The 47583-nt window shown below is 65.8% G+C and carries 36 protein-coding genes and 2 pseudogenes; 33 read left to right on the top strand and 5 right to left on the bottom strand.

Features of this window, described 5'->3' with window-relative positions; all coding sequences use genetic code 11:
- The 6 genes from G3N96_RS18715 to G3N96_RS18690 all read left to right on the top strand — a co-directional run.
- Positions 1-248, top strand: a 248-nt coding sequence (locus G3N96_RS18715) for a PfkB family carbohydrate kinase (protein ID WP_241022709.1), incomplete at its 5' end; no start/stop codon positions are given.
- Positions 249-526: 278 nt separating this feature from the next.
- Entirely contained in the window at positions 527-2293 is a 1767-nt protein-coding gene (locus G3N96_RS18710) for a methyl-accepting chemotaxis protein (protein ID WP_206138070.1), read from the top strand.
- 552 nt (positions 2294-2845) lie between these two features.
- Positions 2846-4768 (top strand): PrkA family serine protein kinase, encoded by a 1923-nt coding sequence (locus G3N96_RS18705; protein WP_011351905.1) that lies wholly within the window; start codon positions 2846-2848, stop codon positions 4766-4768.
- A gap of 125 nt (positions 4769-4893) precedes the next feature.
- Positions 4894-6162 (top strand): YeaH/YhbH family protein, encoded by a 1269-nt coding sequence (locus G3N96_RS18700; protein ID WP_206138069.1) that lies wholly within the window; start codon positions 4894-4896, stop codon positions 6160-6162.
- The gene (locus G3N96_RS18695; protein ID WP_089425356.1) at positions 6159-7838 is read left to right on the top strand and encodes a SpoVR family protein; all 1680 of its coding nucleotides are present in this window, start codon (positions 6159-6161) and stop codon (positions 7836-7838) included. The genes G3N96_RS18700 and G3N96_RS18695 overlap by 4 nt, the downstream gene beginning before the upstream one ends.
- A gap of 234 nt (positions 7839-8072) precedes the next feature.
- On the top strand, positions 8073-9377 hold the full coding sequence (locus G3N96_RS18690; RefSeq protein ID WP_206138068.1) for an MFS family transporter: 1305 nt from the start codon (positions 8073-8075) through the stop codon (positions 9375-9377).
- A gap of 86 nt (positions 9378-9463) precedes the next feature.
- On the opposite strand, the gene G3N96_RS18685 is transcribed toward G3N96_RS18690, so the two are convergent.
- Entirely contained in the window at positions 9464-10393 is a 930-nt protein-coding gene (locus G3N96_RS18685) for a LysR family transcriptional regulator (protein WP_206138067.1), read from the bottom strand.
- Between the two features lie 101 nt (positions 10394-10494).
- Here G3N96_RS18685 and G3N96_RS18680 point away from each other — a divergent pair, with 101 nt between their 5' ends.
- The 15 genes and pseudogenes from G3N96_RS18680 (at position 10495) to G3N96_RS18615 (ending at position 29513) form a co-directional block, all read left to right on the top strand.
- Entirely contained in the window at positions 10495-11532 is a 1038-nt protein-coding gene (locus G3N96_RS18680) for an agmatine deiminase family protein (protein ID WP_206138066.1), read from the top strand.
- A gap of 46 nt (positions 11533-11578) precedes the next feature.
- A complete protein-coding gene (aguB, locus tag G3N96_RS18675; RefSeq protein WP_206138065.1) occupies positions 11579-12460 on the top strand; it encodes an N-carbamoylputrescine amidase in 882 nt (293 codons plus the stop codon).
- Positions 12461-12502: 42 nt separating this feature from the next.
- A complete protein-coding gene (locus G3N96_RS18670; RefSeq protein WP_206138064.1) occupies positions 12503-13615 on the top strand; it encodes a polyamine ABC transporter substrate-binding protein in 1113 nt (370 codons plus the stop codon).
- A 76-nt stretch (positions 13616-13691) separates the two neighbouring features.
- Positions 13692-14804 (top strand): agmatine deiminase family protein, encoded by a 1113-nt coding sequence (locus G3N96_RS18665; protein ID WP_206138063.1) that lies wholly within the window; start codon positions 13692-13694, stop codon positions 14802-14804.
- 150 nt (positions 14805-14954) lie between these two features.
- Positions 14955-16481: an agmatine deiminase family protein gene (locus G3N96_RS18660; RefSeq protein WP_206138062.1), complete on the top strand. Its 1527-nt coding sequence runs from the start codon at positions 14955-14957 to the stop codon at positions 16479-16481.
- 252 nt (positions 16482-16733) lie between these two features.
- Positions 16734-17004 (top strand): annotated as a pseudogene (locus tag G3N96_RS39230) (alpha/beta hydrolase); the annotation flags it as partial.
- Between the two features lie 671 nt (positions 17005-17675).
- Positions 17676-18254 (top strand): fimbrial protein, encoded by a 579-nt coding sequence (locus G3N96_RS18655; protein WP_124584242.1) that lies wholly within the window; start codon positions 17676-17678, stop codon positions 18252-18254.
- 60 nt (positions 18255-18314) lie between these two features.
- Positions 18315-19034 carry a fimbria/pilus periplasmic chaperone gene (locus G3N96_RS18650; RefSeq protein ID WP_346778900.1) on the top strand — a complete coding sequence of 240 codons (720 nt, stop codon included), beginning with the start codon at positions 18315-18317 and terminating at the stop codon, positions 19032-19034.
- A 90-nt stretch (positions 19035-19124) separates the two neighbouring features.
- On the top strand, positions 19125-21839 hold the full coding sequence (locus G3N96_RS18645) for a fimbria/pilus outer membrane usher protein (RefSeq protein WP_241022707.1): 2715 nt from the start codon (positions 19125-19127) through the stop codon (positions 21837-21839).
- 88 nt (positions 21840-21927) lie between these two features.
- Entirely contained in the window at positions 21928-22644 is a 717-nt protein-coding gene (locus G3N96_RS18640; protein WP_260431404.1) for a fimbria/pilus periplasmic chaperone, read from the top strand.
- A gap of 79 nt (positions 22645-22723) precedes the next feature.
- Complete coding sequence (locus tag G3N96_RS18635; protein ID WP_206138060.1) at positions 22724-25732, top strand: filamentous hemagglutinin N-terminal domain-containing protein; 3009 nt, start codon at positions 22724-22726, stop codon at positions 25730-25732.
- Between the two features lie 58 nt (positions 25733-25790).
- Positions 25791-26966: a fimbrial protein gene (locus G3N96_RS18630; protein ID WP_206138059.1), complete on the top strand. Its 1176-nt coding sequence runs from the start codon at positions 25791-25793 to the stop codon at positions 26964-26966.
- Between the two features lie 186 nt (positions 26967-27152).
- Positions 27153-27968 (top strand): ABC transporter substrate-binding protein, encoded by an 816-nt coding sequence (locus tag G3N96_RS18625; protein ID WP_085038977.1) that lies wholly within the window; start codon positions 27153-27155, stop codon positions 27966-27968.
- A 94-nt stretch (positions 27969-28062) separates the two neighbouring features.
- Positions 28063-28785 (top strand): amino acid ABC transporter permease, encoded by a 723-nt coding sequence (locus G3N96_RS18620; RefSeq protein ID WP_206138058.1) that lies wholly within the window; start codon positions 28063-28065, stop codon positions 28783-28785.
- A gap of 2 nt (positions 28786-28787) precedes the next feature.
- Positions 28788-29513: an amino acid ABC transporter permease gene (locus G3N96_RS18615; protein ID WP_206138057.1), complete on the top strand. Its 726-nt coding sequence runs from the start codon at positions 28788-28790 to the stop codon at positions 29511-29513.
- Positions 29514-29673: 160 nt separating this feature from the next.
- Here G3N96_RS18615 and G3N96_RS18610 read toward each other — a convergent pair whose 3' ends face one another.
- Positions 29674-30936 carry a M23 family metallopeptidase gene (locus tag G3N96_RS18610; protein ID WP_206138056.1) on the bottom strand — a complete coding sequence of 421 codons (1263 nt, stop codon included), beginning with the start codon at positions 30934-30936 and terminating at the stop codon, positions 29674-29676.
- A 337-nt stretch (positions 30937-31273) separates the two neighbouring features.
- Positions 31274-31921, bottom strand: coding sequence for a TetR family transcriptional regulator (locus tag G3N96_RS18605; protein ID WP_206138055.1), 648 nt, complete (start codon positions 31919-31921; stop codon positions 31274-31276).
- A gap of 150 nt (positions 31922-32071) precedes the next feature.
- Between G3N96_RS18605 and G3N96_RS18600 the strand changes: the two genes are divergently transcribed.
- The 7 genes from G3N96_RS18600 to G3N96_RS18570 all read left to right on the top strand — a co-directional run bounded on the left by G3N96_RS18600 (position 32072) and on the right by G3N96_RS18570 (position 43569).
- The gene (locus G3N96_RS18600) at positions 32072-33271 is read left to right on the top strand and encodes a MexX/AxyX family multidrug efflux RND transporter periplasmic adaptor subunit (RefSeq protein WP_206138054.1); all 1200 of its coding nucleotides are present in this window, start codon (positions 32072-32074) and stop codon (positions 33269-33271) included.
- A gap of 20 nt (positions 33272-33291) precedes the next feature.
- The gene (locus G3N96_RS18595) at positions 33292-36429 is read left to right on the top strand and encodes a multidrug efflux RND transporter permease subunit (protein ID WP_206138053.1); all 3138 of its coding nucleotides are present in this window, start codon (positions 33292-33294) and stop codon (positions 36427-36429) included.
- Positions 36429-37886, top strand: coding sequence for an efflux transporter outer membrane subunit (locus tag G3N96_RS18590; RefSeq protein WP_206138072.1), 1458 nt, complete (start codon positions 36429-36431; stop codon positions 37884-37886). The genes G3N96_RS18595 and G3N96_RS18590 overlap by 1 nt, the downstream gene beginning before the upstream one ends.
- Positions 37887-38701: 815 nt before the next feature.
- The gene (locus tag G3N96_RS18585) at positions 38702-39214 is read left to right on the top strand and encodes a fimbrial protein (RefSeq protein ID WP_034186931.1); all 513 of its coding nucleotides are present in this window, start codon (positions 38702-38704) and stop codon (positions 39212-39214) included.
- A gap of 116 nt (positions 39215-39330) precedes the next feature.
- Positions 39331-41784: a fimbria/pilus outer membrane usher protein gene (locus tag G3N96_RS18580; protein WP_206138071.1), complete on the top strand. Its 2454-nt coding sequence runs from the start codon at positions 39331-39333 to the stop codon at positions 41782-41784.
- 16 nt (positions 41785-41800) lie between these two features.
- Entirely contained in the window at positions 41801-42547 is a 747-nt protein-coding gene (locus G3N96_RS18575) for a molecular chaperone (RefSeq protein WP_206138052.1), read from the top strand.
- Positions 42544-43569: a fimbrial protein gene (locus G3N96_RS18570; RefSeq protein WP_206138051.1), complete on the top strand. Its 1026-nt coding sequence runs from the start codon at positions 42544-42546 to the stop codon at positions 43567-43569. The genes G3N96_RS18575 and G3N96_RS18570 overlap by 4 nt, the downstream gene beginning before the upstream one ends.
- Before the next feature lie 257 nt (positions 43570-43826).
- Here G3N96_RS18570 and G3N96_RS18565 read toward each other — a convergent pair whose 3' ends face one another.
- Positions 43827-43964, bottom strand: coding sequence for an HHHH-motif protein (locus G3N96_RS18565; protein ID WP_163008971.1), 138 nt, complete (start codon positions 43962-43964; stop codon positions 43827-43829).
- 47 nt (positions 43965-44011) lie between these two features.
- Positions 44012-44251 (bottom strand): hypothetical protein, encoded by a 240-nt coding sequence (locus tag G3N96_RS18560; protein WP_071334430.1) that lies wholly within the window; start codon positions 44249-44251, stop codon positions 44012-44014.
- Between the two features lie 320 nt (positions 44252-44571).
- On the opposite strand from G3N96_RS18560, the gene G3N96_RS18555 reads away from it, so the two are divergent.
- The 5 genes and pseudogenes from G3N96_RS18555 to G3N96_RS18535 form a co-directional block, all read left to right on the top strand.
- Positions 44572-45228, top strand: coding sequence for an RNA polymerase factor sigma-70 (locus tag G3N96_RS18555; RefSeq protein WP_124585341.1), 657 nt, complete (start codon positions 44572-44574; stop codon positions 45226-45228).
- Positions 45229-45314: 86 nt separating this feature from the next.
- Positions 45315-45557 carry an MbtH family NRPS accessory protein gene (locus G3N96_RS18550; RefSeq protein WP_124585339.1) on the top strand — a complete coding sequence of 81 codons (243 nt, stop codon included), beginning with the start codon at positions 45315-45317 and terminating at the stop codon, positions 45555-45557.
- A 45-nt stretch (positions 45558-45602) separates the two neighbouring features.
- Positions 45603-46610 (top strand): TauD/TfdA family dioxygenase, encoded by a 1008-nt coding sequence (locus G3N96_RS18545; protein WP_124585337.1) that lies wholly within the window; start codon positions 45603-45605, stop codon positions 46608-46610.
- Positions 46610-47458 carry an ABC transporter ATP-binding protein gene (locus G3N96_RS18540; protein WP_206138050.1) on the top strand — a complete coding sequence of 283 codons (849 nt, stop codon included), beginning with the start codon at positions 46610-46612 and terminating at the stop codon, positions 47456-47458. The genes G3N96_RS18545 and G3N96_RS18540 overlap by 1 nt, the downstream gene beginning before the upstream one ends.
- A pseudogene (locus G3N96_RS18535) lies at positions 47458-47583 on the top strand (sulfate ABC transporter substrate-binding protein); the annotation flags it as partial. The gene G3N96_RS18540 and the pseudogene G3N96_RS18535, both read left to right, overlap by 1 nt.

The following is a 47583-nucleotide window of genomic DNA, read 5'->3' as shown; positions in this document are numbered from 1 at the left end:
CGCTCGGCGCGCGCGGCGTGCTGGCGCTGACGGCCGATGGCGCGGCGCGGCATTATCCGGCGCCGGCCGTGCAGGCCGTCGACACGACGGCGGCCGGCGATACCTTCATCGGCGGCTTTTCCGCGCGGCTCGCGGCCGGCGCGGACGTCGATACGGCCATCCGTTTCGCGCAACGCGCAGCGGCACTGTCCGTCACGCGAGCGGGCGCGCAGCCGTCGATTCCCACGCTGGCCGAACTGGCCGAATAGGGCCGGATCAAGCATCGCGGCCGGTACGTCGCAAACGACGGCCGGCCGCCTGCCTGCGACGCGCGCCGGCAGCGGGGCGCCGCCCATCCCTTGGCTTCCAAACACACGCTGAAACGTGCATTATTCATTTGGCCATTTGTAATAAACAGACGAATAATTCGAAAAAATAGCGGAAACACCATCAAGTTGTGCGGTGCATGGTCGTAAATGCACCAAGTGAAGCAATGCTTCGAAGCGACGGGCTGTCCCGTCCATCACGACGCAACACAGGAAGGATGATGGTGTTCAAAAACCTGACGATTCGTGCGCGCATCGGTTTCACGATGGCGTTTCTGGCGGTGCTCCTGGGTGTGATCGGCGGGCTCGGCGTGTACGGCATGACGCGCGCGAACGAGACGACGCGGGATATGTTCACGAACCTGATGCCGAGCGCGGTAGACGTCTCGGTTGCCGAAATCTACGCCGCGCGCGAACGCCTGGCGCTCGACCGAGGGGCGCTGCTGGCCGGCACGCCGGACTCAGCGGCGGCCGTGGAGCGAAGCCGCGCGATGCGTGCGCAGTCCGACACGTGGTGGCAGAAATACCTCGCGTTGCCGCGCGGTCCGGAGGAAGACCGGCTCGCCCAGGACGTCGCCGCGAAGCGGCAGGCGTTGCAGCGCGAGTGCGACGCGTTCGCGAGCGTGATCGGGGCGAATCAGGCCGACCGGATCGGCGATGGCGCGAAGCAGCTTCAGGCGCGCTACAACGACCTCGCGATGGCGAGCGAGGCGCTGCGCAACTTCCAGTTCACTGACGGGCAAACCAGCTTCGATCACGCGGAATCGGTGTACGACACGCTGCGCGTGCTGGCGATCGTCGCGCTGCTGGCCGGCTTCGGCGCCGCGGTCGTGTCGTGGCTGACGCTGAGCCGCGCGATCGGCCGCCCGATTGCCGACGCGCTCGCGCATTTCGATGCGATTGCCGCCGGCGACCTGCGCCGGCCGATCGTCGTGGATCGCCGTGACGAGATGGGCCAGCTTCTCGAAGGCCTCGGCAAGATGCAGCGCGGGCTGGTCGACACGGTGCGCACCGTGCGCGGCGGCAGCGAGTCGATCGCGACCGCGGCGCGCCAGATCGCGGCCGGTAACATCGACCTGTCGTCGCGCACCGAGGAACAGGCCGCGGCGCTGCAGGAAACCGCATCGAGCATGGAGCAGCTGACCGGCACCGTGAAACAGAACGCGGACAATGCACGCCAGGCGAGTTCGCTGGCCGCGAATGCGTCGGAGATTGCAAACAAGGGCAATACGGTGGTCGGCCAGGTGGTCGGCACGATGGGCGAGATCAACGACAGCTCGGCGAAGATCGCCGACATCATCGCGATCATCGAAGGAATCGCGTTCCAGACCAACATTCTTGCGCTGAATGCCGCAGTCGAAGCCGCGCGGGCAGGCGAGGAAGGCCGCGGTTTCGCGGTCGTCGCGGGCGAGGTGCGCAGCCTGGCCCAGCGTTCGTCGGCCGCGGCCAAGGAGATCAAGGTGCTGATCGACGCGTCGGTGGAGCGCATTCGCTCGGGTTCCACGCTGGTCGACGAAGCGGGTCGCACGATGAGCGATGTGATCGGTGCGGTGCAGCGCGTGACGGACATCATGGGCGAGATCGCGGCGGCGTCCGAGGAGCAGAGCGGCGGGATCGACCAGGTGGCGCGCGCGGTCGCGCAGATGGACGAGGTCACCCAGCAGAATGCGGCGCTCGTCGAGGAAGCCGCGGCTGCCGCGCAATCGCTCGACGAACAGGCCGGGCGCCTGCGTGAAACGGCGGCGGTATTTCAGCTCAATGAAGACACGGCACGGCCGGGCGCCGCAGCACCGGTTGCCGTGCGTCACGCGCCGCGTGCGGCCGCCGCAACGGTTGCGGTGCCCGTGCAGGCTGCTGTGCGCGACGATCGCGACACACCACCGAAACGCGTCGCCGCGGCGGCGCCGGCACGCAAGCCCGCCGCTGCTTCTGCGGCGCCCGCGCAAGCGGCCGCTACCGCCGGCGCGGACGATTGGGAAACCTTCTGATTCGCGCGCGCCGCGCATCTATCCCCATTAGGTGACGAACGACGCCCGCGACATGCGGGCGTCGTCGTTTCTGCGCTGGAGAAATGTGACAGGCGACGGGCATGAATGACGATCGTGCGACATTGCATGCAGGGTGAAATGTGCCTCGAAGGATGCGTGCACAGGTAGGGCGTCATGTTCCCGCATCCGTCGTACGGGTATTTCCGTAAGGGCGCTGCGAAAAAAATTTGTAACGGCGCGCGCAACGTGTCGTCGAAAACGACCGCTCGAACGTATAGGGATGAAGGGGAGAAGTGACGACGTCGGTTGTGTCCAACACACAAGACGTTCCGTTGTTCGACGAGACGCGACGGATGCAGTTTCTGCGGCTCGGGAGGTCGATTGTAAAACGACGAAATGTGTTGTCCAAGCGGTGTTGTCGAGAATGACGAACTTCATACGAAGAGTTCGTGAAAAAAAATAAGAAAGGGTTTAGGATGAATTCGAACGCGCTTGCTTCTGCGCAGTCGTACGAAGGCAGGCACGTCTTCAGACTCAGGCGAGGGAGGTAGCATGGATATTTACAGCAGCTTCGCGAACCGCTTCGAAAAAACGCGAGAGGAAGAGCTCTCGCTGGAGGAGTATCTCGCGCTCTGCAAGAACGATCCATCCGCGTACGCGACGGCTGGTGAACGCATGCTGGAAGCAATCGGGGAACCTGAACACATCGATACCCGCAACGACCCGCGCCTGTCGCGGATCTTTGCGAACAAGGTCATCAAGGTCTATCCCGCATTCCGTGAGTTCTACGGAATGGAGGAGGTGATCGAGCAGGTGGTCGCCTACTTCCGCCACGCTGCGCAAGGGCTCGAAGAGAAGAAGCAGATCCTCTATCTGCTTGGCCCGGTGGGCGGCGGCAAGTCGTCGATCGCCGAGCGTCTGAAGCAACTGATGGAGCGCGTGCCGTTCTATTCGCTGAAGGGCTCGCCCGTCAACGAATCGCCGCTCGGGCTGTTCGACTACGACGAAGACGGTCCGATCCTCGAGGAACAGTACGGCATTCCGCGCCGCTATCTGAAGAACATCCTGAGTCCGTGGGCCGTCAAGCGGCTGCACGAATACAACGGCGACATCCGCCAGTTCCGCGTGGTGCGCCGCTATCCGTCGATCCTGCGGCAGGTCGGCATCGCGAAGACGGAGCCGGGTGACGAGAACAACCAGGACATCTCGTCGCTGGTCGGCAAGGTCGATATCCGCAAGCTCGAACAGTACGCGCAGGACGACGCCGACGCGTACAGCTACTCGGGCGGCCTGTGCCTGGCGAACCAGGGGCTGCTCGAGTTCGTCGAAATGTTCAAGGCGCCGATCAAGGTGTTGCACCCGCTGCTCACCGCCACGCAGGAAGGCAACTTCAAGGGCACCGAGGGCTTCGGCGCGATTCCGTTCGACGGGATCATCCTCGCGCACTCGAACGAGTCGGAGTGGAAGGCGTTCCGCAACAACCGCAACAACGAGGCACTGCTCGACCGGATCTTCGTCGTGAAGGTGCCGTACTGCCTGCGCGTGTCGGAAGAGACCAAGATCTACGAGAAGCTGATCCGCAACTCGTCGCTGGCCGAGGCCGTGTGCGCGCCGGGCACGCTGAAGATGATGTCGCAGTTCTCGGTGCTGTCGCGCCTGCACGAGCCGGAGAATTCGAGCCTGTTCTCGAAGATGCAGGTATATGACGGCGAAAACCTGAAGGACACCGATCCGAAGGCGAAGTCGTACCAGGAATACCGCGACTACGCGGGCGTGGACGAAGGGATGACGGGCGTGTCGACACGCTTCGCGTTCAAGATCCTGTCGCGCGTGTTCAACTTCGATTCGAGCGAGGTGGCGGCCAACCCCGTGCACCTGATGTACGTGCTCGAACAGCAGATCGAACGCGAGCAGTTCCCGCCGGAAACCGAGCAGAAGTACCTGTCCTTCGTGAAGGACGTGCTCGCGTCGCGCTACGCGGAATTCATCGGCAAGGAGATCCAGACGGCCTACCTCGAGTCGTATTCGGAGTACGGCCAGAACATCTTCGACCGCTACGTCACGTATGCGGACTTCTGGATCCAGGACCAGGAATTCCGCGACCACGACACGGGCGAGAGCTTCGACCGCGCCGCGTTGAACGCGGAGCTGGAGAAGATCGAGAAGCCGGCCGGCATCAGCAATCCGAAGGATTACCGCAACGAGATCGTGAACTTCGTGTTGCGTGCACGGGCGGCGAATGCCGGCAAGAACCCCGTGTGGACGAGCTACGAGAAGTTGCGCGTCGTGATCGAGAAGAAGATGTTCTCGAACACCGAGGAACTGTTGCCGGTGATTTCGTTCAACGCCAAGGGTTCGGCGGAGGAGCAGCGCAAGCATGAGGACTTTGTGAACCGGATGGTCGCGAAGGGCTATACGCCGAAGCAGGTGAGGCTGCTTTGCGACTGGTACCTGCGCGTGCGCAAGTCGTCATGACGCGCGCGGTACTGCGCCCGTACGGCGTCGCCGTACGGGTGTTTTCAGAGACGCCGCCCGCATGACGGGAGACGGCATGTGCGGCGAGCGTCCCGGCATATCGACTTTCGAGCGGGAGACCGGGAGTGCTTCATCAAATCATCGACCGCAGGCTGGCCGGCAAGAACAAGAGTATCGCCAACCGCGAACGCTTTCTGCGTCGCGTCAAGAACTACATTCGTCGTGCCGTGTCCGATGCGGTGCGCGACCGTAGCATCAAGGATATCCAGAGCACGCAAAGCATCACGATCCCGCGCAAGGACATCGCGGAGCCGAATTTTCGGCACGCCCCTGGCGGACGTCGTGAATACGTGCACCCCGGCAACGAGGACTACGTGCGCGGCGACAAGATCCCGCGTCCGCAGGGTGGTTCGGGCGGGGGAGGCAGTCAGGCGAGCAACGAGGGCGAAGGGCAGGACGACTTCGTGTTCGAGTTGTCGCGTGACGAGTTCATGCAGTACTTCTTCGACGACCTCGAACTCCCGCGCCTCGTGAAGACGCACCTGCTGACGGTGCCGAGCTGGAAGAACGTGCGCGCGGGCTGGTCGGCGGAAGGCACGCCGAACAACATCGACGTCGTGCGTTCGCTGCGCAGCGCGCTCGGGCGTCGCATCGCGCTCGGCTCGCCGCTCGTCAACGAGTTGCGCGAACTCGAGGCGCAGCTCGAGGCGGTGAAGCGCGATCCGGAAGACCGGCGCGCGGAGATCGCGGTGCTCGAGGCCGAGATCCATCACCTGAAGGGGCGCATCTGGCGGATTCCGTTCATCGATCCGTTCGACCTGCGCTACATCAACCGCGTGAAGCAGCCGCAACCGTCGAGCCAGGCCGTGATGTTCTGCCTGATGGACGTGTCGGGCTCGATGGACGAGCAGCGCAAGGATCTGTCGAAGCGCTTCTTCATCCTGCTTTACCTGTTCCTCAAACGGAACTACGAGCGCATCGAGGTCGTGTTCATCCGTCACCACACGCGAGCCGAGGAAGTCGACGAGGACACCTTCTTCCATTCGACCGAGAGCGGCGGCACGGTGGTGTCGAGCGCGCTCGAGCTGATGCGCAAGGTGATGAACGAGCGCTACTCGCCGACCGAGTGGAACATCTACGGCGCGCAGGCGTCCGACGGCGACAACTGGACCGACGATTCGCCCAAGTGTCGCAAAATCCTGGAAGAGGATATCCTCACGAAGACGCGTTACTTCGCGTATATCCAGGTCGCGCCGGAAGAGCAGAACCTGTGGCTGGAATACGCGCAACTGGCCCTGTCGCAGCCGCATCTCGCGATGAAAAAAGTGGAATCGGCTGCCGACATCTACCCGGTATTTCGCGAATTGTTCGAAAAGCAGGTGGAAATGTCATGACGACCCGCCATCTGCACAACGAGTCGCGCGGCTATGCGCCGCGCCCCTCCGGCGACGACACGGCCGGCCCTGCCGCATCGCAGCAACGCGGGCAGGCCGAACCGCCGCCGCCGGCCGCCGACTTGCCCGGCTCCGGGCGAAAGGAAGCGCGTATGAACGTTGCCGAACGCAAGCCGCTGCCGTGCCCGTCCGACTGGACGTTCGAACTGCTCGAGGAATACGACACGCACATCTCGCAGGTTGCCGAACAATACGAGCTCGATATCTACCCGATCCAGCTCGAACTGATCAGCGCCGAGCAGATGATGGACGCGTATGCATCGGTCGGGATGCCCGTCAACTACCGTCACTGGTCGTTCGGCAAGCATTTCCTGTCGACCGAGAAGAGCTACCGTCGCGGCCAGATGGGGCTCGCGTACGAAATCGTCATCAACTCGAACCCGTGCATCGCGTACCTGATGGAAGAGAACACGATGACGATGCAGGCGCTCGTCATCGCGCACGCGGCCTACGGGCACAACTCGTTCTTCAAGGGCAATTACCTGTTCCGGCTGTGGACCGACGCGCACGCGATCATCGACTATCTCGTGTACGCGAAGAACTACGTCGCGGAATGCGAGGAGCGCTACGGCCTCGATCGCGTCGAGGAACTGCTCGATTCGTGCCATGCGCTGATGAACTACGGCGTCGACCGCTACAAGCGGCCGCAGAAGCCTTCGCTGTCGAAGGAAGCCGCGCTGCGGCGCGAGCGCGAGGCGTACCTGCAGTCGCAGGTGAACGAACTGTGGCGCACGCTGCCGGGCAAGAAGCCCGAGCTGATGGAAGAACAGGAAGACCGCTATCCGCCCGAGCCGCAGGAGAACCTGCTGTATTTCGCGGAGAAGAATGCGCCGCTGCTCGAACCGTGGGAGCGGGAAGTGATCCGCATCGTGCGCAAGATCGGCCAGTATTTCTACCCGCAGCGGCAGACGCAGGTGATGAACGAAGGCTGGGCGACGTTCTGGCACTACACGCTGCTGAACACGCTGTACAACCAGGGGAAGCTGGAAGACAGCTTCATGATGGAATTCCTGCACTCGCACAGCAACGTGGTCTACCAGCCGCCCGTCACGAAGCCGTACTACAGCGGGATCAACCCGTATGCGCTCGGCTTCTCGATGATGAGCGACATCCGGCGGATCTGCGAAGCGCCGACGGAAGAAGACTACAAGTGGTTTCCGGAGATCGCGGGCACCCCGTGGCTGCCGGCGATGCATTATGCGATGCGCAACTTCAAGGACGAGAGCTTCATCGCGCAGTATCTGTCGCCGAGCCTGATCCGCGACATGCGGCTGTTCTCGGTGCTCGACGACGATATGCGCGATTCGCTCGAGGTGTCGGCGATCCACGACGATTCGGGCTACCAGTACGTGCGGCAGGCGCTGTCGCGGCAGTACGACATCCATCACCGCGAGCCGAACATCCAGGTGTGGGCGGTGAATACGCGCGGTGATCGCAGTCTCACGCTGCGCCACTTCATGACCGACAACCGCCACCTGTCGAACGACAGCGACGAGGTGCTCAAGCACATGGCGCGGCTCTGGCAATTCGACGTGTTCCTGGAAAGCGTCGACGAGGCCGGCACCGTGCGCAAGCGCTACGAGTGCCGCTACGTGCCGCCGGAGGTGCGGATCTGAACGTGTCGCCTGCGGAATGCTTGCATCGGACGCCAGCCTTGCGGCTGGCGTTTTCATATGACGAACGCGTGCCGGGAGAAAAATTTTCTACATCGGGACGAACCCGGAGAGCCCGTTACTTTACATTTCGCTAAAATTCCGTAGCGCCGTGCGCCGGAACCGGTGCCACGTGCAACCGCACGCGGCGGCCCCAGCCGTCTCGCCCAGAAAGCACTATAAGGAACTGACCCATCCATGGACGTCCAGACCGACCAAGCTGCGCTGTCCGCGCACGACACCCGGCGGCGCGTGTTCGCCATCGTCGGCGCCTCGTCGGGCAACCTCGTCGAGTGGTTCGACTTCTACATCTACTCGTTCTGCGCGCTGTACTTCGCGCCGGCGTTCTTCCCGAGCGGCAACACGACGACGCAGCTGCTGAACACGGCCGGTGTGTTCGCGGCCGGGTTCCTGATGCGTCCGATCGGCGGCTGGCTGTTCGGCCGCATCGCCGACCGCCACGGCCGCCGCAACGCGATGATGATCTCGGTGCTGATGATGTGCGGCGGCTCGCTCGTGATCGCGGTGCTGCCGACCTATGCGCAGATCGGCGCGCTCGCGCCGGCGCTGCTGCTGATCGCGCGGCTGTTCCAGGGGCTGTCGGTGGGCGGCGAATACGGCACGAGCGCGACCTACATGAGCGAGGTGGCGCTGAAGGGCCGCCGCGGCTTCTTCGCGTCGTTCCAGTACGTGACGCTGATTGGCGGCCAGCTGTGCGCGCTGCTCGTGCTCGTGATCCTGCAGCAGACGCTGTCGGCCGACGAACTGAAGGCGTGGGGCTGGCGCATTCCGTTCGTGGTCGGCGCGGCGGCCGCGCTGATCTCGCTGTACCTGCGCAAGTCGCTCGACGAGACGTCGACGACCGCATCGCGCGATAAGAAAAACGCGGGCACGATTCGCGGCGTGTGGCAGCACAAGGGCGCGTTCTTCACGGTGGTCGGCTTCACGGCCGGCGGCTCGCTGATCTTCTACACGTTCACGACGTACATGCAGAAGTACCTCGTGAACACGGCCGGCATGCATGCGAAGACGGCCAGCAACGTGATGACCGTCGCGCTGCTCGTCTACATGCTGATGCAGCCGGTGTTCGGCGCGCTGTCCGACAAGATCGGCCGCCGCACGTCGATGATCCTGTTCGGTTCGTTCGCGGTGATCGGCACGGTGCCGTTGATGCATGCGCTGAAGGACGTGACGAGCCCGGTGGCCGCATTCGTGCTGATCACCGTCGCGCTCGCGATCGTCAGCTTCTACACGTCGATCAGCGGCCTGATCAAGGCCGAGATGTTCCCGCCCGAAGTGCGCGCGATGGGCGTCGGCCTGTCGTACGCGGTCGCGAACGCGATCTTCGGCGGTTCCGCCGAGTACGTCGCGCTGTGGTTCAAGTCGATCGGCAGCGAGGAAACCTTCTACTGGTACGTGACCGTGCTGTGCGCGATCTCGCTGATCGTGTCGTGGCGGATGCGCGATCCGAGCAAGGAAGGGTATCTGCGTCACGAGCCGTGATCGGCCGCGCAGTGTGCGCATCGAGCGCATTCGCATCATGACGAACGTCCCGCCACCCGGCGGGACGTTTTTTTTGCGGCTTGCGATTACGCGGGTGGAGGCGGCGCCTGGTCGGGCGCCGGAGCGGATGCGCTCGACAGGCTGCCTTGCTCGACCAGCCATTCGAACATCCGCTCGACGATCGGCGAACGCGACGGGCCTTCCATGCGCGACAGCCACCACGTGGTGCCGGGCAGGCGCGGGTAATCGGCGAGCACGGTCAGCGTGCGCTGGTCGATACCCGCCTGCGCGACGAGACGCGGCAGGCACGCGATGCCGCGGCCGCGCAGCACGGCGTCCAGCACGAGCCGCTGGTCGTCGTAGATCGCATGCATCCGGAATGCCGACAGCCGTTCGCGAAACACGGTCGCCAGGCGCTCGTCGGTCAGGCTGGCTTCGAGACAGATGACGCCCGCGTGCAGCGGGTGCGCGTCGCGCGGCACGCGTTCGAGTTGTTCCGCCAGCGGCGTCGCGCACACCGTCACCCATTCGTCGCGCATGAACGGGATATCCAGCAGGCCGGGCTGCAGCATCGGGCGCGTGCCGATCGTCATGTCGACGTCGATCTCGTCGACGTAGCGCGCGGTTTCGTCGGTCGACAGCAGCGGGCACAGGTCGGGCAGCGCCTGCTGCAACTGCTCGAGGCGCGGCTGCAGCCAGCCGTGCAGCAACGGCGCGGGACACACCAGCACGACCAGCCCCGGGTTCAGGTAGGTTGCGATGCGGTCGAGGCCGCCGCGCAACGTGTCCATCGCGCGCTGCACGCTGCGCTGCAGGACCTCGCCGGCGATGGTCAGTTCGACGCCGCGGCCGCGCCGGCGGAACAGCGGCTGCCCGAGTTGCGCTTCGAGCTGCTGGATCTGATGGCTGATCGCCGATTGCGACAGGTGCAGCTCGTCGGCCGCGCGCGAGAAATTACCCAATCGGGCCGCGGCTTCGAAGCCGGTCAGCAGTTTCAGGGACGGAACGCGTTGCATCTAGGTATGAGGTGAATTGATTGATTCGGTCAATAAATATCAATATTCATCAAGTTTAACCTGACGCACAATCGGCCATCAATCACAACGGAGGCTGAACGATGGGTCGCTTTGATGCTCGCCAGCGCGGTTACCGGATGCCCGCGGAATGGGAATCCATGGATGCCACGTGGCTCGGATGGCCGGTTCTCCACGATCGCGAGGATCTGTGGGGGAGCCATTACGCGCAGGTGTGCCGCGAATTCGCGCGGGTCGCGCGGACGATCGCCCGCTACCAGCGCTGCGTGGTGGCCGCGCACCACAGCCAGGCCGATGCCGCGCGCGAGATGGTCGGCGCGAGCGTCGACGTGCTGCCGGTCGCGGCCGAGGACAACTGGCTGCGCGACTGCGGGCCGATCTTCCTCGTGAGCGAACGGCGCGGGCTGGGCGCGGCCGTGTTCCGCTTCAACTGCTGGGGCGAGAAGTACCAGCCATACGACGGCTGCCAGCAGGCCGGGCAGGACATCGCCCGCGCGGCCGGCGCGGAGATCTTCAATTCGCACCTGGTGCTGGAGGGCGGCGCGTTCTACGTCGACGGGCAGGGCACGCTGGTCACCACCGAGAGCTGCCTGCTGCATCCGAATCGCAATCCGCACCTGAGCCGCGCGGAGATCGAAGCGGAGCTGCGCCGCATGCTGGGCGTCGAGAAGATCATCTGGCTGCCGGGCAATCCCGACGAAGTGGAGACGAACGGGCACGTGGACGGTATCGCGTCGTTCATCGCACCCGGCCGGATGCTGTGCCAGACCGCGCTGCCTGAGCAAGGCGACTATTTTCACGTGATGCGGGAAAACCGTCGCGCGCTGGAGCTTGAGACCGATGCGGCGGGGCGTCGCTTCGAACTGCTCGACCTGCCGTCGCCGATCGTCACCGAACGCTTCGGCTCCGAGCGTTACTGCGATTGCTACGCGAACTACATTCTGGTGAACGGCGCGGTGATCGTGTCCGCGTTCGGCGTCGAGCAGGATCAGGCGGCGCGCGAGGTATTCAGCCGCGCGTTTCCCGGGCGTAGCGTGGAGATGCTGCCGATCCCGACCTTGTCGATCGGCGGGGGCAGCATCCACTGCTCGACGCAGCAGCAGCCGTCCGTCGCGAACTGAGCGACGTTTCGTCAGCGGTTTCGGCTACGACCGAGGAGCAATCGCAATGCCGTCCAAACACATCACCGTCGCCGCCGTCCAGATGGCGTCGGGCAGCTGGAATCTCGAAGACAACCTGGCCACCGCGGAGCGCCTGATCCGCGCGGCCGCCGCACAGGGCGCGAATCTCGTACTGTGCCCGGAGCTGTTCGCGATGCCGTATTTCTGCCTCGACCAGAACGTGCGCCATCTCGAACTCGCGCAGCCGTTCGAAGGCAACGCGCAGATCGCCCGTTTCGCGGCGCTGGCCGGCGAACTCGGCATCGTGCTGCCGATCGGCTTCTTCGAGCGCGCGGGCAATGCCGCGTACAACTCGATCGCCGTCGCGGACGCGGATGGTCGCGTGCTCGGCGTCTATCGCAAGACGCATATCCCGGACGGGCCGGGCTATACGGAGAAGTTCTATTTCACACCGGGCGACACCGGCTTCAAGGTGTGGGACACGCGCTTCGGCCGGATCGGCATCGGCATCTGCTGGGACCAGTGGTACCCGGAGACCGCGCGCAGCCTCGCGCTGATGGGCGCGGAGATCCTGTGCTTTCCGACCATCATCGGCTCGGAGCCGTTCAGCAGCACGTTCGATTCGTCCGGCCACTGGCAGCGCGCGATGCAGGGCCACGCGGCCGCCAACATGGTGCCGGTCGTGGCCGCGAACCGGATCGGCCGCGAAGTCGGCTTCGGCAACGGCAATCCGGCGCAGCAGGGGCTCGCGGGCGTGTTCTACGGGTCGAGCTTCATCGCGGATCACACCGGCGAGAAGCGGGCCGAGGCGAACCGCACCGATGAAGCCGTGCTCGTGCACACGTTCGATCTCGACGCGATCCGCGCCGACCGGCAATCGTGGGGCTTTTTCCGCGATCGCCGCCCGGAGATGTACCGCACGTTCTGACCAGCGACGGCGTGTCGTCGTGTTATCGCTGAAGGAGGCCCGATGAGACGGAAAGGAGGGTTGCGCTTCGCGGTGCCGGGCCTCGCGCTGTGCGTGCTGGCGGGCACGGCTCGCGCCGACGAAGAGAAGGTGCTGAACCTGTACAACTGGAGCCATTACTTCGCGCCGGATACGCTGGCCGGTTTCGAGAAGGAAACCGGCATCAAGGTGCGCTACGACGCGTACGACAGCGACGAGACGCTGCAGTCGAAGCTGCTGACCGGCAACAGCGGCTACGACGTCGTGTGGCCGACCAACGATTTCATGGCCAAGCAGATCCAGGCCGGCGTGTTTCGCAAGCTCGACAAGCACCGGCTGCCGAACCTGAAGTATCTCGATCCGTCGCTGCTGAAGCAGATGGCGCAATCCGATCCGGGCAACCAGTATGGCGTGCCGTACATGTGGGGCACCGTGGGCGTCGGCTACGACCGCGCCAGGGTGCGCGCGATCCTCGGCAAGGACATGCCGGCCGACAGCCTCGACCTGCTGTTCAGGCCGGAGATCGCGGCGCGCGTCGCCGCGAGGTGCGGGCTGGGCCTGCAGGATTCCGCGAGCACCGTGCTGCCGCTGGCGCTACGCTATATCGGCCGCGATCCGATGCATCCGTCCGCACAGGACTATGCGGCCGCGCAGGCGATGCTGATGAAGATCCGGCCGTTCATCCGCGAGTTCGTCAATTCGTCCGATGCCAACGAGCTGATCGACGGCGAGCTGTGCGTGACGGTCGGCTTCTCCGGCGCGATCAACCTGGCCGCGCAGAAGGCGAAGGCGCGCGATCCGAAACGCGACGTCGTGTACGACATTCCGCGGATCGGCACCCTGATGTGGTTCGATGCGATGGTCATTCCGGCCTCCGCGAAGCATCCGGACAACGCGCATGCGTTCATCAACTACATCCTGCGTCCGGACGTGATCGCGAGGATCTCGAATTCGACGCGCTACGCGAATGCGAACCAGGGCGCGCTGAAGCTGATGGATCCGGCGCTGGTACGCGATCCCGGCATTTATCCGGACGAGGCGACGCGGCGTACGCTGTTCACGCCGATCGCCGAATCGCCGGCCGCGATGCGCCTGGAGGGCCGGACCTGGCTCGGCTTCAAGACGGCGCGGCCGTGACCGCGCATCGTGAAGTCGCCGAACGATTGAAACCACCGAAGCAAACGAAGCAATCGGCAAGCGAAAGAGGAATGCCATGACAACGAGACGTCAACTGTTGCAACGCGGCCTGTCCGTATCGGGAGCGGCGCTGGCCGCCAGTGCGCTGGGCGGGTTGCTCGGCCGCGCCGCGCACGCGCAGCAGGGCGCAACCTGGCACATGCCGGACGAGGGCGCGCCGCATACGGCGACCTGGATGGCGTTCGGCCCGAGCGAGGATATCTGGGGCACGCGGCTGTTGCCCGTTGCGCGCGCGAACCTGGCCGCGATCGCGAAGGCGATCGCGGCGCACGAGCCGCTCAAGATGCTGGTGCGCGAGCAGGACTATGCGATCGCGTCGCGGCTGTGCGGATCATCGGTCGAGCTCGTCCAGCACCCGGTCGACGATCTGTGGATGCGCGACACGGGGCCCGTGTTCGTGAAGAACGCGTCGGGCCAGCTCGGCGGCGTGAGCTTCAATTTCAACGGCTGGGGCAACAAGCAGGAGCACGACCAGGACGCGGAAGTCGCGCCGTTCGTGGCGGAGCGCGCCGGGGCGCGGCTGCTCGACACGCGGCTGGTGCTCGAAGGCGGCGGCATCGAGGTGGACGGCGAGGGCACGGCGATCATCACGCGCAGCTGCGTGCTCAACCGGAACCGCAATCCGGGCGTCAGCCAGGCACAGTGCGAGGCGGAGCTGAGCCGGCTGCTCGGGCTGAGGAAGATCATCTGGTTGCCGGGCATCGCGGGCAAGGACATCACCGACGGGCATACCGACTTCTACGCGCGCTTCACGAGCCCGGGTGTGGTGGTGGCCGGGCTCGATACCGATCCGTCTTCATACGACCACGCGGTGACGCGGCAGCATCTGGAGATCCTGCGGAAAGCCACTGATGCAAAGGGCCGCCCGTTGAAAGTCGTCGTGCTGCCGGGGCCGAAGTCCGTCCGGCATCAATACGAGAACGAGGCGTTCGCGGCCGGCTACATCAACTTCTACGTATGCAATCGTGCGGTGATCGCGCCGGCGTTCGGCGACAGCCGCGCCGACCGCAATACGCGCGACACGCTCGTCGACCTGTTTCCGGGGCGCGAGGTCATCCAGCTGAACATCGACGGCATCGCCGCGGGCGGCGGCGGTATCCACTGCACCACGCAGCAGCAGCCGGCCTGAACGCGGCCGCGGGCCGGCATGCGTGACCGGCCCGCGCGCCCGTAGCAGGCAGCATTTCGTTCCGGACTACTGAAAACAATGCGGAATCCGTCTTGTGGGACGGAAGCCGGCGCGCACGCGTGTGCGCCGACCGCGCAATGGAGTTGAAACATGACGAAACGACGTACCCACGCGGGCGCAGGCAAGCGTACGCAGCACTCGCCGGATACCGGCCGGCGCGGCTTCATCCGGTATTCGGCCGCCTTTCTCGGCGTGCCGCTGCTGGGCAGCCTGACCGCTTGCGGTGGCGGCGGCGATGGTGCATCCGGCCCGCCTTCCACGTCGTCAGGCGCGACATCTGGCACGACGCCGTCGACGCGGCAGGTCAAGTACCGGCTGCCGGCCGAAGATGCGCCGCACGCGTCGACCTACATGGCTTTCGCGTCCGGCGCGGATGGCATCTGGATGCCCGTCACGCCGCAAAGCACGGATGCGGGCATCGACCGCGTGCGGGCCGACCTGATGGACGTCGCGAAGGCGATCGGCGCAACCGAACCGGTCGACATGCTGGTGCTGCCGGCCGATCTCGACACGGCCCGCGCGCTGCTCGCGACCGCGAGCGTCGCGAACCCCGACCTGCATGCGCGCTACGCGGCCCGCGCCGCGGGCGCGGGCGGGATCAACCTCGTGCCGCTCGCCGACGGCTTCAACGACTTCTGGGTGCGCGACACGGGGTGCCTGTTCGTCAGGGATACGACGAACGGCAACGCGCTGAATGCGGTCGGCTTCAATTTCAACGGCTGGGGCAACGCGAACACCGACGGTGCCGGCATGAGCCCGGGCGCGACGGTCCCGCCGGACATCGCGGGCGCGAGCAACCGGTCGAAGGCGGGCAAGTTCTTCCAGCCGTTCAGTCGCGACAACGCGGTGGCGGGCTGGATGGCGCAGCGGAAAGGCGCGAGCCTGATCCTCAGCACGCTGACGCTCGAAGGCGGTGCGATCGAATTCGACGGCGACGCGACGGCGATCCTCACCGAGTCGTCCGTGCTGCACGTGAACCGGAATCCACAACTGTTCGACATCCCGAACGGCGTGATCGCGAATGCGACGCTGCTGCCGACGGCGAAAGATACCGTGCTCGCCGAACTGCAGCGCACGCTCGGCGTACGGAAGATCATCTGGCTGCCGGGCACGGCGACCTATCCGCCCGGCAGCGGCGCGGGGGGTGCCGGCGGCGCGGCGACACCGGCCGGCGAGACCGACATCACCAACGGGCACGTCGATTTCTACGCGCGCTTTCTCGCGCCCGGGGTGGTCGCGTGCTGTCACGACGCGTCGAATTCGACCGGCGAGCGCGCGTTGACGGACGCGAACCGGCACCGGCTCGCCGGCCAGACCGATGCGAATGGCCAGCCGCTGCAGATCGTCGAGCTGGTGCCGCCGGTCAATTTCGGCATGTCGGCCGGCACGACCCTGAACGACCGGCAAATGACGAATTTCGCGGCCGGCTACATCAATTTCTACGCCTGCAACGGTGCGATCGTCATGCCGAAGTTCAACGACGCGGCGGCAGATGCGGCCGCGGTCGCCGCGATCCGGCCGTATGCGGGGAACCGGGCGATCGTGCAGGTCGACATCCTCGGCATCGCGTCGGGCGGCGGCGGCATCCATTGCTCGACCCGCGAAGTGCCGGCGTGAGCGTGTCCCGTCATATCGATATTGAAATCGATTCGTTGTCCAGGACGGTCGAATTCCTTAATCTGGGCCTGTAGTTCGTGTGACACCTCCTTGACTGGGATTCGCGCCCGCTGCTTGCAGCGGGCGTCTTTTTTGGTGCGCTGCGTCTCACGCCGCGCACGGCGGCTCGCCTATGCTGGTAGCTGCACGTCCGCGCGATGGCCCGGATCGGCCGGGCCGGTGACGGTTCGATGACATGCCACATCAAGGATAGAAGCGCTCGTGATGGCCGTCACGCGGAAAGCGCCGGTGGCGAGCACGTTCGCGGACACCATTCATGTGCCGGCCTGGCGCGCGAAACCGTCGTGGTACCCGATCTCGAACTCGGATCGGATAATCGCGCCGGAAAACCAGCAGCGGATGCCGGCGCGGATGGACGCGCGCAAGTGTCATCACGCTCGATGCAAGCCATGTGTCGCTTGCGTCGAAACCGGTAGCGGTCGCCATGTTGATCGACGAGGCGGCGACCGCGCTCGCCGGGTGATGTAGCAGGGCACGGCGCGTTGCCGCGCTCCGGGCCGATGCGGCAACGCGCATCTCGTCGCGAAGCGACGGGTCCCACTCCTTCCATACGCCAACAGGTTCCTGCCCGCCAGCGGCGCCGCATGCGGCCGGTTCGTGTGCGATTTGACTGCATGCGTCCTCGGTGAAATGCGACGCCGCGACGGGATTTCGATTTCGAAAACCCGATCGACACGTCGATTCCCGATCTTGCGCGAATCACCCATGTTGGAGAGTGGGTATCTGACTTTTCTTATTTTGAAATTTTGAGAAATGGAAAATTCTCAAGATTTTCCCGTTCAAGTCACATCGTTTTAATTATTTATTCAATCAAATTGATTGTTCATTTTATATATCGATGTTGCGATATCGTATCGTCAGCGATGCAAGCGCCGCAGTGAGTTGCCTGCCGCAATCATCGCCGCGAGACAAGGCGGTCGAATGGCTAAATGGAATTCATATTTCTTACTCGTACTATTTGAGGAAAATTTCCAGGCAAATAGAATTGCGATGTCGTCGTTTTTCGAGGATAAAAATTCATTTATTCGAGATGGCGCGATGCGATCTGTATTTCGGGATTTCACGTCCCATGGAAACTCCTGAGCCGGTCGGACTGTTTCGAGAAAAATCATCCATTTGAGAGGAATTCCAAAGATGAAAATGAACTTGCTTCGGGGTTGCGTTGCCGCAGGCATCGCCAGCGCCGCGCTGGTACCGTCGCTTGCCCACGCGTTCGACGGTGAACTGGCCTTCTACGGCAGCATCTCCGACGTCACCTGCAACGTCAACGGCCAGGCACCCGGCTCCAGCAATCGGCAAGAGGTGCAACTTGGCGATCGCGTCGACCCGGCCATGTTCGACGCGATCGGCAAGACGTCGAATGACGTCGAGTTCAGTGTAAAGATTGGCGGCAATACGGGCTGTACCAACGGCACGAAGGTCGTGATGGAATTCGATCCGGTGTCGGTCAACATCAACCCGTCGACCGGCAACCTGAAGCTCATCGGTACCAAACCGGCGGAGGGCATCGAAATCCAGATCAAGGACGCGGGTAACACCAAGAACGGCAAGATCATGCTCGGCACGCCGCAGACCGACCCGCAGATCGCGACCGTCGCGAACAACACCGCGACCCTGACCTACAAGGCGGCATACGTGTCGACGGCCTTGCCGGCTGGCATCAAGGCCGGTTCCGGCAACTCGTTCATCCGGTACGTGCTCGCTTACCACTGATCGGTCCCATTCCCGTTACACGTCATGACATTGTCAATTCGGATTCCTTATCCAAGAGTCGTGGCCGGTGTCGTGGCGTGGGCTGCCTGTGCCACGCTGGCGCAGGCAGCCCTACTGCTGAACGGTACCCGCGTGATCTTTCCCGAGCGGGCTCGCGACGTGACGGTCCGGATGGAAAATTCCGGTACGGAACCGGTGCTCGCGCAGAGCTGGATCGACGATGGTCGCGTCGACGTTCCGCCCGAGAAGATGCGCACGCCGTTCGTCGTTGCGCCGACACTGGTGCGCGTCGAAGCCGGGCGGGGCGCGGTATTGCGCATCACGAACATGCAGGCGTCGTTGCCCACCGATCGCGAATCGGTGTTCTGGCTGAATGTGCTCGAGGTGCCGACGGTGCAGCAGGACGCGGACAACCAGCTGCGCTTTGCCTTCCGAACCCGTATCAAGCTGTTCTACCGGCCTTCGGCGTTGGCGAACGACGTCGAGATGGCAGAGAACAAGCTGGTCTGGAAGGTGACTGACGGTACGGCGCACGCGGGCAGGCACCCGGTCGCGCTCGAGGTGTCCAATCCGACGCCGTATTACGTGTCGTTCGGCAGGGTCGAAGGCGAGGTTGGCGGTACCTTCGTCGAGGCCGGCGGCGGGATGGTAGAGCCGTTCGGTGCCCAGCGTTTTCCGTTGCCGGGTGTCGCGCCGTCGCATCGCCCGACGTCCGTGCGTTACATGACCATCGACGACTACGGCGGGCGCAGCACGATAACAAAGAAACTGACCGACTGAGCAGTTTTACACGCAACGTATCCAGCAGGCACGACCCCGCGCATGCCGAACCCGAAATTTCGATTCGGTATGCGAAATTAATGTATCCACATGCGCAGTTCAGCAGGTTTTCATTATTCATGCGCGCCGAACCTCGCCCCGCGGCTGCCGAAGCGGCCGTGCCTGCTGGCAGTCGCTTCGGTATTTGCGTCCGTCGCGATGACGTCGGGGGCGAATGCCGTCGCGGATACGGTCGACACGGCGGTGCGGGACGACGCGCATCGCGCGACCGCAGGCGCCTCGCCGGCTGCGGGCAAGACGCATTTCGACGATTCGATGCTGATGCACGGCCCCGACAGCGGGCCGGTCGATACGACGCCGTTCGAACGTCCGAACGCCGTCGTGCCGGGGCAGCATCGTGCAGACCTGATCGTCAATGGTCAGTGGCGCGGCGTGGAAGAGATCACGTTCCGCCACGATGCGCACGATGACGTGCGGCCCTGCTACGACCGGCTGTTGCTGCAGCGCGCCGGTGTCGACCTCGAGCGGAGCGCGCGGGGCCAGGACGGCAGCCAGCCGCCGAATCCGTTGCCCGACGGGTTGATCTGCGATACACCTGCCCGCTACGTACCGGGGGCCGCCTTGTCGTTCGACGCGGCGGAGCAGAAGCTGTATCTGACGGTGCCGCAGTTCTACATGCGCGTCGCCAGTCAAAGTAGCTACGTCGATCCGGCGAACTGGACGAACGGTGTGCCGGCCGCACTGCTGAGCTACAACGCCAGTGTGTTCTCGACGCGTTCGGGCGGCTACGAATCGTCGCAGCTCTACACGGGGCTCTCGATGGCGGCCAGCGCCGGGCGATTCCGGATTCGCCACAACGGCAACCTCACGTGGTCGCAGCGCGGCGGCGCCCGTTATCAGCGCGGCTACATCTACGCGCAAACCGATTTGCCCGACTGGCACGCGCAACTGCTGGCCGGTGAGAGTTCGACCAGCGGCGCGCTGTTCGACGCCGTATCGTTCCGCGGTGTACAGATCGACAGTGACGACCGGATGCTTCCCGACGAGCAGCGCTACTACGCGCCGGTCGTGCGTGGCGTCGCACAGTCGAATGCCAAGGTGACGATCCATCAACGCGGCTATCTCGTTCACGAGACGACCGTCGCGCCGGGGCCGTTCGCGATCGACAACCTGCAGGCGATGAGCTACGGCGGCGATCTGAACGTGACAGTGACCGAGGCCAACGGCGAGACACGCAGCTTCGTGGTGCCGTTCGCGACGACAGTCCAGCTGCTGCGTCCCGGCCGCACACGGTTCAGCGCGATGGCGGGCCGGGCGATCGAGCTCGGCGGCGACATCGGCACGCAGTACGTCGGCCAGTTCACGGTGCAACGCGGCGTCAACAATGCACTGACGGCCTATGGCGGCGCCGCGTTTGCGAACCGCTACCAGTCGGTACTGGTGGGCGTCGGGCTCAATACGCCGATCGGCGGCTTCGCCGCGGACGTCACGATCGCGCGAACCCAGCCGCCAGGCAGCGAGCGCCTGAGCGGCTCGAGTATTCGCGTGTCTTACAGCAAGAACCTGCCGAACAGCGGCACGAACTTTTCACTGCTCGCGTATCGCTACTCGACCAAAGGCTATCTCGGCCTGCGCGATGCGTTGATCCTGAACGGCCGGAGCGATCAGCGCGTGGGCGCCGACGCATTCGCGCGGCTGCGCAATCGGGTCGATCTCAACGTGAGTCAGCAGATCGGGCGATCGGGCAGCGTCTACGCGAACGGATCGGCGCTCAGCTACTGGGCGGGAGGCGGGCAATCGCTGAGCTTCACGCTCGGCTACAGCACGCAATGGCGCGATGCGACCGTGACGGCGTCGGTGCAGCGCGTGCGCAACCTGTCCACCCGTTACGCGTCGTCCGGCGACGGGGCGGGCAGCACGCTCGTCAGCGTGAACGTGTCGATTCCGCTCGGACGCGACTCGCGGCGCGCGCCGATCTTCAGCACGCTGATGACGCGTGACAGCAGCAACGGCACGAGTGCCACGGCGAGCCTGGCCGGGCGTTTCGGCGAGCGCAGCGACGGATCGTACTCGCTGTCGTCGAGCTACGACGGCAACAACCGCGCGTCGTCGGGCAGTTTCGGCGTGGGCTACCAACTGCCGGTGGCGTCCGTGTCGGCGAACCTCGGCCTCGGGCGCGACTATCAGCAGGCGTCGGCGAACGCGGCGGGCGCCGTGGTGCTGCACCCGGGCGGGCTGACGCTCGCGCCTACCCTGAGCGAGACGATCGGCGTCGTGCACGCGCCGCACGCGCGCGGCGCCCTGGTGGCGAACACGAACGCACGCGTCAACCGGTTCGGCTACGCGATCGTGCCGAGCCTCACACCGTATCAGCTCAACCAGGTCGACCTCGATCCGAAGGATATTCCGGACGATGTCGAACTCAAGACGACGTCGCGCAGCGTCGCGCCGCGCTCGGGATCGGTCGTCATGCTGTCGTACGACACGCTGAAGGCGCGCGCGCTGCTGATCGACGCGCAGACCGAGGACGGCCGGCCGCTGCCGTTCGCGGCGCGTGCGCTCGATGCCCGCACCGGCGCCATGCTGGGCGCGGTCGGGCAGGGCAGTCGCCTGCTCGCGCGCAGCGCCGACGATGACGGTCAAATTCGCGTCGAATGGGGCACGCGGGCTGATCAGCAGTGCGTGATCGACTACTCGGTGTCGCCGCAGGAGCGGACCGCGCGCGGCTACACGACGCTGACGCGCGTCTGCCGTGCGATCCCCGTGACGGCGCCGGTCGCTCCAGGCCGTGGCGAGGGGCAATAGTTCGATGCACGGTCACGATTTCCTTCCCGCACCGGTGGTTATCCGATCGTCGTGCCGAGCCCTCGCAACGACCCGCGCTGCGAGGATCGTGCGCACGGCGGTGGTGGCTTGCGCGGCGAGCGTCGGCGCAGTCACCGGCCACGCGGCGCTGTCCGTGGTCGGCACCCGCTTCGTCTATCCCGGCGATGCCCGTGCGCTGACCATCCTCGCGCGCAACGGTGGCGCTGAGCCGATCCTGGTTCAGGCGTGGCTCGACGTGGGCGACGCGAATGCCGATCCCGACCGCCTGCGCGTGCCGTTCGTCGTGACGCCGCCGCTCGTGCGACTCGATCCGGCGCGGCCACTGGCGATTCGCGTGCAGTCCATCGGCACCGATTTGCCGACCGACCGGGAATCCTGTTTCTGGATCAACCTGCTCGAAGTGCCGCCGGCCGCGCCGACGCACGACAACACGCTGCGCATCGCTTACCGGCTGCGCATGAAGCTCCTGTATCGACCGACCGGCCTGGCCGGCGATCCGGATCGGGCGCCGAATGCGCTGACCTGGACACGCGCGAGCCGGCAGGCTGCTCCCACGATCGTCGCCACCAATCCCACGCCTTACTACGTGACGTTGACGCGCGTGCTGCTGAACGGCGAATCCGTCGTGCCGGCGAACCGCGCGGTGGACGTCGCGCCGTTCAGTCGGGCCGAGATGCCGGCCGGCACGCAGTCCGACGGGAAAGGGGACGCCGAGATCGTGTTCGACGCCGTCGACGATAGCGGCACGTCGAACGAATACCGGGCGCGGTTCGCGCCGCCGTGACCGACGGACCGTCAATGCTTGCAGTACCCGTCCTGTCGGGGGCATCGACAGGGTTTCAATCACAACAAGGAAAACGAGCATGAACAAGGCATACGCTTTGGTATGGAACGCCAGGCAGGGCGTTTGGCAGGCAGTCGGCGAACGGGTACGCCGGCACGGCAAGTCGGCGATGCGCGCGCGCGTCGTCGCGGCGGCGACACTGCTTGCGGGGAGCGCGGCGACGTCCGTGCATGCGCTGCCGACGGGCGAGAACATCGTGTCCGGGAAGGCCGACATTCTGCGCTACGACAACGGGCAGCAGATGTCGATCAACCAGCGCACCGACAAGCTGGTGACGGACTGGCAGACGTTCGACGTCGACAAAGGGCAGCGCATCACGTTCAACCAGCCATCCGACAAGTCGATCGCGCTGAACCGGGTGATCAGCCAGGATGGCAGCGCCATTCACGGCAACATCGAGGCGAACGGTCGTGTGTTCCTCGTCAACCCGAACGGCATCGTGTTCGGCAAGAGCGCGCAGATCAATGTCGGCGGCCTGGTGGCGACGACGCTGGACATCAAGAACGACGATTTCGAGGCCGGCCGCTTCCGGTTCTCCGGCCAGTCTCCGAGCGAAGTACGGAACGCCGGCAATCTCTCGGCCAGCGAAGGTGGCGCGATCGCGCTGCTCGGCGCAAGAGTCGTCAACATGGGGATCGTTCAAGCGCAGATGGGTACCGTCGCGCTGAGCGCGGGCAGCGACGCCACGTTGAACTTCGACGGAAGCAAGCTGCTCAGCGTGCAGATCGATAAGGGAACCATGAACGCGCTGGTCAGCAACGAGCAGTTGCTGAAGGCTGACGGCGGGCGGGTGCTGATGGGCGCGAAGACCGTCGATACGGTGTTGCGCACGGTGGTCAACAACCAGGGCACCATCGAGGCGCGCACGCTCAGGAATGTCGCGGGCCGGATCTCGCTGGACGGTCACGACGCCGGCACCGTCAACGTCGCGGGCGTGATGAATGCGAGCGCAACGACGCCGGGCAACGGCGGCACGGTCGACACCCGTGGCGCCGACGTGAAGGTGGCGCTCGGCGCGATGGTCGATACACGCGCGACCAACGGGCGCGGGGGCACCTGGCGCATCGCATCGTCCGACGTGTCGGTCAAGGCGGGAGCGAACCAGTCGGGTACGATCGTGGCCGACACGCTGTCGCGCAACCTCGCCACGACCGATGTCGAACTGGTTGCCGAACGCGGCGCGATATCGGTCGACGGACCGGTGACCTGGGCCAGCGGCAACCGGCTGGCGCTGGCCAGCCGGCAAGGCGACGTGTTGGTCAACGGTGCGCTGCGCGCGACGGGGGCGAACGCGCGGGTGGCCATCGACGCGAAGAGCAACGTGCGGATCGCGGCGCCGATCGCGTTGACCGGCGCGAACGCGCTGCTGACGCTCGATTACGGCGTCGCGCATTCGCTCGCGGGTGGCGCGGCCGTAACGCTGTCAGGGGCGGGCGCCGGCTTCGAGTCGAACGGCTATCGCTATACCGTGATCCAGAATCTGCAGCAGTTGCAGGGCGTCAATACGAATCTCGGCGGGCTGTACGTACTCGGCAACGCGATCTCCGGCTCCTGTTCCTGGTATGCCTGTACCACGTTCAAGACCATCGGTTCGGGTGCTTCGTTCTCCGGCGTGTTCGATGGCCTCGGCAATTCGATCAGCAACCTCGTCATTACGAGCAGCGATCCGTATGCGGGGCTGTTCGGCCGCAACACCGGTACGCTCGCCAACCTCAAGCTGGCGTCGTTACGCGTGAGTGCCGCGTCCGGTGTTGGTCCGGTGGCCATTGGCGGGCTGGTGGGCGAAAACGCCGGCAAGGTCACGAACGTGACCGCGACGGGCATGCAGGTGAGTGCCGGTGCCAGCCGCAGCAATGCGCTGGGTGGACTGGTCGGCATCAATCGCGGCGAGCTGTCCCAATCTTCATATGCCGGATCGGTGACGGGCAACGGGATGTCGTATGCCGTCGGCGGGCTGGTCGGCGAGAACAACGTGGATTGGTTGTCTGCCGGCATCGTGTCCGACAGCGAGTCCGACGCGACCGTCTCCGGCGGCGCATCGAACCTGGCATCGATCGGCGGCCTCGTCGGCGTAAACCGGGGCGGCGACATTCTGCGGTCGACGAGTCGCGGTACCACGTCGGGTGCCAATATCGCTGGCGTGAACGTTGGCGGGCTCGTGGGCGTGAACCTGTTGGGCAAGATCGTCGACGGATCGGCGCTGGGGCGCGTGACTGGCGGTTCGAGCGGCACGGCCGGCGGCTTGGTCGGGCGCAATACCGGCAAGATCGTCAGGTCGAGCGCGAGCGGCGTCGTGGATGGCCGATATGCTCAGGCCATTGGCGGTTTTGTCGGATTGAACGAAGGCATCGTGACCGGCGGCAAGGCACTGGGCGCCGTGACGAGCGCATCGACGGGGTCGACCGGCGGTTTCGTCGGCATCAACCTCGGCATGAATGCGTTTATCGACATGGCAGAAGCGCATGGCGCGGTCACGGGTGGTCAGGGCGCCAACGGTGGCTTCGTCGGTAGTCATCTCGGCGGCCGGATTGCGCACTCGGTCGCACGCGGCAAGACGATCGGCGGCAACTACAGCAAGACGGGCGGCTTTGTTGGCAGCAACGCGGCCGAGCTGACCAACAACGACGCGAGTGGCGACGTGTCTGCCGGTACCGGCGCGTCGGCGGGCGGTTTCGCCGGCGCAAACACGACATCCGGCACGATCGAAACCGCGTGGGCAACCGGCAATGTGTCGGGTGGCTCGTCGAGCACCGTAGGCGGGTTTGCCGGCGAAAACCTCGGCGCGGTGGTCGATGCATCGGCGTCGGGGACGGTCGGTGCCGGCTATTACGCGACGCTCGGCGGCCTGATCGGCCTGAACGCGGGATTCGTCGAGCGCTCGGCCGCGAGCGGGCGGATCAACGTGTCGTCGTATCAGACCTTGGGCGGCCTTGTCGGCATCAACCGCGGCACGTTCCGCAACAGCATCGCGTCCGGAGAGGCTGCGTTGCAGAAAATTGCCGGTCTTAATCTCGGTGTAATCGAGTAATGCAGCAGGCGGCGGGTGAGCATGACCGGCGCCCGCCGCCGATGCAACGGGAGGCAGCATGAAGACGATTCAATGGCGCTGGCCTGGGCGAGTCGGCCAGGCGATGCGTCGCTTGACGATGGCGGGATATCTGGCGCTTGCATTCGGCACGTACGCGATCGCGCAAGGACAGGGTGCCTTGATGGCGGTGGATTGTAATTTCAGCAATCTCGACGCGACGGCCTGGCGCATGGAGACGCCGTTGACGAGTACCACGCCGGATAACGCGATCCTGTATCAACGCACCGTTTCGCTCTATGTCACGTTCAAGTACAGCACGGCATTGATGCCGCACGAACTGGTGAGTGCTGCGCATTGGGCGCCGGGCAGTTTCGTCGCGGACGGCATCGCGCAGACGAATGTACACGGCATCGGCTTGAAATGGGCCGGCGTATCCGACGACAGCGTCGAGCGCACGTTGCCGCAAGGCGCGTTGCCGATGGTGACCGCGAAGTACGGGCACGTTGGCTCAGGCGGCGTCGGTTCCGAAACTCGAATCTTGCGTTTCCGGCAGTATCTGGTGCTTACCGGGCCGGTTGCGCAATTGCCGCAAGGCAAGCTGATCGTCAAGAACCTGCCGGGCAATCCCACTGTCGCGATTTATGCGGTCGACTTTCCGAAAGGAGTCGCCTCGGTGGGCGGCACCGTGACGGTGCCGGAGCAGACGACACCCCCGAACTTGTGCCGGCAGATGAAGGCGTTTGTCGGCGTTGGCAACGTGTGTATCGGCAGCGAGTGCGAACTCCACGTGCCGAACCGCTGCGAGGTGGCGACGAACATGGTCAAATCCGTCACGCTCGGCAATTTCGCGATCAGCAGTTTCCCCGCGATGCATGCCACGTCGAAGCCGGTCAATTTCGATATCACGCTCAGCAATTGCGCGGCCGCGGCCAAGCCGTCGATCAGTTTCCGAGACAAGGCCGCGCAGCCGAACCCGGACAAGACGCTGCTGCAGCTGAGTGCGCCGGCCGGTCAGGCGGTTGCACGGGGGTTCAACATCGCGATGAAAAACGAGTTGACCGGTGAGCGGATTGCGTACGGCGAGCCGGGCACGGCCACGACTTATCCGATGCGGCGCACGGGTGACCTTGCCTCGATCCCATTGAGTGCCTGGTACGTTCGCACCGGTACGGATGCGGAACTGAAGCCCGGCTATGCGGGCGGCGGCGCGGAATTTTCGTTTACGTTCCCGTGACGACGCGCGCCGCATCGCGCGGGGCTCATCACGAAACCCGATGAGCAAAGCACCATTTGTTGGTTCGGATTCGCCGCACGCGCTGATACGTTAGCGGCTTCGCGACGACACACTCCGTCGCGATGTTCTTCGAACCGGGCCGCCGCGCGATCCGCGGCGGCCTTCATAACAAATCAGGTCGTGCTCATGAAATTCCACACGCTCGCTACGTGGCTCGTCGGAGCCGCGCTCATCACCGCAGGCACCGTCGCGCATGCGGACCGTCTCGACGACATCAAGAAGGCCGGTGTGCTGCGCGTCGCAACGTTCGACAGCAACCCGCCGTTCGGCTATGTCGACGGCAAAAGCAATCACATCGTCGGCCTCGACGTCGATTATGCGAAGGCGCTCGCCGACAAGCTCGGCGTGAAGCTGCAGCTCCAGCCGACCAACCCGGCGAACCGCATTCCGTTCCTGACGTCCGGCAAGGTCGATCTCGTGCTCGCGAACTTCACGATCACCGACGAGCGCGCGAAGCAGGTCGACTTCAGCATTCCGTATTTCTCGTCGGGCCAGCAGTTTCTCGCGAAGAAGGGCGTGCTGAAATCGGCCGACCAGTTGAACGCGCTGCGCGTCGGCGCCGACAAAGGCACGACCAACGAAATCACGCTGCGCGAGAAATTCCCGAAGGCGACGATCGTCGCGTACGACGACACGCCGTTCGCGTTCGCCGCGCTGCGCGCCGGCAACGTGCAGGCGATCACGCAGGACGGCCCGAAGCTGATCGGGCTGCTTGCGAACGTGCCTGACAAGCAGAACTACGAGATCCCGGCGTTCACGATCTCGAACGACTACATGGGTGTCGGCGTGCCGAAGGGCGAGACGCGCCTGCTCGGCTTCGTCAACGACACGCTGAAGGGGCTCGAGGCGAACGGCCGCGCCGTGCAGATCTACGACGCATGGTTCGGGCCGACGACGAAGACGCCGCTCACGCGCATCTTCCGGATCGGCGACAAGACCTGATCCGCGTCGCACGCGCGCCGCGACTGGCCAAAGCATCGGCCGAGCGGCGCTTTTTGCATTCCTCCGATCGCGCGCTTCGCGCCCGCAACACAGCATGCTCGGGTTGGCTCCCAAATATCTGTCCTGGCTCTGGCAGGGCTTCCTGCTGACGCTCGGCCTCGCGGCCGCGTCGGCCGTCGTCGCGACCGCCGGCGGGCTGCTGCTCGCGGTCATGCGCCATGCGCGCGGCACGGCGCCGCGCACGATGGCGGCCGCGTACGTCGTCACGTTCCGCAACACGCCGCTGCTCGTGCAGTTGCTGTTCTGGTATTTCGGTGTCGCGTCGCTGCTGCCCGAACCATGGATCGCGTGGCTGAACGCGCGTCATGCGTTGAGCGTCGGCCCGTTCACGCTTGCGTGGCCGTCGTTCGAATTCGTCGCGGGCTGGGTCGGGCTGAGCGCCTATACGGCCGCGTTCGTCGCCGAGGAGTGCGAAGCCGGCCTGCGCGGCGTGCGGCGCGCGCAGCACGACGCGGCGGCCGCGCTCGGCCTCACGCCGATGCAGTCGCTGCGTTACGTGGTGCTGCCGCAGGCGGTGCGCATCGCGTTGCCGCCGCTGTTCGGCCAATACATGAATCTCGTGAAGAACTCGTCGCTCGCGATGGCGATCGGCGTGGCCGAGCTGTCGTATGCATCGCGGCAGGTCGAGACCGAGACGTTCAAGACGTTCGCCGCCTTCGGCGTGGCGACCGTGCTGTACGTCGCGGCAGTGGCCGCGATCGAAGCGGGCGCGTATGCGGCCACGCAATGGCGCGACCGGCTGGGAGCGGGGCGCTGACGATGGATCTTTCGCTGCTGTTCGCCAATCTGCCGTACCTGCTCGTCGGTGCGTTCCCCGAAGGGCCGCTCGGCGGCGCCGCGCTGTCGCTGCTGCTCGCGATCGCATCGGCCGTCGCGTCGGCCGTGCTCGGCATCGCGCTCGGCGTAGCGATGGCGCTCGCGCGCGGCCCGGTGCGCGTGCTGCTGCTCGCGTTCATCGGCTTCTTCCGCGCGATCCCCGTGCTGATGCTGATTTTCTGGACCTACTTCCTGATGCCGATGCTGCTGCACATGGACGTGCCGGGGCTCGCGACGGTGGTGTGCGCGCTCGCGCTGATCGGCGGCGCGTATCTCGCGCATGCGGTGCATGCGGGCATCGTCGCGGCCGGCGACGGGCAATGGCAGGCCGGACTGTCGCTCGGGCTCACGCGCTGGCAGACGGTGCGCTACGTGCTGCTGCCGCAGGCGATCCGGATCATGACGCCGTCGTTCGTGAACCAGTGGGTCGCGCTCGTGAAGGATACGTCGCTCGCGTATATCGTCGGCGTGCCGGAGCTGTCGTTCGTCGCGACGCAAGTGAACAACCGGCTGATGGTGTATCCGGCACCGATCTTCCTGTTCGTCGCGCTGATCTATCTGGTGCTGTGCACGTCGCTCGACGGCGCGGCACGCTGGCTGCTGTCGCGGCGCCCGCGCGCGGAACGCGCCGCGCAGGCGGCGGCCGAATATACGGAACCCGCGCGGTAGCGGCATGCCGCGGCCGTTTCGAATGGTCGAAGATGGCGTGTCGTTGAATCCGCGCGGCGGACAGCGCGTCAGGCAGGTCAGGCCCGGCGCGCAGGGGCAAGGAAGGTTGTGAGCCTGCTGCGCGCCGCTGCGAGTCGAGCAACGGCGCGCGGCACGTGCATCACGATGCCGAGTAATGCGTATTGAAGACGGCGCGCAGCGTCGATGAATCGGTCGCGAAATCGCCCCACAGCGGCCCGTCGTTCTGCGCGAACGCGAACGGCGTCGTACGGATCGACGCGAGACGGAAGCGCCATTGCGCCGCTTCCTGGCGGAAGGCGGTGAGCTGCATGTCGGACAGCGCCGTCTGCGCGCTCGCGAGCGTGACGAGCGGATCGACCGGATTGTTGGCGACGCGCACCTCGAAGTGCAGGTGCGGGCCCGTCGCGGCGCCGGTCATCCCGACCGAGCCGATGCGCTGGCCCTGCTTCACGGTCTCGCCCGTCTTGAGGCCGCGCGCGAACGCGGACAGGTGTGCGTAGTAGGTCGAGTAACCATCGGCATGATCGACGATCACGTAGCGGCCGTAGCCGCCCGGATCGGTGCCGACGAACGACACGACGCCATCGGCCGCCGCATCGACGGGCGTGCCGCTCGGCGCGGCGAGATCGACGCCCGTGTGGAACGCCATCGCCTGCGACAGCGGGTGAATGCGTTCGCCGAAGAACGAGCTGATGCGTGTCCACTTGACCGGCATCGTGAAGGCGGCGGCTTCGAGCGGCGAGCCGTCGAGCGCGTAGTACGCGCCGTGCTCGGCGCCCGGCGCGCGGAACCAGATCGCGCCGAACGTGCGGCCGGCGACGCGCAGTTCGAGCGCGGTGAGGCGCGGCGTGCCGTCGCTCGACTCGAACGCGACGCGGTAGTAGTCGCCGCGCTGCGCGCTCGCCCGCATCGCGACCTTGCCGCTGACGAGATCGCCGAGCTGGATGCGCACCTCGGGCGGCACGTCGAGACGGTTCAGCGTATCGGACAGCGTGAGCTCGATGTCGCCCGCGCGCATCCCGTGCTGGTTTTCAGGGGCGGCGAACTGGAACAGGTTCGCGTAGCCGAGCATCTCGTTGCGGTGCGCGCTGAGCGGCGCGAACAGCCCCGGTTGCGGGCTGCGGTCATTGCGTTCGCCGGCATCGTTGCGCTCGCCGATCGTGCGGGCGAGCTCGCTCGTCACGAAATGCTGCGCGGTGGGAAACGGCGTGTCGGACAGCACGCGCTGCGGCAGCGCGGCCGTGCCCGAATCGACGGCGCCCGGCAGTTGCGACACGGCCGGCAGCGCGGCGAGGCCGAGTGCGGCGAGGGCGCCGAGCACGGCGGCCGGCACGAGCGCGCGCGCAATGCGCTGCGCGCGGCCGGGCGCGAAAGCATCAGGGGTAGCGGCAGACTTGACCAAGGTGTCCACATCCAGGAAAGCGGTTCAAAGGGGTGTGGGCAGGGTTCACCGGCGGCACAACCGTCGGGCAGCGACGGGGCGGGCGGCGGGCGTGCAACAAAACAGGCCCCGCCAGGGGCCTGTGTCGTTTCCGTTCGACCCAACGCGCGGGCAGGCCCGCTTCGAACGGCGGCGTGCATGCCGGGTCGTACCCGGTTATCACGAAGACGCTAAAGAAAGATGACAGCGTCAGTCTACCGATGTTCCGCGAAACGTTAAAAATTTTAAAGGGGGTCAGCTCATTCGTTTCGCAGTGCGGTAAATCGGGTTAAATCAGCATTTATTACGACAAATTCCGTCAGTCCGGCAATTTGTGCGCACGGATGCGCAGCGCGGCGGACGTGCGCACGGTGTCGAAGCCGGCGCCGAGCATGGCCTCGGCGTCGTTCCACAGATTGCCGCGCAGCCGGTTGGTCCAGATCATCGACGCGAACACGCCTTCGAGCAGCGACACGAGATAGACGGCGGCCAGGTGCACGTCGAGATCGGCGGCGACTTCGCCGGCCGCGATCGCGCGGCGCAGCAGCGCCTTCGTGATCCGCAGCATCTGCAATTCGAGCAGCATGCGGCGCCGCTGCAGCGCGCCGTTCTCTTCGCTCTGCTCGCACTTCGTATAGAGGATCACGAGTACGCGCTGCATCGGGCCCGGCTCGCCGCATTCCTGCAGATAGTGCGACGCGGCGCGCCGCAGCGTGGCGAGCGGGGGCAGCCCTTCGCCCGCGTCGAAGCCTTCCGACGTGCGCGCGAACGCGCGGTCGCACATCGCGAGACACACTTCCATCTTGTTGCGGTAATGGCCATAGACGGCGCCCCGCGACATCCCGGCGGCCTCGGCGAGGTCCGCCATCGCGGTTTGCGCCACGCCTTTCTCGAGCAGCACGAGCTCGGCGGCGTCGAGGATCCGGTGCTTGATGGCGAGCGATTCTTCGCGGGTCTTGCGAGCCATGTCCTGAAATTCCTTACAGTTCGCTGTCGTTTTATTGAGACAGTGTGACGGTCAGATTGAAGCGGTGTGTATTTAATCAGTCGTGACTGATTATAATCGGCCACCCTGAGCCGCCGCATTTTATCGGTGGCGAACGATCCGAGGTCACACATGAATAACAATCGCTCCCTGTTGCGCCACCGACTGGCGCCGTTCGCGCTGGCGGCCGTGCTGGCCCTGGCCGGATGTGGAAAGGGCGACAAGGACGCGGCGCCGGAGGCCGCGAAACAGGCGACGGTCGTGACGGTGCGACCGACGGCCGTGCCGATGACCGTCGAATTGCCGGGCCGGCTCGACGCGTACCGGCAGGCGGAAGTGCGGGCGCGGGTCGCGGGCATCGTGACCGCGCGCACCTACGAGGAAGGCCAGGAAGTGAAGCAGGGCGCGGTGCTGTTCCGCATCGATCCCGCTCCGCTGAAGGCCGCGCGCGACGCCGCGCAGGGTGCGTTTGCGAAGGCGCAGGCTGCCGCACTCGCGGCAAGCGACAAGCGCCGCCGTTACGACGATCTCGTGCGCGATCGTGCGGTAAGCGAACGCGACCACACCGAGGCCGTTGCGGCCGACACGCAGGCGAAGGCCGACGTGGCGTCCGCGAAAGCGGAGCTCGCACGGGCGCAGTTGCAGCTCGACTATGCGACCGTCACCGCGCCGATCGCGGGCCGCGCCCGGCGCGCGCTCGTAACCGAAGGCGCGCTGGTCGGCCAGAACGAGGCGACGCCGCTCACGACCGTCGAGCAGCTCGATCCGATCTACGTGAACTTCTCTCAACCGGCCGCCGACGTCGACGCGCTGCGCCGCGCGGTGAAGAGCGGGCGGGCGACGGGCATCGCGCAGCACGACATCGCGGTGACGCTGCTGCGCGCCGACGGCACCGCGTATCCGCTGAAGGGCAAGCTGCTGTTCAGCGATCTCGCGGTCGATCCGACCACCGACACCGTCGCGATGCGCGCGCTGTTTCCGAATCCGGAGCGCGAGCTGCTGCCGGGCGCGTATGTGCGGATCGCGCTCGATACGGCGGTCGACCGGCGCGCGATCCTCGTGCCGCGCGATGCGCTGCTGCGCACGGCCGACCGCACGTCGGTGCGGGTCGTCGGCACGAACGGCAAGGTCAAGGACGTCGAGGTCACGGCCGACCAGATGAGCGGCCATGACTGGCGCATCACGCGCGGCCTCGCGGGCGGCGAGCGCGTGATCGTCGACAACGCCGCGCAGTTCGCGCCCGACACGGCCGTCAAGCCCGTCGAGCCGGCGCCGCCGTCGAAGGCGGCGCCTGCCGCGGCCGCTTCGCAGGCGGCCGCCCGTCAAACCTGACTGGTCAACACCACACCACCATGGCACGTTTCTTCATCGATCGCCCCGTCTTCGCGTGGGTGATCGCAATTTTCATCATGCTGGGCGGCGCATTCGCGATCCGCGCGCTGCCCGTCGCGCAGTACCCGGACATCGCGCCGCCGGTCGTCAGCCTCTATGCGACGTACCCGGGCGCGTCCGCGCAGGTCGTCGAGGAATCGGTGACCGCACTGATCGAGCGCGAAATGAACGGCGCGCCGGGGCTGATGTACACGTCGGCCACCAGCAGCGCCGGCGCGGCGTCGCTGTACCTGACGTTCAAGCAGGGCGTGAACGCCGATCTCGCGGCCGTCGAAGTGCAGAACCGGCTGAAGACGGTCGAGGCGCGGCTGCCGGAACCCGTGCGGCGCGACGGCATCCAGGTCGAGAAAGCCGCCGACAACATCCAGCTCGTGGTGTCGCTGACGTCGGACGACGGGCGGATGACCGCCGTGCAGCTCGGCGAATACGCGTCGGCGAACGTCGTGCAGGCGCTGCGCCGCGTCGAGGGTGTCGGCAAGGTGCAGTTCTGGGGTGCCGAGTACGCGATGCGGATCTGGCCCGACCCGGTGAAGCTGGCCGGGCACGGCCTCACCGCGTCGGATATCGCGTCGGCCGTGCGTGCGCACAACGCACGCGTGACGATCGGTGACATCGGGCGCAGCGCGGTGCCGGCCAGCGCGCCGATCGCGGCGACCGTGTTCGCGGATGCGCCGCTGAAGACGCCCGCCGATTTCGGCGCGATCGCGCTGCGCGCGCAGGCCGACGGCGCCGCGCTTTACCTGCGCGACGTCGCACGCATCGAGTTCGGCGGCAACGACTACAACTACCCGTCGTACGTGAACGGCAAGGTCGCGACCGGGATGGGCATCAAGCTCGCGCCGGGCTCGAACGCGGTCTCCACCGAGAAGCGCGTGCGCGCGACGATGGACGAGCTGTCCGCGTATTTCCCGCCGGGCGTGAAATACCAGATCCCGTACGAGACGTCGTCGTTCGTGCGCGTATCGATGAACAAGGTCGTCACGACGCTGATCGAGGCCGGCGTGCTCGTGTTCCTCGTGATGTTCCTGTTCATGCAGAACCTGCGTGCCACGCTGATCCCGACGCTCGTCGTGCCGGTCGCGCTCGCGGGCACGTTCGGCGTGATGTATGCGGCGGGCTTCTCGATCAACGTGCTGACGATGTTCGGGATGGTGCTCGCGATCGGCATTCTCGTCGACGACGCGATCGTCGTGGTCGAGAACGTCGAGCGGCTGATGGTCGAGGAGGGGCTCGCGCCTTACGACGCGACCGTCAAGGCGATGAAGCAGATCAGCGGCGCGATCATCGGGATCACCGTGGTGCTGACGTCGGTGTTCCTGCCGATGGCGTTCTTCGGCGGCGCGGTGGGCAACATCTACCGGCAGTTCGCGCTGTCGCTCGCGGTGTCGATCGGCTTCTCGGCCTTCCTTGCCCTGTCGCTGACGCCCGCGCTGTGCGCGACGCTGCTCAAGCCCGTGTCGGGCGACCATCACGAAAAGCGCGGCTTCTTCGGCTGGTTCAACCGTCTGGTCGCGCGCTCGACGCAGCGCTATGCAACGCGCGTCGGCAAGATGCTGAAGAAGCCGGTGCGCTGGCTCGTCGTGTACGGCGCGCTGACCGGCGCCGCGGCGCTGATGCTCACGCAGCTGCCGACCGCGTTCCTGCCGGACGAGGACCAGGGCAACTTCATGGTGATGGTGATCCGGCCGCAAGGCACGCCGCTCGCGGAAACGATGCAGAGCGTGCGGGAAGTCGAGTCGACCATCCGCCGCGACGAGCCGACCGCGTTCACGTATGCGCTCGGCGGCTTCAACCTGTACGGCGAAGGGCCGAACGGCGGGATGATCTTCGTCACGCTGAAGAACTGGAAGGCGCGCAAGAACGAAGACGCGCACGTGCAGGCGATCGTCGCGCGCATCAACGAGCGCTTCGCGAGCACGCCGAACACGACGGTGTTCGCGATGAACTCGCCGGCGCTGCCCGATCTCGGCTCGTCGAGCGGCTTCGACTTCCGGCTGCAGAACCGCGGCGGGCTCGACTACGCGACGTTCAGCGCCGCGCGCGAGCAGTTGCTCGAGACGGGCCGCAAGGATCCGGCGTTGACCGACCTGATGTTCGCCGGCACGCAGGACGCGCCGCAGCTGAAGCTCGACATCGATCGCGCGAAGGCGTCCGCGTTGGGCGTGTCGATGGACGAGATCAACACGACGCTCGCGGTGATGTTCGGCTCCGACTATATCGGCGACTTCATGCACGGCACGCAGGTGCGCCGCGTGATCGTGCAGGCCGACGGGCTGCACCGGCTCGATCCGGATGACGTGAAGAAGCTTCGCGTGCGCAACACGCACGGCGAGATGGTGCCGCTCGCGGCGTTCACCACGCTGCGCTGGACGCTCGGGCCGCCGCAGCTCACGCGCTACAACGGCTTTCCGTCGTTCACGATCAACGGCTCGGCCGCGGCAGGCCACAGCAGCGGCGAGGCGATGGCCGCGATCGAGCAACTCGCCGGGAAGCTGCCGGCCGGCACCGGCTTCTCGTGGTCGGGGCAGTCGTTCGAGGAGCGGCTGTCGGGGGCGCAGGCGCCGATGCTGTTCGCGCTGTCGGTGCTCGTCGTGTTCCTCGCGCTCGCGGCGCTCTACGAGAGCTGGTCGATTCCGTTCGCGGTGATGCTGGTCGTGCCGCTCGGCGTGATCGGCGCGGTGCTCGGCGTCACGCTGCGGATGATGCCGAACGACATCTATTTCAAGGTGGGGCTGATCGCGACGATCGGGTTGTCCGCGAAGAACGCCATTCTGATCGTCGAAGTCGCGAAGGACCTGGTCGCGCAGCGCATGTCGCTCGTCGACGCGGCGCTCGAGGCCGCGCGCCTGCGGCTGCGGCCGATCGTGATGACGTCACTCGCGTTCGGTGTCGGCGTGCTGCCGCTCGCGTTCGCGTCGGGCGCCGCGTCCGGCGCGCAGATGGCGATCGGCACCGGCGTGCTGGGCGGCGTGATCACGGCGACCGTGCTCGCGGTGTTCCTCGTCCCGCTGTTTTTCGTGATCGTCGGCCGCCTGTTCGACGTCGGCCCGCGCCGGCGCGGCGGGGCACAGCCGGCGACGATGGAGGGTTCTCAATGATGTTTGCGCTGAATGCACGCGCCGCGCTGCGGGCCCAGGTTGCGCTGGCCGCCGCGCTCGCGCTGGCCGGCTGCACGCTCGCGCCGCGTTACGAGCGGCCGGCGGCGCCGGTGCCGGCGACCTATACGCCGGTCGACGGCAGTGGCGCACCGGCGGCCGAGGTGTCGCCCGCCGACGCCGCGCTGCTCGACGACTGGCGCACCTACTTCACCGATGCCGCGCTGCAAGGGTGGATCGACGCGGCGCTCGCGAACAACCGCGACCTGCGGGTCGCGGCCGGCCGGCTCGAGGAAGCGCGCGCGCTGTACGGTGTGCAGCGCGCGGACCGGATGCCGTCGGTCGATGCGAACCTGGGCTATGACCGTACGCGCCAGTACGACCCGGTCGTGCGCGAAAGCGCGATCAGCGGGCTGTATCGCGCGGGCGTCGGCATCAGCGCGTACGAGCTCGACCTGTTCGGCCGCGTGCGCAGCCTGTCCGATGCGGCGCTCGCCGACTATTTCGCGACGGCCAATGCGCAACGCACGGTACGCATCGGCGTGATCGCCGATGTGGCCGGCGCCTATGTATCGGAGCGCTCGCTGCACGAGCAGCTCGCGCTGGCGCAGCGCACGCTGGATGCGCGCCAACGCATGGCCGCGCTCACGCAGCGCCGTTATGCGGCCGGCACGAGCGACGCGATCGAGCTGCGTTCGGCCGAGATGCTGGTGGCATCCGCGCGCGCGTCGCAGGCCGCGCTGCAGCGCGAGCATGCGCAGTCCGTGCGGGCGCTGCAGTTGCTCGCGGGCGACTTCGCGCGCAACGTGCCGGATGACACGACTGCGCTGGACGCACTGTCGATCGCGCCCGTGGCGCCCGGCGCACCGAGTGCGCTGCTCGAACGGCGGCCGGACATCCGGCAGGCAGAGGCACGCCTCAAGGCCGCCAACGCGCAGATTGGCGCCGCGCGCGCGGCGTTCTTCCCGCGCATCACGCTGACGAGCGACTACGGCTCGGTCAGCGATGCGTTCTCGAGCCTGTTCGCCGGCGGCACGAGCGTGTGGACGTTCGCGCCGCGCCTCACGCTACCGATCTTCGCGGGCGGCCGCAATCAGGCGAATCTCGACGTCGCGAACGCGCGCAAGCACATCGCGGTGGCCGATTACGAGAAGACGGTGCAGACCGCGTTCCGTGAAGTGGCCGACGCGTTCGCCGCGCGCGACTGGATCGATCGCCAGCTTGCCGCGCAACAGGACGTGTATGCGGCCGATGGCGCGCGATTGAAGCTCGCCGAGCGCCGTTACGCGGGCGGTGTGGCGACGTATCTCGAACTGCTCGACGCGCAGCGCAGCACGTACGAGTCGGGGCAGGAGCTGATCCGGCTCAAGCAACTCAGGCTCGCGAATGCGATCACGCTGTACCGCGCGCTCGGCGGCGGCTGGTCGCCGGCGTCGGCGGAGGCCGCGGCGTCCGCGTAATGCCCGTCGCCTGATGCAAGCGCGTCGGGCGGCATGACGGCGGCGGTGCGCTTCGATGTGCCGCCGCCGCTTTCTTCGATCCATACCGCTCTTCCGGCGATATCTTTCCCGTCACTGACAGGCTGGCCAGGACGTTTTTCATCCTGCCGGAACAGCCCTCGTCGTGCGACCGCTCGTGTCGCCATTCCGCGCAAACGTGTGCGGTCCATTTTTCCTTCTTGCGCTGCTGCGATCCGGACCGGATGACCGGTTCCGGCGACCGCGCATGCATGTGATTTACGATCCGGAATTGACGGTCTGATTAATCAATATATTGGAAATAATGAGGGCGGCAAAGTGTCGCAGTAAAACGTTTGTATTCAAGTCGCAATCGTTTGCGCGAAAGAATGGAATTGATTGAATCGCCGTTTAATTTCCTGTTTGTTGAAAATGATTTGATATTGGCGTTGTCGTTCTGCAACGATGGCGGCATTGGACAATGCTTTGTCCTTTTCGACGATGACTTCGCGGGAGCCAATCCCAGCATGGGTGAGCAGGGTGGCTACGGCTGTCGATCGAAAATTTCCTTAATCTTCAATTGCTTCCGGAAAATAAAAAAGGACTGCGGATAAAAGTTGAAGGATTGTAAATCGACAGGAAAGAGTGTGGATTTAGAGGGGTAAATCGGACATTGTCAGATGCATTTGACAATGATTTACAGAAAACTTTCACGATTATCTCGATAATGCCGCCTCGTGTCGGACGGAAGCCACCATGCGCTGCCGTTTGTGTCCGCCACGTCAACTACTCCATTTGCAGTCCTTACGGGAAACGTCATGAAAAAATCCATCCTGACCGCTGTCGCACTCGCGGCCCTGTCGACCTCGGCCTTCGCAGCGGGCACCGGCACGATCAACTTCACGGGCGAGATCGTCGCGGGCGCATGCGGCATCGATTCGGGTTCGGTCAACCAGACCGTGAACCTCGGCAAGGTGCCGACCAACGTGTTCAAGCAGGCTGGCGACAAGTCCACGCCGACCAACTTCGACATCAAGCTGACCGACTGCGACACGAGCATCGCGCAGAACGCGTACTTCACGTTCACGGGCACGTCGAGCGCAGGCCAGCCGAAGCTGCTCGCGACGATCGGGTCGGCAACCAACGTCGGCATCCGCCTGCAGGCAGCGTCGGGCGAATACCTCGACAACGGCGCCGAGCAGAAGGCACCGACCGTGCTGCAGAACGGCACGAACATCGCACGCTTCGCTGCGATGTACGAAGCGACCGCAGCCGGCGTGACGCCGGGTACCGCCGACGGCGTCGCGAACTTCACGGTTCGCTACCAGTAAGCCGCCGTACCGGGGAAGGGTGCGCGCACCCTTCCTCGTTCGTTTTCCTCTTTTCCCCCTCCCTGGACTTCCGGTAGCGCCGCGTGCGAATCAGACATTCCTTCCTTTGCGTCTCCGTGCTGGTGGTCGGCAGCCAGAGCCATGCGACGGAATTCAATTCGTCGTTCCTGAACATCGACGGCTCGAACAACGTCGATCTGTCGCAGTTCTCGCAAGCGGACTTCACGCTGCCCGGCGAGTACATGCTCGACGTGCAGGTCAACGACCTGTTCTACGGGCTGCAGGCGATCGAATTCATCGCCGTCGACCCGTCGGGGGCGGGCAAGCCGTGCGTGCCGCCGGAACTCGTCGCGCAGTTCGGGCTGAAGCCGTCGCTGCTGAAGGACCTGCCGCGCTTCCAGGGCGGGCGTTGCGTCGACCTCGGCGCGATCGAGGGCGCGACCGTGCGCTACCTCAAAAGCGACGGGCGGCTCAAGATCACGATTCCGCAGGCCGCGCTCGAGTTCACCGACTCGACCTACCTGCCGCCGTCGCGCTGGTCCGAAGGGATTCCGGGTGCGATGCTCGACTATCGCGTGATCGCGAACACGAACCGCAACTTCGGGACGGGCGGCCGCCAGACGAATTCGATCCAGGCCTACGGGACGGTGGGCGCGAACTGGGATGCATGGCGCTTTCGCGGCGACTACCAGGCGCAATCGAACGTGGGCAATACGGCCTACGCGGACCGCACGTTCCGCTTCAGCCGGCTTTATGCATTTCGTGCGTTGCCGTCGATCCAGTCGACGGTGACGTTCGGCGACGACTACCTGACTTCCGACATCTTCGACACGTTCGCGTTGACGGGCGCGTCGATCCGCAGCGACGATCGCATGCTGCCGCCTTCGCTGCGTGGCTATGCGCCGCTGATCTCGGGCGTCGCGCGCACCAACGCGACCGTGACCGTGTCACAGGCAGGCCGCGTGTTGTACGTGACGCGCGTGTCGCCGGGGGCGTTCGCGCTGCAGAACATCAATACGAGCGTGCAGGGCACGCTCGACGTCGCGGTCGAGGAAGAGGACGGCAGCGTGCAGCGCTTCCAGGTGACGACGGCCGCCGTGCCGTTCCTCGCACGCGCCGGGCAGTTGCGCTACAAGGCCGCCGTCGGCAAGCCGCGCCAGTTCGGCGGCGCCGGCATCACGCCGTTCTTCGGCTTTGGCGAAGTCGCCTACGGCCTGCCGTTCGACGTCACGGCATACGGCGGCTTCATCGCCGCGTCGGGTTATACGTCGATCGCGCTCGGCCTGGGCCGCGACTTCGGCGCGTTCGGCGCGCTGTCGGCCGACGTCACGCATGCGCGGGCGAAGCTGTGGTGGAACGGCGCGACGCGCAACGGCAACTCGTACCGCATCAACTATTCGAAGCACTTCGACGGGCTCGATGCCGACGTGCGCTTCTTCGGTTATCGCTTCTCCGAACGCGAGTACACGAACTTCGCGCAGTTCTCGGGCGACCCGACCGCGTACGGCCTCGCCAACAGCAAGCAGCGCTACTCGGCGACGCTGTCGAAGCGTTTCGGCGATACGTCGACCTATTTCTCGTACGACCAGACGACCTACTGGGAACGCGCGAACGAGCAGCGCGTCGGCCTCACGCTGACGCGGGCGTTCTCCATCGGCACGCTGCGCAACCTGAACGTGAGCGTGTCGGCGTTCCGCACGCAGAGCGCCGGTGCAAGCGGCAACCAGGTCTCGGTTACCGCGACGTTGCCGATCGGCGGCCGTCACACCGTCACGTCGAACCTGACGACGGGCAGCGGCAGCACGAGCGTGAACGCGGGCTACATCTACGACGATCCGAACGGCCGGACCTACCAGGTCAACGCGGGTGCGACCGACGGACGCGCGTCGGCGAACGCGAGCTACCGCCAGCGCTCGTCCGCGTATCAGCTGACCGCGCAGGCGTCGACGCTCGCCAATGCGTATGCGGCGGCATCGCTCGAAGTCGACGGTTCGTTCGTCGCGACGCAACACGGCGTGTCGGCGCACGCGAACGGCAATGCGGGCGACACGCGCCTGCTGGTGTCGACCGACGGTGTGCCCGACGTGCCGCTGTCCGGCACGCTCTCGCACACCGATTCGCGCGGCTACGCGGTGCTCGACGGTATCTCGCCGTACAACGTGTACGACGCGACCGTCAACGTCGAGAAGCTGCCGCTCGAAGTGCAGGTGACGAACCCGATCCAGCGCATGGTGCTGACCGACGGCGCGATCGGCTTCGTGAAGTTTTCCGCCGCGCGCGGCAGCAACCTGTACCTGACGCTGACCGACCCGGCCGGCAAGCCGCTGCCGTTCGGTGCATCGGTGCAGGACGTGGCGAACGGCAAGGAACTCGGCATCGTCGGCGAGGGCGGTGCGGCGTTCCTGACCCAGGTTCAGCCGAAATCCACGCTGGCGGTGCGGGCGGGCGAACGCACGCTCTGCACGATCGACACGCTGCCGAACCAGCTCCAACTCGAAGGCACGCCGATTCCGGTGACGTGCCAGACGCCCGGCGAGTCGCATGCAGCGGCCGCACGGGTCGAACGATGAATTCACGGATCCCGCGATGAAACATTCCTTCTCCCTTTCCTTTCCGCGGCGCGCCTGGTGCGTGCTCGCGACCGCCGGCGCGCTGTTCGCAGGCGCCGCGCAAGCGGCGATCGTGCCGGACCGCACGCGCGTGATCTTCAACGAAGGCGAACCGGCCGCGATCGTCACGATCACCAACAAGAGCACGACGTACCCGTATCTCGTGCAGTCGTGGCTCGAGGACGCGAAGGGCAACAAGATCACGTCGCCGCTGATGGTCGTGCCGCCGCTGCAGCGCGTCGAGGCGAACGAGCGCAACGTGCTGCGGATCGCGAAGCTGCCCGGCACCGAGCTGCCGGCCGATCGCGAAACGGTGTTCTACCTGAACATCCGCGAAGTGCCGCCGAAGACGGACACGCCGAACACGCTGCAGATCGCGCTGCATACGCAGATGAAGCTGTTCTATCGCCCGAAGGCAGTGCAGCCGGCGCGCGACGTGGACTGGACGATGCCGATGACGTTGCGGGTCGACTCGGCCGCGCACACGCTCGTGTTCGACAATCCGACGCCGTATCACATCACGATCGTCAACCTGGCTGCGGGGGCGCAGAAGACGCCCGTGCCGCTGGAGCCGGTGATGGTGAGCCCGATGAGCAGGACGGACGTGCCGTTCAAGGCCGCGACGCCGTCGACGCTGTTCGTCACGCATGTGGACGACTACGGCGGCCAGGTGGCGGTGGAGTATGCGTGTGAGGCAGGTGCTTGCAAGAGCGTGAAGAAATGAGCGGGGGCGCAAGACAACGCGTGTCGCCGCTCGCGGCATGGTTGCGCTGGGTCGTGCTCGCGATGCTGATCGCGGCGGTGCAGCCGGCATGGGCGCTGCGCTGCCTGAGCGACGGCGGCGCGGATTCGCTGACCGAGCCGATCGGCGGTGTCGCATCGTATCCGACGGACGCGCAGGACGGGTACGTGATCTGGGTATCGCCGCCGCGCACGACGACGGGCTACTGCTACAAGGACTACGGTGGGGACGCGCTGAAGTTTTCCGAGAAGGTTTACTTCTACGCGAACCCGAGATCGCAGGATCCCGCCGCATGGGGGCTGGAAATCGGCATTCGCTATGGTGGCCAGGACTATTTCGGCCTGGGCAGCGGGCCGAGCGCGCGCGTGGAAACCAACACGACAGTAGGCACGTGTTCGCAATGGGACTTTGACCGCGGGCGCTGCGAGAAGGTGCCGCTCAGCATTACCTATCAGGTGGTGATACGCAAGAAGGGCCAATGGATGCAGCCGCCGAACGATATCTATGCGGTCTTTCAGTTCGACGGCAAATACGGTCTCAACGCGGCCCGATCGAGTTTTCAGTACCGGCTGAGCGGGTTGTCGCGCCTGAAGCCGACGCCCTGCCTGGTCGACGTGCTGGTGACGCCCGAGCCCGGCATCGTCAATTTCGGTCAGGTGCAGGCGTCCGGCAATGGCTTCCTGCCGGCAGTGCCGCGCCGGCGGTTCTCGTTGTCGCTGACGAAGAAATGCAGCATCCCGATTCGCGTCGACGGTTATTTCGAGGCGACCAAGGGCACCGTGCAGAACGGTTTACTGGTACCGGCGGCGAACAGCAATTTCGGGATCGGCCTCGAGGATAGTCAGGGCAAGGCGATCGAGTTCAACAAGCAGTTCACGCTCACGCAGTTTGCGGCCAACGTCGCGAATCAGACCGTGTTGCTCGATGCGGTGCTCAAGTCATTCGGACCACCAAAGATCGGGCCGTTCGACGCAGCCGCAACAATCCGGATTTTCCTGTATTGAGCGTGGTGCGGTATGAGCGACGAGTGTCGCAAAACACGTCGGCTGCACCGGAATTTCATTGACGCACTGACGGAGGGGAAGGGGATGTATCCGAGACGCAGTATCGTCGCGGCCATGCTGGCCGTGTCGGCAATGGACGGGGTTCACGCTCAGACAGTATCGGCGGGCGGTTATTCGTTGACCGTGATCGGCGACCTGGGTGGGCCGCGCGATGGTCGCTACAACGGCAGCGCCGGTTCCCCGGCGCCTTGTGTCATTTACCGCACCCAGCGACAAACCTTGTGATGGTGATGCTCGAAGTGGCACACGCGGTGCGGATGGGCTTCGGCGATGGCCGGCACGAGCACGGCGGCGGCGAGCGCCGCGACGGTCAGGGTCTTGAGTAGCGTCTTCATGTTTGAGGTCCTGTCGTTGAATAGTGGGTCACGGGAGCGGCAGCGCATTACCACTGCGGCCGCTGATCGTCGCGATGGTCGTCCCGGCGATCGTCGCGGCGGTCGTCATGCCCGCCGCGATGCTGAGCCTCCCAGTCGCGGCGCTCCCAGTAGCGATTTCCGTCCCAGTAACGATCGCCATGCCAGCCGATCGTGACTTCGGCCGGCCCAGGATAGGCGACGCATCCGGTAAGCATCACGCTCGACAGCGCACCAATCATGACGGCGGATAACACGATGGATTTCATGTGGTTCTCCCTTGGGGAAACGGCACGTCGATCGTACGGGCCCTCAAAATTTCACGTGGTAAGAAGTTGCTACCGCACATGACACGACACGCCAGGCGTTTCGTCGGAACCGCTGAAGGCAGCGGCAGCCGTATCCGCCAGACAGACGCGTCGATGGCCGCCTGCCACGGCCGGCACCACGCGTCCCATCTGCCCCGGCAACGATTCCGCCGATTGTTCAGACAAATCCTGACAACCGAAAGGGTCATTTCGTAATCGGATTGAGAATGATTTGCGTTTACGTTAAATTTCGCTATCTCGGAATTTGACGGAGCAGATCGATGGCGATGGCGGAAGTGCTCGACCGACCGGCGGCGGCAGCGGCAAACCCGTTCCTCGGCAGTTATCCCGACCGGCCGCCGCGTGCGCGCCGTACCGCGGAGCCCCGTGCGCAGGGCGCGCTGCTGGACGTGCTGATCTCGCATCGCACGATGCTCGTCAATGTCGCGCGCGGCTTCGTCGGCTGCGCGAGCCGCGCCGAGGACGTCGTGCACGACGTGTTCGTGAAGCTCGTCGAATTCCCGAACCAGGACGCGGTGCGCCAGCCGGTCGCCTACGTGACGCGGATGGTGCGCAATGCGTCGATCGATGCGTGCCGCCGGCAAAGCCTCGAGAACGTCTATCACACGGAAGAGGACGACGGCTTCGACGTGCCGTCGCCCGAGCCGACGCCGGAAGCCGCGCTGCTGACGCGCGACACGCTGCGGCGCGTGTGGGCGGCGCTCGACGACCTGCCGGCGCGCAGCCGCGCGGCGTTCGAGATGGTGCGGCTGCGCGAGGAAACGCTGCAGACCGCGGCGCGCGCGCTGAACGTGTCGCAGACGCTCGTGCATTTCATGGTGCGCGACGCGGAACGCCACTGCGCGGAATGCCTCGACGCGTGCCATCGCGGCGTCGCGTGCCCGGTGTTCCTGGGCGGCCGCGCACGGCGCCGGTAAAAATCCGCGCCGGCCAAACGTCTATCAGACAGGAGCGGCCGAAACCGCCGCTTCGCCACCTTCAACCGCCTCAGCGATTTCCGATCATGACGCAAGCCACGACGCCTTCCGCCGACACCGACGACCTCGTCTACACGGTCGTCATCAACGACGAAGAACAGTATTCGATCTGGCCGACGTTCCGGCCCGTGCCGGCCGGCTGGCGCGAGATCGGCGTGAGCGGCCCGAAAGCCGACTGTCTCGCGCATATCGAGACCGTCTGGACCGACATGCGCCCCGCGAGCCTGCGCCGCGCGATGGACGGCGAGCGCGCACCGCGCGCGTCGTGACCCGCTGCGCCGCGTTTCCGGCGCGCCACCTGAAGAGGACGTTGCATGACCCTGCTTTCGTTGCCGACGCTCGACGACCTGCGTATCGAGCCGGGGCTGCCCACCGTCGTGTCGCCGCGCGGCAGTGACGGCATGTCGATCGACGACGTCGCGCCGCTGGCGCGCGAGATCGCGGCCGACACGCTCGAACGGGCGGGCGGCGTGCTGTTCACGGGTTTTCACGTGCCGTCGATCGACGCGTTCCAGCAGTTCGCGGCATCGTTCGGCGATCCGTTGATCGGCTATGAATACGCATCGACGCCGCGCAGCCAGGTCGAAGGCGCGGTCTACACGTCGACCGAATACCCGCCGCACCGCGCGATTCCGCTGCACAACGAGCAGTCGTACACGCGCGAATGGCCGCTGCGGATCTGGTTCCACTGCGCGCTCGCCGCGCCGAAGGGCGGTGCGACGCCGATCGCGGACAGCCGCGCCGTCCATCGCGCGCTCGATCCGGCGTTGGTTGCGCGCTTCGAGAAACGCGAGCTGCTGTACGTGCGCAATTTCGGGCAGGGGCTCGACCTGCCGTGGCAGCAGTCGTTCGGCACCGACGAGCCGGCCGAGGTCGAGCGGATGTGCGCGGCGCGCGGCATCGAATGCGCATGGCGCACGGACGACGACGGCGAGCTGCTGCTGCGCACCCGCGAACGCTGCCAGGCCGTCGCGCGCCATCCGCGCACCGGCGAGCGCGTGTGGTTCAACCAGGCGAACCTGTTTCACCTGTCGGCGCTCGACGACGACATGCAGGAAGCGCTCGTCGACGCGGTCGGGCTCGAGAACGTGCCGCGCAACGTGTATTACGGCGACGGCGAACCGCTCGAAGCCGACGCGCTCGCGGAGATCCGCGGCGTGCTCGACCAGCAGCGCATCGTGTTCCCGTGGCGCACGGGCGACGTGCTGATGCTCGACAACATGCTGACCGCGCATGCGCGCGACCCGTTCGAGGGGCCGCGCAAGGTCGTCGTCGCGATGGCGCAGAGTTATACGGTCCCGCGCGACCGAACGGAGGATTGATGACGCGTAGTACCGCCGCGCTTGCCGCGCGCGGGCTGTCGGTAGGGTATCGCGACCATGTCGTGATCGACGGGCTGGACCTGTCGATCGCGGCCGGCCGCGTAACCGCGCTGTGCGGACCGAACGGCTGCGGCAAGAGCACGCTGCTGCGCACGCTCGCGGGCCTGCAGCCCGCCCGTGCCGGCCATGTCGACGTCAACGGCCAGCCGCTCGCGGCGTTCCGCCGTCGCGCGCTCGCGCGCGAGCTGACGATGCTCGCGCAGTTCAACCAGATTCCATCGGGCCTCACGGTGCGCGAGCTCGTCGCGTACGGGCGCTATGCGTACGGCGGCTTCCTGCGCGGGCTGTCGCGCGCCGATCACCTGGCGATCGACGAGGCGCTCGAGACGAGTGGCCTCGCGGGCGACGCGGACCGTGACGTCGGCGCGCTGTCGGGTGGCGAGCGTCAGCGCGCGTGGATCGCGATGGCGCTCGCGCAACAGGCGCCGATCGTGCTGCTCGACGAACCGACGACCTATCTCGACATCCATCACCAGCTCGACATCCTCGATGCGCTGCGCACGCTGAACCGCACGCGCGGGCTGACGATCGTGTGGGTGCTGCACGACCTGAACCAGGCGGCCGCGTACAGCGACGAGATCGTGCTGATGCGCGCGGGCCGCCTCGTCGCGCAGGGCACGCCCGATGCGATGCTCGAGCCGGCGCGGCTGCGCGCGGCGTTCGGCGTCGAGATGCTGAAGCTTTCGCATCCGCAGACGGGCGCGCCGATGTGCGTGCCGGCCTACGGGCCGACGACCGACGGCGTGCCGCAGGCGGCCGGCGTCTTCGACCGGGATCTCGCCGTATGACGACGTTCACGCAGCGCGGCATCGGCGACGTGCTGGTCACGTTCGAGAACGAAGTCGCGCTGATGGACACCGGCGCATCGGGCGCACAGTTCGACGCGGTGTATCCGTCGGCGAGCATCCTCGCG

The sequence above is a fragment of the Burkholderia sp. Se-20373 genome, assembly GCF_017104705.1.
Taxonomy (GTDB): domain Bacteria; phylum Pseudomonadota; class Gammaproteobacteria; order Burkholderiales; family Burkholderiaceae; genus Burkholderia.
The sequence above is the reverse complement of the archived record's forward strand: the minus strand, read 5'-3'. Positions and strand labels throughout refer to the sequence as shown.

What these genes read in the sequence shown, in the direction of transcription:
- G3N96_RS18585 (WP_034186931.1), top strand. Translation starts at nt 38,702, where the DNA reads ATGAAAAAATCCATCCTGACCGCTGTCGCACTCGCGGCCCTGTCGACC.
- G3N96_RS18660 (WP_206138062.1), top strand. Translation starts at nt 14,955, where the DNA reads ATGACGAAACGACGTACCCACGCGGGCGCAGGCAAGCGTACGCAGCAC.
- G3N96_RS18550 (WP_124585339.1), top strand. Translation starts at nt 45,315, where the DNA reads ATGACGCAAGCCACGACGCCTTCCGCCGACACCGACGACCTCGTCTAC.
- G3N96_RS18590 (WP_206138072.1), top strand. Translation starts at nt 36,429, where the DNA reads ATGTTTGCGCTGAATGCACGCGCCGCGCTGCGGGCCCAGGTTGCGCTG.
- G3N96_RS18665 (WP_206138063.1), top strand. Translation starts at nt 13,692, where the DNA reads ATGACAACGAGACGTCAACTGTTGCAACGCGGCCTGTCCGTATCGGGA.
- G3N96_RS18635 (WP_206138060.1), top strand. Translation starts at nt 22,724, where the DNA reads ATGAACAAGGCATACGCTTTGGTATGGAACGCCAGGCAGGGCGTTTGG.
- G3N96_RS18620 (WP_206138058.1), top strand. Translation starts at nt 28,063, where the DNA reads ATGCTCGGGTTGGCTCCCAAATATCTGTCCTGGCTCTGGCAGGGCTTC.
- G3N96_RS18690 (WP_206138068.1), top strand. Translation starts at nt 8,073, where the DNA reads ATGGACGTCCAGACCGACCAAGCTGCGCTGTCCGCGCACGACACCCGG.
- G3N96_RS18685 (WP_206138067.1), bottom strand. Translation starts at nt 10,393, where the DNA reads ATGCAACGCGTTCCGTCCCTGAAACTGCTGACCGGCTTCGAAGCCGCG.
- G3N96_RS18625 (WP_085038977.1), top strand. Translation starts at nt 27,153, where the DNA reads ATGAAATTCCACACGCTCGCTACGTGGCTCGTCGGAGCCGCGCTCATC.
- G3N96_RS18600 (WP_206138054.1), top strand. Translation starts at nt 32,072, where the DNA reads ATGAATAACAATCGCTCCCTGTTGCGCCACCGACTGGCGCCGTTCGCG.
- G3N96_RS18570 (WP_206138051.1), top strand. Translation starts at nt 42,544, where the DNA reads ATGAGCGGGGGCGCAAGACAACGCGTGTCGCCGCTCGCGGCATGGTTG.
- G3N96_RS18565 (WP_163008971.1), bottom strand. Translation starts at nt 43,964, where the DNA reads ATGAAGACGCTACTCAAGACCCTGACCGTCGCGGCGCTCGCCGCCGCC.
- G3N96_RS18710 (WP_206138070.1), top strand. Translation starts at nt 527, where the DNA reads ATGGTGTTCAAAAACCTGACGATTCGTGCGCGCATCGGTTTCACGATG.
- G3N96_RS18680 (WP_206138066.1), top strand. Translation starts at nt 10,495, where the DNA reads ATGGGTCGCTTTGATGCTCGCCAGCGCGGTTACCGGATGCCCGCGGAA.
- G3N96_RS18705 (WP_011351905.1), top strand. Translation starts at nt 2,846, where the DNA reads ATGGATATTTACAGCAGCTTCGCGAACCGCTTCGAAAAAACGCGAGAG.
- G3N96_RS18545 (WP_124585337.1), top strand. Translation starts at nt 45,603, where the DNA reads ATGACCCTGCTTTCGTTGCCGACGCTCGACGACCTGCGTATCGAGCCG.
- G3N96_RS18540 (WP_206138050.1), top strand. Translation starts at nt 46,610, where the DNA reads ATGACGCGTAGTACCGCCGCGCTTGCCGCGCGCGGGCTGTCGGTAGGG.
- G3N96_RS18695 (WP_089425356.1), top strand. Translation starts at nt 6,159, where the DNA reads ATGACGACCCGCCATCTGCACAACGAGTCGCGCGGCTATGCGCCGCGC.
- G3N96_RS18575 (WP_206138052.1), top strand. Translation starts at nt 41,801, where the DNA reads ATGAAACATTCCTTCTCCCTTTCCTTTCCGCGGCGCGCCTGGTGCGTG.
- G3N96_RS18560 (WP_071334430.1), bottom strand. Translation starts at nt 44,251, where the DNA reads ATGAAATCCATCGTGTTATCCGCCGTCATGATTGGTGCGCTGTCGAGC.
- aguB (WP_206138065.1), top strand. Translation starts at nt 11,579, where the DNA reads ATGCCGTCCAAACACATCACCGTCGCCGCCGTCCAGATGGCGTCGGGC.
- G3N96_RS18630 (WP_206138059.1), top strand. Translation starts at nt 25,791, where the DNA reads ATGAAGACGATTCAATGGCGCTGGCCTGGGCGAGTCGGCCAGGCGATG.
- G3N96_RS18555 (WP_124585341.1), top strand. Translation starts at nt 44,572, where the DNA reads ATGGCGATGGCGGAAGTGCTCGACCGACCGGCGGCGGCAGCGGCAAAC.
- G3N96_RS18645 (WP_241022707.1), top strand. Translation starts at nt 19,125, where the DNA reads ATGCGCAGTTCAGCAGGTTTTCATTATTCATGCGCGCCGAACCTCGCC.
- G3N96_RS18615 (WP_206138057.1), top strand. Translation starts at nt 28,788, where the DNA reads ATGGATCTTTCGCTGCTGTTCGCCAATCTGCCGTACCTGCTCGTCGGT.
- G3N96_RS18605 (WP_206138055.1), bottom strand. Translation starts at nt 31,921, where the DNA reads ATGGCTCGCAAGACCCGCGAAGAATCGCTCGCCATCAAGCACCGGATC.
- G3N96_RS18670 (WP_206138064.1), top strand. Translation starts at nt 12,503, where the DNA reads ATGAGACGGAAAGGAGGGTTGCGCTTCGCGGTGCCGGGCCTCGCGCTG.
- G3N96_RS18595 (WP_206138053.1), top strand. Translation starts at nt 33,292, where the DNA reads ATGGCACGTTTCTTCATCGATCGCCCCGTCTTCGCGTGGGTGATCGCA.
- G3N96_RS18655 (WP_124584242.1), top strand. Translation starts at nt 17,676, where the DNA reads ATGAAAATGAACTTGCTTCGGGGTTGCGTTGCCGCAGGCATCGCCAGC.